Annotated in this window: 49 protein-coding genes and 2 pseudogenes (1 of these 51 running past the window's edge); 35 read left to right on the top strand and 16 right to left on the bottom strand. The window is 42.2% G+C overall.

Going from position 1 to position 57,671, the window contains the following annotated elements:
- Positions 1-499 carry the 5' portion of a phosphatidate cytidylyltransferase gene (locus VB620_RS14385; RefSeq protein WP_323196838.1) on the bottom strand. Its footprint begins 392 nt before the window's first position, so 499 of the gene's 891 nt are visible here — the first part of the coding sequence; its start codon is at positions 497-499; the stop codon falls past the left edge of the window.
- A gap of 169 nt (positions 500-668) precedes the next feature.
- Positions 669-1,271: a precorrin-6Y C5,15-methyltransferase subunit CbiT gene (gene cbiT / locus VB620_RS14380; protein WP_323196837.1), complete on the bottom strand. Its 603-nt coding sequence runs from the start codon at positions 1,269-1,271 to the stop codon at positions 669-671.
- A gap of 95 nt (positions 1,272-1,366) precedes the next feature.
- Between cbiT and VB620_RS14375 the strand changes: the two genes are divergently transcribed.
- Positions 1,367-2,773: a serine/threonine protein kinase gene (locus tag VB620_RS14375; protein ID WP_323196836.1), complete on the top strand. Its 1,407-nt coding sequence runs from the start codon at positions 1,367-1,369 to the stop codon at positions 2,771-2,773.
- A gap of 40 nt (positions 2,774-2,813) precedes the next feature.
- Positions 2,814-2,978: a twin-arginine translocase TatA/TatE family subunit gene (gene tatA / locus VB620_RS14370; protein WP_323196835.1), complete on the top strand. Its 165-nt coding sequence runs from the start codon at positions 2,814-2,816 to the stop codon at positions 2,976-2,978.
- Positions 2,979-3,024: 46 nt separating this feature from the next.
- Here tatA and cphA read toward each other — a convergent pair whose 3' ends face one another.
- A complete protein-coding gene (cphA, locus tag VB620_RS14365; RefSeq protein ID WP_323196849.1) occupies positions 3,025-5,727 on the bottom strand; it encodes a cyanophycin synthetase in 2,703 nt (900 codons plus the stop codon).
- Between the two features lie 214 nt (positions 5,728-5,941).
- On the bottom strand, positions 5,942-6,805 hold the full coding sequence (locus VB620_RS14360; protein WP_323196834.1) for a cyanophycinase: 864 nt from the start codon (positions 6,803-6,805) through the stop codon (positions 5,942-5,944).
- A gap of 632 nt (positions 6,806-7,437) precedes the next feature.
- On the opposite strand from VB620_RS14360, the gene trmD reads away from it, so the two are divergent.
- The 6 genes from trmD to argH all read left to right on the top strand — a co-directional run bounded on the left by trmD (position 7,438) and on the right by argH (position 13,268).
- A complete protein-coding gene (trmD, locus tag VB620_RS14355; protein WP_323196833.1) occupies positions 7,438-8,145 on the top strand; it encodes a tRNA (guanosine(37)-N1)-methyltransferase TrmD in 708 nt (235 codons plus the stop codon).
- Positions 8,146-8,231: 86 nt separating this feature from the next.
- Positions 8,232-8,720, top strand: a complete 489-nt coding sequence (ispF, locus tag VB620_RS14350; protein ID WP_323196832.1) for a 2-C-methyl-D-erythritol 2,4-cyclodiphosphate synthase — start codon at positions 8,232-8,234, stop codon at positions 8,718-8,720.
- 23 nt (positions 8,721-8,743) lie between these two features.
- The gene (locus tag VB620_RS14345) at positions 8,744-10,528 is read left to right on the top strand and encodes an ABC transporter substrate-binding protein (protein WP_323196831.1); all 1,785 of its coding nucleotides are present in this window, start codon (positions 8,744-8,746) and stop codon (positions 10,526-10,528) included.
- A 137-nt stretch (positions 10,529-10,665) separates the two neighbouring features.
- Positions 10,666-11,454, top strand: coding sequence for a nickel pincer cofactor biosynthesis protein LarB (gene larB, locus VB620_RS14340; protein ID WP_323196830.1), 789 nt, complete (start codon positions 10,666-10,668; stop codon positions 11,452-11,454).
- 116 nt (positions 11,455-11,570) lie between these two features.
- Positions 11,571-11,777, top strand: a complete 207-nt coding sequence (locus tag VB620_RS14335; RefSeq protein ID WP_323196829.1) for a hypothetical protein — start codon at positions 11,571-11,573, stop codon at positions 11,775-11,777.
- A gap of 105 nt (positions 11,778-11,882) precedes the next feature.
- A complete protein-coding gene (argH, locus tag VB620_RS14330; protein ID WP_323196828.1) occupies positions 11,883-13,268 on the top strand; it encodes an argininosuccinate lyase in 1,386 nt (461 codons plus the stop codon).
- A 96-nt stretch (positions 13,269-13,364) separates the two neighbouring features.
- Here the strand turns inward: argH and VB620_RS14325 are convergent, their stop codons facing one another.
- Positions 13,365-13,529, bottom strand: a complete 165-nt coding sequence (locus VB620_RS14325) for a hypothetical protein (protein WP_323196827.1) — start codon at positions 13,527-13,529, stop codon at positions 13,365-13,367.
- 541 nt (positions 13,530-14,070) lie between these two features.
- Here VB620_RS14325 and VB620_RS14320 point away from each other — a divergent pair.
- Complete coding sequence (locus VB620_RS14320; protein WP_323196826.1) at positions 14,071-14,562, top strand: NUDIX hydrolase; 492 nt, start codon at positions 14,071-14,073, stop codon at positions 14,560-14,562.
- Between the two features lie 36 nt (positions 14,563-14,598).
- Positions 14,599-15,429: an alpha/beta fold hydrolase gene (locus VB620_RS14315; protein WP_323196825.1), complete on the top strand. Its 831-nt coding sequence runs from the start codon at positions 14,599-14,601 to the stop codon at positions 15,427-15,429.
- Positions 15,430-15,507: 78 nt separating this feature from the next.
- Here VB620_RS14315 and VB620_RS14310 read toward each other — a convergent pair whose 3' ends face one another.
- Positions 15,508-16,332, bottom strand: a complete 825-nt coding sequence (locus tag VB620_RS14310; RefSeq protein WP_323196824.1) for a pantothenate kinase — start codon at positions 16,330-16,332, stop codon at positions 15,508-15,510.
- Between the two features lie 110 nt (positions 16,333-16,442).
- Here VB620_RS14310 and VB620_RS14305 point away from each other — a divergent pair, with 110 nt between their 5' ends.
- The 3 genes from VB620_RS14305 (at position 16,443) to VB620_RS14295 (ending at position 20,473) form a co-directional block, all read left to right on the top strand.
- Positions 16,443-18,167, top strand: coding sequence for a diflavin flavoprotein (locus tag VB620_RS14305; RefSeq protein WP_323196823.1), 1,725 nt, complete (start codon positions 16,443-16,445; stop codon positions 18,165-18,167).
- Between the two features lie 106 nt (positions 18,168-18,273).
- The gene (locus VB620_RS14300) at positions 18,274-18,678 is read left to right on the top strand and encodes an endonuclease domain-containing protein (RefSeq protein ID WP_323196822.1); all 405 of its coding nucleotides are present in this window, start codon (positions 18,274-18,276) and stop codon (positions 18,676-18,678) included.
- A gap of 82 nt (positions 18,679-18,760) precedes the next feature.
- Positions 18,761-20,473 carry a diflavin flavoprotein gene (locus tag VB620_RS14295; RefSeq protein WP_323196821.1) on the top strand — a complete coding sequence of 571 codons (1,713 nt, stop codon included), beginning with the start codon at positions 18,761-18,763 and terminating at the stop codon, positions 20,471-20,473.
- A gap of 121 nt (positions 20,474-20,594) precedes the next feature.
- Here VB620_RS14295 and VB620_RS14290 read toward each other — a convergent pair whose 3' ends face one another.
- On the bottom strand, positions 20,595-21,251 hold the full coding sequence (locus VB620_RS14290; protein WP_323196820.1) for a (2Fe-2S) ferredoxin domain-containing protein: 657 nt from the start codon (positions 21,249-21,251) through the stop codon (positions 20,595-20,597).
- Between the two features lie 59 nt (positions 21,252-21,310).
- Positions 21,311-21,568 carry an Asr1405/Asl0597 family protein gene (locus VB620_RS14285; protein ID WP_323196819.1) on the bottom strand — a complete coding sequence of 86 codons (258 nt, stop codon included), beginning with the start codon at positions 21,566-21,568 and terminating at the stop codon, positions 21,311-21,313.
- A 532-nt stretch (positions 21,569-22,100) separates the two neighbouring features.
- On the opposite strand from VB620_RS14285, the gene dpsA reads away from it, so the two are divergent.
- On the top strand, positions 22,101-22,655 hold the full coding sequence (gene dpsA / locus VB620_RS14280) for a DNA starvation/stress protection protein DpsA (protein WP_323196818.1): 555 nt from the start codon (positions 22,101-22,103) through the stop codon (positions 22,653-22,655).
- Positions 22,656-23,213: 558 nt separating this feature from the next.
- Here dpsA and VB620_RS14275 read toward each other — a convergent pair.
- Positions 23,214-23,339, bottom strand: a complete 126-nt coding sequence (locus VB620_RS14275; RefSeq protein ID WP_323196817.1) for a hypothetical protein — start codon at positions 23,337-23,339, stop codon at positions 23,214-23,216.
- Between the two features lie 154 nt (positions 23,340-23,493).
- Here VB620_RS14275 and carB point away from each other — a divergent pair, with 154 nt between their 5' ends.
- From carB to VB620_RS14240, 7 genes are all read left to right on the top strand, one after another.
- Complete coding sequence (gene carB / locus VB620_RS14270; protein ID WP_323196816.1) at positions 23,494-26,760, top strand: carbamoyl-phosphate synthase large subunit; 3,267 nt, start codon at positions 23,494-23,496, stop codon at positions 26,758-26,760.
- Between the two features lie 790 nt (positions 26,761-27,550).
- Positions 27,551-28,507 carry an RNA polymerase sigma factor, RpoD/SigA family gene (locus tag VB620_RS14265; protein WP_323196815.1) on the top strand — a complete coding sequence of 319 codons (957 nt, stop codon included), beginning with the start codon at positions 27,551-27,553 and terminating at the stop codon, positions 28,505-28,507.
- Between the two features lie 256 nt (positions 28,508-28,763).
- Complete coding sequence (locus VB620_RS14260; protein WP_323196814.1) at positions 28,764-29,102, top strand: DUF760 domain-containing protein; 339 nt, start codon at positions 28,764-28,766, stop codon at positions 29,100-29,102.
- A 372-nt stretch (positions 29,103-29,474) separates the two neighbouring features.
- The gene (gene mutT, locus VB620_RS14255) at positions 29,475-29,885 is read left to right on the top strand and encodes an 8-oxo-dGTP diphosphatase MutT (protein WP_323196813.1); all 411 of its coding nucleotides are present in this window, start codon (positions 29,475-29,477) and stop codon (positions 29,883-29,885) included.
- A gap of 173 nt (positions 29,886-30,058) precedes the next feature.
- Positions 30,059-30,517, top strand: coding sequence for a CBS domain-containing protein (locus tag VB620_RS14250; protein ID WP_323196812.1), 459 nt, complete (start codon positions 30,059-30,061; stop codon positions 30,515-30,517).
- A 47-nt stretch (positions 30,518-30,564) separates the two neighbouring features.
- Positions 30,565-31,227, top strand: coding sequence for a phycobilisome degradation protein NblB (gene nblB, locus VB620_RS14245; protein ID WP_323196811.1), 663 nt, complete (start codon positions 30,565-30,567; stop codon positions 31,225-31,227).
- Positions 31,228-31,823: 596 nt separating this feature from the next.
- Positions 31,824-32,459, top strand: a complete 636-nt coding sequence (locus tag VB620_RS14240; protein ID WP_323196810.1) for a PEP-CTERM sorting domain-containing protein — start codon at positions 31,824-31,826, stop codon at positions 32,457-32,459.
- Positions 32,460-32,663: 204 nt separating this feature from the next.
- On the opposite strand, the pseudogene VB620_RS14235 reads toward VB620_RS14240, so the two are convergent.
- The 5 genes and pseudogenes from VB620_RS14235 to rpaB all read right to left on the bottom strand — a co-directional run.
- A pseudogene (locus VB620_RS14235) lies at positions 32,664-32,895 on the bottom strand (DUF456 domain-containing protein); the annotation flags it as partial.
- 24 nt (positions 32,896-32,919) lie between these two features.
- The gene (locus VB620_RS14230; RefSeq protein WP_323196809.1) at positions 32,920-33,543 is read right to left on the bottom strand and encodes a PEP-CTERM sorting domain-containing protein; all 624 of its coding nucleotides are present in this window, start codon (positions 33,541-33,543) and stop codon (positions 32,920-32,922) included.
- Between the two features lie 439 nt (positions 33,544-33,982).
- On the bottom strand, positions 33,983-34,501 hold the full coding sequence (locus VB620_RS14225; RefSeq protein WP_323196808.1) for a DUF456 domain-containing protein: 519 nt from the start codon (positions 34,499-34,501) through the stop codon (positions 33,983-33,985).
- Positions 34,502-34,507: 6 nt separating this feature from the next.
- Positions 34,508-35,170 carry a cofactor assembly of complex C subunit B gene (locus VB620_RS14220; protein ID WP_323196807.1) on the bottom strand — a complete coding sequence of 221 codons (663 nt, stop codon included), beginning with the start codon at positions 35,168-35,170 and terminating at the stop codon, positions 34,508-34,510.
- A gap of 61 nt (positions 35,171-35,231) precedes the next feature.
- Positions 35,232-35,960, bottom strand: coding sequence for a response regulator transcription factor RpaB (rpaB, locus tag VB620_RS14215; protein ID WP_006196591.1), 729 nt, complete (start codon positions 35,958-35,960; stop codon positions 35,232-35,234).
- Positions 35,961-36,131: 171 nt separating this feature from the next.
- On the opposite strand from rpaB, the gene radA reads away from it, so the two are divergent.
- Positions 36,132-37,688: a DNA repair protein RadA gene (radA, locus tag VB620_RS14210; protein ID WP_323196806.1), complete on the top strand. Its 1,557-nt coding sequence runs from the start codon at positions 36,132-36,134 to the stop codon at positions 37,686-37,688.
- A 31-nt stretch (positions 37,689-37,719) separates the two neighbouring features.
- On the opposite strand, the gene VB620_RS14205 is transcribed toward radA, so the two are convergent.
- Positions 37,720-37,878, bottom strand: a complete 159-nt coding sequence (locus VB620_RS14205) for a hypothetical protein (RefSeq protein WP_323196805.1) — start codon at positions 37,876-37,878, stop codon at positions 37,720-37,722.
- 32 nt (positions 37,879-37,910) lie between these two features.
- Here VB620_RS14205 and VB620_RS14200 point away from each other — a divergent pair, with 32 nt between their 5' ends.
- On the top strand, positions 37,911-40,544 hold the full coding sequence (locus VB620_RS14200; protein WP_323196804.1) for a WD40 domain-containing protein: 2,634 nt from the start codon (positions 37,911-37,913) through the stop codon (positions 40,542-40,544).
- Positions 40,545-40,584: 40 nt separating this feature from the next.
- Here VB620_RS14200 and VB620_RS14195 read toward each other — a convergent pair whose 3' ends face one another.
- Entirely contained in the window at positions 40,585-41,433 is an 849-nt protein-coding gene (locus VB620_RS14195) for a peptidoglycan-binding protein (RefSeq protein WP_323196803.1), read from the bottom strand.
- Positions 41,434-41,697: 264 nt separating this feature from the next.
- Here VB620_RS14195 and VB620_RS14190 point away from each other — a divergent pair, with 264 nt between their 5' ends.
- The 12 genes and pseudogenes from VB620_RS14190 to VB620_RS14135 all read left to right on the top strand — a co-directional run.
- Positions 41,698-43,149: a hypothetical protein gene (locus tag VB620_RS14190; RefSeq protein WP_323196802.1), complete on the top strand. Its 1,452-nt coding sequence runs from the start codon at positions 41,698-41,700 to the stop codon at positions 43,147-43,149.
- Between the two features lie 284 nt (positions 43,150-43,433).
- Positions 43,434-43,895 carry a ribosome maturation factor RimP gene (gene rimP / locus VB620_RS14185; protein WP_323196801.1) on the top strand — a complete coding sequence of 154 codons (462 nt, stop codon included), beginning with the start codon at positions 43,434-43,436 and terminating at the stop codon, positions 43,893-43,895.
- Between the two features lie 185 nt (positions 43,896-44,080).
- The gene (nusA, locus tag VB620_RS14180) at positions 44,081-45,358 is read left to right on the top strand and encodes a transcription termination factor NusA (RefSeq protein WP_323196800.1); all 1,278 of its coding nucleotides are present in this window, start codon (positions 44,081-44,083) and stop codon (positions 45,356-45,358) included.
- A 148-nt stretch (positions 45,359-45,506) separates the two neighbouring features.
- Complete coding sequence (locus VB620_RS14175; protein WP_323196799.1) at positions 45,507-45,776, top strand: YlxR family protein; 270 nt, start codon at positions 45,507-45,509, stop codon at positions 45,774-45,776.
- 411 nt (positions 45,777-46,187) lie between these two features.
- Complete coding sequence (infB, locus tag VB620_RS14170) at positions 46,188-49,295, top strand: translation initiation factor IF-2 (protein ID WP_323196798.1); 3,108 nt, start codon at positions 46,188-46,190, stop codon at positions 49,293-49,295.
- Between the two features lie 540 nt (positions 49,296-49,835).
- Complete coding sequence (locus VB620_RS14165; protein ID WP_323196797.1) at positions 49,836-50,033, top strand: hypothetical protein; 198 nt, start codon at positions 49,836-49,838, stop codon at positions 50,031-50,033.
- A gap of 316 nt (positions 50,034-50,349) precedes the next feature.
- The gene (locus VB620_RS14160) at positions 50,350-52,053 is read left to right on the top strand and encodes a DUF1565 domain-containing protein (RefSeq protein WP_323196796.1); all 1,704 of its coding nucleotides are present in this window, start codon (positions 50,350-50,352) and stop codon (positions 52,051-52,053) included.
- A 68-nt stretch (positions 52,054-52,121) separates the two neighbouring features.
- On the top strand, positions 52,122-52,430 hold the full coding sequence (locus tag VB620_RS14155; protein WP_323196795.1) for a transposase: 309 nt from the start codon (positions 52,122-52,124) through the stop codon (positions 52,428-52,430).
- A 523-nt stretch (positions 52,431-52,953) separates the two neighbouring features.
- On the top strand, positions 52,954-53,415 hold the full coding sequence (locus VB620_RS14150; RefSeq protein WP_323196794.1) for a DUF2214 family protein: 462 nt from the start codon (positions 52,954-52,956) through the stop codon (positions 53,413-53,415).
- 90 nt (positions 53,416-53,505) lie between these two features.
- Positions 53,506-56,148 carry a cyclic nucleotide-binding domain-containing protein gene (locus tag VB620_RS14145; RefSeq protein WP_323196793.1) on the top strand — a complete coding sequence of 881 codons (2,643 nt, stop codon included), beginning with the start codon at positions 53,506-53,508 and terminating at the stop codon, positions 56,146-56,148.
- Positions 56,149-56,222: 74 nt separating this feature from the next.
- Positions 56,223-57,155, top strand: coding sequence for a cysteine synthase A (cysK, locus tag VB620_RS14140; protein ID WP_323196792.1), 933 nt, complete (start codon positions 56,223-56,225; stop codon positions 57,153-57,155).
- A 351-nt stretch (positions 57,156-57,506) separates the two neighbouring features.
- Positions 57,507-57,671, top strand: a pseudogene (locus VB620_RS14135) (RNA-guided endonuclease TnpB family protein); the annotation flags it as partial.

Raw genomic sequence — 57,671 nt, 5'->3', positions numbered from 1 at the left:
AAGTCAAAACTGTTAAAGTTAACCCTTGTGGTAAAGATGCGAAACTGTTTGGCTGTAGAATATCTGTCCAATCTGTAGGCCAGTAACCACCCAGAGGCAGATTGCTGCTAGCTAGACTACCAAGAGTGCGTAAGCGTACCCAATAACTGGATAGGTAGCCCACATAAAATAGTCCCATAATGGAGGCGGAAATATCGGAAATTGTCGCCATTTTGGGCTGAAACAGTAAGTAAAAACAAATCAGTGTTCCAGCTATTGGCATGACAGCATCAGCTAAGGTGTCGTTCAGGTTACAAATTACTAGTAAGGCTTGGCTAACAAACATGGTGGTTTTAGCAGCAGGAAAAATACCTCTAGCTCTGACCAAATTAAAATATTCTTCTTGACCTAAAAAGACAACTACCGCAATGGCAATAGTAAAGTACCAGCCACCCAATAGAGTTGCTAGTAAAGCAAGGGCGATCGCTATAATTCCACTAATAATTCGAGACCAAGGCATATAAATATTTTGAATGAGGTATTGGGTATTGGTATTGGGTATTAAAAGTAAGGAAAACATTTTCCTAGTTCTCAGCGATGCATTGCGATGCTCTGAGCAGTTTGGCAAGCTCACTGTAACACCTGTCGAAGTATCCTCAGTCACTAGTCCCCAGCCCTTAGTCCCCAATCTAGTCTAGTTTCTCACCACTCAGGATAAAAATGGGATCGACAGCCGCAAAGGTTTGAGAAAAGCCGCGCGTTTCCAAGCGGTTAACAGCAGATTGCACGACTTCAATATTTCTGGCTCGCAACACCGAGAAGCTTTGAGAAATAGCATACAGACCTTCTAGATTAGCAGCTGTGGCCACAACTCTACCTGATGGTGGTAAATAATCCCATAGGGCGGGCAAAATATCCTGTATAGGTTTTCCACCTTCCAGAAAAACGCGGTCAGGGGTTAATTTTAGGTCATGTAAACATTCTGGGGCGTTACCTTCAATTACTTGCACATTTTGGACTTCAAAGCGATCGCAGTTACGCTTAATTAATTTCGCTACATCTTCATCCCGTTCTACTGCAATAATTTGTCCACCAGGACACAGCAGCCCAGCTTCTACAGGAATTGTTCCCGTTCCCGCCCCAATATCCCATAATACTGAATCCTTTCGCAGACGCAGTTGAGAAATCAATAACAGCCGAACTTCTCGCTGAGTGAAGGGAATACCAGGTAAATGCTCAAATAATTCATCAGGAATACCAGGAGTAATATAAGGCCAAAGTTTAGAAGTCATAGAAAGACACAATTATACTTAAAGATATCAGCTTGCTAAATTTGACAAGCTATCAGCTAAAAAAGCGTTTAAATACACCGTTATCAGCAATCATAATGGTCAGCGAAATTTTAGACCACCGCTACGAAGTCCAGCAGCTATTGGGAAAAAAATCAGGGCGGCGGACGTTATTAGCTAGGGATCAACTAACTGGGGAATTGGTAGTCATCAAGTTACTCTCGTTTAATAGTGACTTTGAATGGGACGATCTCAAGCTGTTTGAGCGTGAAGCCGAAACCTTAAAATCTTTGTCCCATCCCGCCATCCCTCGCTATTTAGACTATTTTGAATTAAATTCACCCAGTATTAAGGGATTTGCTTTAGTACAGAGTTATATTCCCCACAAAACATTAGAGCAATACTTACAAGCTGGCCGGACTTTTACAGAAGCGGATATAAAACAGTTAGCCATAGCAGTTTTAGAAATTCTCACCTACTTACACGGGCTGCATCCCCCTGTAATTCACCGTGATCTTAAGCCTAGCAATATTTTATTGGGTGAACGTTCTGGTAATAGCGTTGGTCAAGTTTATCTAGTAGATTTTGGCTCAGTACAAACTGTCCTCGCAGCTGAAGCAGGAACTAGGACTGTGGTGGGTACTTATGGCTATATGCCACAAGAGCAATTTGGGGCGCGGACTGTTCCGGCTTCTGACCTTTATAGTTTAGGTGCAACTTTAATTTATTTAAGCACGGGTACTCATCCCGCCGATTTACCTCAAAAAGATTTTCGCATTCAGTTTGAGCCATTGGCTCATCTTAGTTCAGGTTTAACTCGCTGGTTACAGTGGATGACTGAAGCGAGTTTGGAACGGCGGCTAGGTTCTGCTGTGGAAGCTTTGAAAGCTTTAAACGAATCTGAATTGAATAGTTCCCATGCCATAAATATTATCAAACCTACTGGAAGTAAACTTCAACTCACGAAAAACTCAGATTATCTCAAAATTCTGATTCCACCCGTGGGTTTTAAGCTGGATATGTTACTTACAGGTTTTTTTACAGTTTTTTGGAATGCCTTTATCCTGTTTTGGACAATTGGCGCTCTTTCTACTGCTCCTTTTCCTCTCAACCTCCCCTTTGCTTTGTTCTCATTGCCTTTTTGGGGGGTGGGCTGGTTTTTGTTAGGAACCTTACTTATGGGGTTATTTGGCAAAATTAAGCTAGATTTAGATGATCAGGAAATCGCCTTGCAATATCAATTATGGGGATTCAAGTCTTATCGTCCCCAGCCATCCCCCAGAAACAGTATCACTAAACTGGTGTATGTTCCCAGACACATTACTAAAGACTCAGACGGTGATAAAACTACAGTGGCGGCGCAATTAGAGATTTGGGCAGGAGTACGAAAGTATCAGCTTAGTGTTAATTCAGGTGCTATTGAATCTGAAGCGGAACTAGAATGGTTAGCCCATGAATTAAGCGACTGGTTAGATATGGAAATAACCCAAGAAGCAGTCTCTTAATGTCTATAGTGAATGAGAAAGCCTTGACAGGAGAAAGATAATGTTTGGACTGGGATGGCCGGAATTAGTAATAATTGCTATCGTCGCCATTGTAATTTTTGGCCCTAAAAAAATCCCAGAATTGGGAAATGCACTGGGTAAAACTTTACGGGGTTTTAAGGAAGAATTAAACTCTGATGATGATAAAAATGTGGAACACAAATAGTAATAGCCAGTGGTAGAGACGCGATTAACCCGTCTCTACTGTATGACTAAGGCAAAGTATTGATTACAGAAGATGTCACCCCATTTTGGGGATCTAACATTGTCGTGGAGGTATTTTGTGGCTGTACCTCCTCTTTGACTAAACCGCGCAGCTTGATCAACTTAATCGCCCGGTTAACACTTTCTGGCAAAATTACCACCAGACTGTTATCAGGAGCCATATCTAAAGCTTGATTAATGGCGGCTGTTTCATCCAAAATAGATTCATAACGGGAATCTGGATTAACTTCGGTGATGCCTTTAGTAATCAAATCTGAAGCTGATCCCCGTGAACGTCCCCTAGTATCATCGTCTTCTTTGACAATTATGTAGTCAAAAATATCTGCTGACAATTTACCCAGTGTAACAAAGTCTTCATCACGGCGATCGCCAGGACCACCAACTACACCAATACGCTCTCCTGTAGTCCAATTGCGGACAAAAGAACCCAAAGCTTCATAACTGGCTGGATTGTGAGCATAGTCTACTAACGCATGGTATTTACCTAAATTAAATAAATTCATTCTTCCTGGCGTTTGACTCACAGAAGCACGGAAGGTCTTCAAGCCAGCACGAATCTGCTCAATTGTGACGTTTTGGACAAAGGCTGCCAAAGCTGCTGCTAAAGCATTGGCAATCATAAACGGCGCACGTCCACCCATTGTCAAGGGAATATTTTCTGCCCTTTCAATGCGGTGCGTCCAATCACCTTTGACAATTGACAGATAGCCATTTTCATAAACCGCCGCTACTCCTCCCTGTTGGACGTGCTTTCGCACTAATTCCGAGTCGGGATTCATGGTGAAATAGGCAATATTAGCTTTTGTTTTTTCTGCCATAGCCGCAACGCGGTGATCATCAGCGTTAAGCACTGCGTAACCATCAGGAAATACAGCTTCAGCAACAACACTCTTCAGATTAGCTAACTGATCGATAGTATCTATATCGCCTATGCCTAGATGATCCGCAGCTACATTCAACACGACACCGACATTAGCCATTTCAAACCCTAGTCCAGAGCGGAGAATACCACCACGAGCCGTTTCCAGAACTGCCACTTCTACAGTTGGATCTTCTAGAATGACATGAGCGCTTTGCGGCCCGGTATTATCTCCAGATTCCACTAAGTATTCACCGATATAGGTTCCATCTGTTGTGGTATATCCAACTACTTTATCTGTTTGTTTATAGATATGTGCTAACAGTCGAGTAGTAGTAGTTTTACCATTAGTACCTGTGACACTTAATATGGGAATTGTTCCCGACTGTTCGTTGGGAAACAGCATATCCATGACAGATCCAGCAACGTTGCGGGGAGTTCCTTGACTGGGGGCAACGTGCATCCTAAAACCTGGAGCAGCATTAACTTCAACTATTACAGCATCGGTCTCTCGCAGGGGACGACTAATATCTGTGGTAACAATATCCAGTCCAGCTATATCCAAACCAATAATTTTTACTATCCTTTGTGCTAGCCAAACATTTTCTGGGTGGATTTCATCGGTGCGATCTATCGCACTGCCACCTGTACTTAAATTAGCCGTTGCCCGCAGGTAACAAATTACTCCTTTTGGTGGGACACTATTGAGAGTGTATCCTTGTCTTTCTAGTAGTTGGTAACTGTTGCGGTCTAGTTCAATTTTCGTGAGGATTTTATCGTGACCATCACCACGGTTGGGGTCTTGGTTGGTTTCGGCAATTAGATCGCCAATGGTGGATCTACCATTACCAACTATGTGGGCTGGTACGCGTTCGGCTACGGCTACAACTTTGCCGTCTACAACTAGTACCCGATGGTCTCGCCCAAGGTAATAACGCTCAACAATAATTGACCGAGAAACTTGCCTGGCAGCCTCGTAAGCGGCTTCGGCTTCATCCCAGCTTCTAATATCAATAGTGATACCACGTCCGTGGTTACCATCTGATGGTTTGATGACAATGGGATAGCTGCCAACATATTCAATTGCTTCTTCGAGGTCATCTAAAAAGTTGATCACCGTACCTCTAGGTACTGGCGCTCCAGCTGCTGCGAGAATGCGTTTGGTAGCTTCTTTGTCGCAAGCGAGTTCCACTCCCAAAATGCCAGTTTTATTGGTCATGGTTGCCTGCATCCGCTTCTGATTCACGCCGTAACCCAGCTGAATCAAAAAGCGCGCACTCAACTGTGTCCAGGGAATACCTCTCTTTTCGGCTTCTTTAACAATGGCTTCTGTGGAAGGACCTAAAGAGGATTCCCGCCATAAGTCTTTGAGGTCTAGGATATCTTGTTCGAGTTCTGCTTTTGGATAACGACCTCTATCAACGATACTTTGGCACAGCCGCACAGCTGCTCGTCCAGCGTAGCGTCCTGCTTCCTCATTCAGGTACTCGATCACTACCTGGAAAACTCCAGGTGTGGCAGTTTCACGGGTGCGCCCAAAGCCTACAGACATTCCAGCTAATTCCTGGAGTTCTAAAGCTACGTGTTCCACGATGTGTCCCATCATGGTGCCTTCTTTGACCCGCATCAGAAAACCGCCACGACAGCCAGGGGAGCAATAGTGACCCTCCAGACTTGGTAGCGCCTCTACTAATCCTTCATAAAAGCCAGGGATTTCGTTTGAGGGGTTCTCGGCAAGGTTTTCTAAATCGAGGCGCATAACGATCAGCTTGTGGCGTCGAATGCTCCAGTAGTTTGGGCCACGTAAGGTCTGGATCTTGAGGATTCTCATGGGAATAGGTAGATGGAGATTCGGAACCAAAATTCTAGTTTCTTACTGAAATTGACCGCTAAACTGTTCATAATAAACAGTTTTTTCTTTTTTCATGGTATCCTTATGATTTTTTTACAGCCAGAAACAAAATCAGTGATGCATCCGGCCGCAAGCAACAATACAGACTTTGATTACGTTTAATCCAAGGTGTAACTTGGGATACTTTATTTTGTCAGCTAGAGATGCGATGCACGGCAGGTAATACAGTGCGTTGATACAGGTGGTAGCGATCGCCATAGCTGAGGATATGCAGTCGTAAATTATGCACAGTCAGAGGTTCATTAGCGCCGACATGAGGCTCATTGGTGTGGGTGACTTCTGTGGGATCGACAATGGTCACACTGCCTTTACCTACAACTTGTAGCCAACCATCACGTTCAAATACGGCACAGGTATCTTCATCAATGCCAATACCTAGACGGTCTGGATGAGCTGCGATCGCACTAATTAAGCGACCCATGCGATTACGATTGTGAAAGTGTTGGTCAACAATCACTTCTGGAATAAAACCCAAACCCGTTGCCATATCGACCAAGGAACGATTCGGAGTTTCACCACTACCACCACCAGCAATCATGTGATGCCCCATGACAGCAGCCCCGGCACTAGTTCCTGCTAGGGTCAGTTGTCCGGCTCGTACCCGTTGACGGATAATTTCCATTGCCGGTGTATCTGACAGTACACCACAAAGACGTAATTGGTCGCCTCCCGTGAGAAATACCCCACTACAGGATTCCAATGATTCTTTGATCTGGGCTGTTTCACATTGTTCGCGTTCGCGGATGTCTAAAATTTCGACCTTTTCCGCACCCATTTCTTCAAAAAGGCGAATATATCTACCACCGATGATAGCGGGTTCACGGGAAGCAGATGGAATAATTGTAATATAGGCCTTACTCGCACCAGCACGACCAAAAAAAGTTCTCAGGATATCGCGTCCATGAACTTTATCTTCTGCGCCGCCGATAACCAGCACGGCTGTTTTAGTTGCTTGGGGTGTCCTCATTTCCAGCGATTTAGCTTTTAATTGCGGCATTATGTTTCTCCTGTCAACAACTTCAGGTGAATTTAACAAGGTATGGGCTATGACTAAGCAAAGGTAGGCGCAGCGCGTCGTAGACATTGCAGATCGGGGTGAACACTGAGCGCAGTCGAGGTTTTGAGAATAAACCTGTCTACAGTAGGCTTCGGATTAAGTTGCCGATTCCAGTTGTGGACTGATACACACGAAGCCTCAATATTCATGTGTCCTTTGCAGTTTCTCAAAGCCAGTACCTTGTTTTTCACCTGTACACTTTTTCCAGACTGGCAAAATAATGCTTGGGAGACTAGAGATGACACTTCTGTGTCGGGGGTTCCCCCGTTAAAAAAAGTGTCCTTTTTCCCTCTGGTATTGGGGTTCATCAGGTCTTAACACGCTTTTTTTGAGGCTGGTCCTATGCATCCTGGAAGTTGTTAACTTGGTCAGATTATTAATTTAAATGTAGTTGTGACAATATTTAAACACAAATTAAGTAATTAGAAAAACTTTTGATCCTGCCTAAACCCAATAGTTCTGGTACTTTTAGTCACTATTGATTAAACTTATCTGTAGTTCTATCCTACATTGACTGATTGTGTTTGCTAGACATTCAAATTTAAGATTAGTGTTCTCGAATACGAATTACTGTGCGCTTTGATATAGTTACACTTTTTCCGGACTGTTTTACCTCTGTTTTAAGTTCTGGGCTGTTGGCTAAAGCCTTGGCGAAACAGATTGCCCAAGTTAATCTCGTTAATCCCAGAGATTTTACCACCGATAAGCACCATAAGGCTGATGATGAACCCTATGGCGGTGGTGTGGGTATGCTCATGAAACCAGAACCGATCTTTACTGCTGTGGAGTCTCTGCCAACTCTACCCCGCAGGGAAATAATTTTAATGAGTCCCCAAGGTGAAACCATAAATCAACCTTTGTTGAAAGAATTGGCTACAAATTATGACCAATTAGTACTTATCTGTGGTCATTATGAAGGGGTAGATGAGAGAGTGCTGCATTTAGTGACTCGTGAGGTGTCTTTAGGCGATTTTGTTCTGACTGGTGGAGAAATTCCGGCAATGGCATTACTTAATGGCGTGGTGAGACTCCTACCAGGAACTGTGGGCAAAGTCGAATCGCTGAAGGCAGAAAGTTTTGAGGAAGACTTGCTGGATTATCCCCAGTACACTCGCCCGGCAGATTTTCGAGGCTGGAAGGTTCCTGATGTCCTGCTGTCTGGGAATCATGCCGAAATTGCCAAATGGCGATATGAGCAACAAATTAAAAGAACAGGCGATCGCCGCCCCGATTTACTGCAAAAATGGCAAGAAGAGAAGGGAGAGGGGAGTAGGGATTAGGGAGTGGGGAGTGGGGAGTGGGGAGTGTGGGGAGTGTGGGGAGTGTGGGGAGTAGTAATTTTCTAATGACCAATGACTAATAACTAATGACTATGAATATTCGGATTGGTAACGGCTACGATATTCACAAATTGGTGAGCGATCGCCCTTTGATTTTAGGAGGAACCCAAATTCCTCACGAACTCGGTTTATTGGGACATAGCGATGCTGATGTACTCACCCACGCCATTATGGATGCCATGTTAGGGGCATTATCCCTGGGGGATATTGGTCATTATTTCCCACCTAGTGATCCTCAATGGGCAGGGGCGGATAGCTTAGTGCTATTAACTCAAGTACATCAGCTAATTAAAAACCAAGGTTGGCAGATAGGCAACATTGACTCGGTAATAGTCGCAGAACGTCCCAAATTGAAACCGCATATCCACAAAATGCGCGATAAATTAGCAACCGTTTTAGAATTAGCACCAAATCAAATTGGCATTAAAGCTACCACTAACGAAAAACTCGGCCCCGTCGGTCGAGAAGAAGGTATATGTGCTTATGCAGTGACTTTATTAGTAGCTAGTGATTAGTTGTGCAAACTAAACGAAAAATTATGACACTCACTAAAAAAATCTCTCATCAAACAAAACGTTTATGGTTACTAATAACATTAGTGACATTTACAGTCGTCACAATTGCTGCCTGTAACCCATCTAATTTTAAAAGTACAGCGACTCAAATACCACAGTTAGTAAACAGCATTCTCAGCGATCCTAAAACCTTTAACTATGCCTTAAGTTCCGAAGTTCCTAATATTTTTAGTTTAACCTATGAAGGATTAACTACCGAAAACCCTATTACTGGAGAAATTGAGCCGAACCTAGCAGAATCTTGGGTAGTTACTGATAATAAACTGGGATTTATTTTCACTCTCAGAGAAGGTTTAAAATGGTCAGACGGTGAACCATTAACAGTAGATGATGTAGTTTTTACCTACAACAAGATTTATCTAAATGAAGATATTCCCACAGATACCAGAGATATTCTCAGAATTGGCGAAAGCCGCGCATTACCTAATGTCCAAAAAATAGATAATCGGCGGGTTCAATTCACCACTCCAGAACCATTTGCACCGTTTTTAGGAACTCTAGGCATACCGATTTTACCTGCCCATGTTCTCAAAGAATCCATTGAGACAAAAGACCAAGAAGGTAAACCCATATTCCTCTCCAAATGGGGCGTTGATACTCCTCCGGATGAAATTATCGTCAATGGCCCTTACAAACTAGAGCGTTATGACACAAGTCAACGGGTAATTTTCCAGCGCAACCCCCACTATTGGCGTAAATCACCCCAAGGAGAATCTCAACCTTATATAGAAAGGGTAGTATGGCCAATTGTCGAATCTACAGATACTTCTTTATTGCAATTTCGTTCTGGTAGTTTAGATTCTGTAGGAGTCACACCAGATTACTTTTCATTGCTCAAGAAGCAAGAAAAACAAGGAAATTTCACCATCTACAACGGCGGTCCAGCTACTGGGACATCATTTGTTTTGTTTAATCTCAACAAAGGGATTAGAGATGGTAAACCTTTGGTAGACCCCATAAAATCACGCTGGTTTAATACAGTAGAATTTCGGCAAGCTGTAGCTTATGCTATTGACCGCCAAACCATGATTAATAATACTTTTCGTGGCTTGGGTAAAACTCAAGATTCACCCATTACTATCCAAAGTCCCTTTTATCTGTCGGCTGAAAAAGGACTCAAAACCTATGACTATAATCCAGAAAAAGCTAAGGAATTGCTGAAAAAAGCTGGATTTAAATATAATGCCGAAGATCAATTATTAGATGCCGCAGGGAACCGGGTTCGCTTCACTTTATTAACGAATGCCGGAAATAGAATCCGCGAAGCAATGGGAGCGCAAATTAGCCAAGATTTAGGCAAAATTGGGATGCAAGTGGATTTTACTCCTTTGGCCTGGAATACTTACACAGATAAACTTGCTAATACTCTAGATTGGGATGCTTCTTTACTAGGATTAACTGGCGGATTAGAACCGAATAATGGGGCGAATGTTTGGTCACCTGAAGGTGGATTACATATGTTTAATCAAAAACCCCAAGCTGGACAAAAGCCCATAGAAGGATGGGAAGTCGCTCCGTGGGAAGCCAAAATTGGTGAGTTATATATTCAAGCAGCGAGGGAATTAGACGAAGCCAAGCGTAAAGAAATTTATGCGGAAACCCAGAGAATTACTCAGGAAAATCTCCCATTTATTTACTTAGTCAATCCTTATTCATTGTCAGCAGTGCGGAATAAGTTTGAAGGTATTCAATACTCTGTTCTAGGCGGCGCATTCTGGAACATTTATGAAATCAAAATTACAAATTAAAAAAGTAGGCTGAAGCTGTAGGTATGCAGGGGGTAAGAGGCAGGGGGGCAGGGTGCAGAGGGGAAGATTGTTACTCCCCAATACCCCACTCCCCACACTCCCCACACCTCAGTTCTTAATCACCAATTAAAATTACCGTGACTCAACCTGAAAATTTACGATCGCTCCTCCAAGAGGTTGCCAATGGTAAAATTACCCCTGATATGGCCTTAGATTCACTCAAAGATTTATCCTATGAATCTGTGGGTGAATTTGCCAAAATTGACCATCACCGCGAACTGAGAACTGGTTTTCCGGAAGTGATTTGGGGGCCGGGTAAAACTCCAGAACAGATTGTCAAAATTATGCAGGTGATGCGCCAGCGAAACCCCGTGGTGATGGCAACTCGCATTGAACCAGCAGTTTACACAGCACTGCAACCCAAGATTAGAGATTTACGATATTACGAATTAGCGCGAATTTGTGCTGTTACTCCCCCTACCATTGAACCCAAAATGGCGGGGTTAATCGGTATTCTCACGGCTGGTACTGCTGATTTAGCTGTAGCGGAGGAGGCGGCTGTGACCGCAGAACTTTCTGGCTTACGTGTACAGCGTCTTTGGGATGTAGGTGTGGCTGGAATTCACCGCTTACTAAATAATCGGCATTTGATTTCTTCTTCATCAGTACTCATAGTTGTGGCGGGAATGGAGGGGGCTTTACCTAGTGTGGTGGCTGGTTTGGCAGATTGTCCCGTGATTGCGGTTCCCACCAGCATCGGTTATGGTGCAAGTTTTGGCGGTTTAGCCCCACTTTTGACAATGCTCAATTCCTGTGCTTCTGGTGTGGGTGTGGTGAATATTGATAATGGGTTTGGTGCTGCCATTTTAGCGGGGCAAATTTTGCGAACAGCCGAGAAATTACGGTTGACATCTTCTGGGTCTTGAGTAGCGATAGGTAAGTTATACTGGGGTTTATCTCTCTCTATAGTCAGTGTTTATGGGGCAAAAACACATAACTGGCTACCGAAAATTGTTCCACATCACCCAACATCTACCAACTTATGAATTACTTTAGCGGTGTAATATCTCAGTTAGTTTGGCAATTGCCGGTAAACCCGACTATCCTAGCTCAATACGTTAATGATCCAGACCTATTGGGTCAAATGCAACAGGCTTGGAATAACTTTGTAGTCACAGGCCAAATCTGGGCGCTGTTGATTGGTATGGTTCTTGGTTATATTTTCCGGGGTCTCACAAGTTTCGGTTGAGTGAATAGGGAGTGAGAGGTAGGGGACAAGAGAGATGAAAAAGTGATAAATTCCTCTTGCTATTCCTCAGTCACCATTTCTCATTCCCTACTTCCTGAATTATTTATGACTAAAGCACAAACTTGGAGTCAACGATTTGAGTCAGCGTTGCATCCGGCGATCGCGCGTTTTAATGCGAGTATAAGTTTCGATATTCAATTAATCGAATATGACCTGACTGGTTCTCAAGCTCATGCCCAAATGTTGGCTTACACTGGTATTATTTCCGAAACGGAGGGTGAACAACTGGTGACGGGTTTAGAACAAATTCGCCAGGAATATCGCCAAGGCAAATTTCAGCCGGGGATTGATGCGGAGGATGTCCATTTTGCTGTGGAACGGCGATTAACAGAAATTGTCGGTGATGTGGGTAAAAAGCTGCATACCGCGCGATCGCGTAATGATCAGGTCGGCACTGATACCAGACTTTATCTCCGCCAGGAAATTCAACAAATCCGCAGCCAATTGCGGGAATTTCAAACTGTACTGCTAAATATAGCCGAAAACCACGTTGAAACTCTGATTCCTGGTTATACTCACCTGCAACGCGCCCAACCCGTCAGTTTAGCTCATCATCTCTTGGCATATTTCCAAATGTCACAACGGGACTGGGAACGCTTAGGAGATGTTGCGAGTCGAGTAAATATTTCTCCTTTGGGCTGTGGTGCATTAGCCGGAACAACTTTCCCCATTGACAGACATTACACCGCCAAACTCTTGGATTTTGAGAGTATTTACGCTAACAGCTTAGATGGAGTCAGCGATCGGGATTTTGCCATTGAATTTCTCTGTGCGGCTAGTCTGATCATGGTTCACCTCAGCCGTCTTTCGGAAGAAATAATTCTCTGGTCATCAGAAGAATTTCGTTTTGTTACCCTCAAAGATAGCTGTGCCACTGGTTCCAGCATTATGCCCCAAAAGAAAAACCCCGACGTACCAGAATTAGTTCGGGGCAAAACTGGGCGAGTCTTTGGTCATCTCCAAGCCATGCTGGTAATTATGAAAGGCCTACCCCTGGCATATAACAAAGACCTCCAAGAAGATAAAGAAGGTCTATTTGACAGCGTTAACACCATCAAAGCTTCTTTAGAAGCAATGACAATTCTGTTGCAAGAAGGCTTAGAATTTCGTACCCAGCGTTTAGCAGCAGCCGTAGCAGAGGATTTTTCCAACGCTACCGATGTAGCAGATTATCTAGCAGCCAAGGGCGTACCCTTCCGAGAAGCCTATAATCTCGTGGGTAAAGTAGTAAAAACAAGTATTGCCGCAGGTAAACTTTTAAAAGATTTGACCTTGGAAGAATGGCAACAATTACACCCAGCATTTAACACAGATATTTATGAAGCAATATCCCCCCGTCAAGTTGTCGCAGCACGCAACAGTTACGGTGGTACAGGTTTCACACAGGTAAATCAGGCAATTGCCACAGCCCGCGCTCAAATCACTGCATAGCAGCTTTTCTTTTAGGCACTCACAAACAAGGGCGTACATATATATGTACGCCCTGAAAATTCAAAAACTCAAACAATAAGGATTCTTTCAGACGGTTTATTCAGTATCAGCTGCTGTTGTACCCTCTTCTTCCTCACTCTTCGGAGGTCTTTGTTGGAACCTTCTCTGCATTCTTCCTGTAGTAGTCCGTTTACGAAACTTTCTGGCATACGCCTGGTTCCGTAGCGCCTTTTCTTTTTTCGGGTTACGGCGCTTGGCCATGTTCACCTCATTTAATAAACAACAAGAAAATCTAACTAGGGATCACATAAGCAATATCAGATACTTACGTTATTGATATATTTTTGCCCTAGTTTAATAATCCACATAGTTTTAACAATATACTAGTCTATCGTATTTAATTTATTTATGTCAATTATGAGCAGAATGTTTTCTCGTCCCACCGTTTGACTGATTTGCTATGAAAATAGTAAATTCATGGGTTTTCGAGGAGATATTACCGCTATTTGGCAACAATTAAGCTGAAAATTCTTCATTATTTCCGTGAGTCTATATTTTTAACAGTGCAAGCCACACACTGGTGATTTTATATTCTCAAAATATTTTTGTATAAATCAATACTAAAACCTTGTTACATTTTAGGCAAGAAATAGGAACATTGATATACTATACAAAAGCTCTGAACATAAAAGCCTCAATGATTAGGAGATTTATGTTACACAAAATAAACTCTATAGTCATGGATTTTATGTAAATTGTCAGAAATGAGAAAAAACAACATCAATACATAACCTAAGTTTGAATGTTCTTGCTTTTTTTTGCCACGTTTATCCAGTCAATACGTAATTTATCGCGTGTAGGACAAACGGTACTGGGTATCATTTTTCGTCATCCCATTACTGGTGCTAGTATCATTCCCTTGTTAGCAGATGGTCGAATTGTATTGATTAAGCGGCGCGACGATGGCTGCTGGGCATTACCTGGTGGAATGGTGGACTGGGGAGAAGATATCTCTCAAACTGTCCACCGAGAATTGATAGAAGAAACCGGACTAGAATTAGTAAAAATTACGCGCTTAGTGGGAGTGTACTCAGCACCTGACCGAGATCCTCGCATTCATTCAATTTGTGTGGTAGTGGAAGCAGAAGTTCAAGGAAAAATGGAAATTCAAGATACTTTGGAAGTTATGGATATCCGAGCTTTTGCACCGAATTCTTTACCTCTAGGAAAAATGTCTCATGACCACACTCGGCAGTTAGAAGATTACTTAAAAGGCTTGACAACACTGGCCTAAAATTATTTTTAATTTCAGATTTAAAGTTAAATTAAAATGGATACCCTATTCCGTAATTCTCGGAGAAAACTCACTCAAGGGCTATTATTCTGGCGTGAAGCTGGTAAAGGCACGCCGATAATTTTTTTACATGGTGCTTGGAACGATAGCAGTCAATGGGTATCAGTGGTTGAGTCACTATCTGAAAACTTTCATTGTCTGTGTCCAGATTTATTAGGTTTTGGTGAGTCAGAAAGTCCTAATATTCATCATTCCATTGATTTACAGGTGGAGTGTATTGCTGAATTTATCGAAGCCCTCAAATTAGACCAGTTTTATTTAGTAGGTTGTTCTTTAGGGGCTTGGATTGCTGCTAGCTATGCTTTAAAGTATCCGGATAAAGTTTGTGCTTTAGTCTTACTAGCACCAGAAGGTGTGGGTATAGAAAGGCAAGAAAAATATTCGCGGAAAATGCAAAAGTTAGTCAGCAGTCCACCTGTATTAGCGCAGCTAGTAAAATTATTTCGACCTTTAAATAAAATTGAGGGTTTGAAATCAAAAATTGATGAAGAGGTGAGTCTACGTGAGACTTTATTGCAAAATCCTACAGCCTGTGAGTTATTATTCCAAAGGCGACAGCCAGAAATTGAAGCGGAATTACTGCATACAAGATTGCATTTGATGAAAGTTCCAGTTTTAATTTTACAAGGTGGTCAAGATTTACTAGATGCGGTGGTTAAAAGTCAAACTTATACTCAACTTCTTCCTCAAGTGGAGTTCAAAATAATTGCTCACGCTGGAAATGATTTACCGGGTATGTGTCCGGGAATTGTGGCTAGAGATATTCGGCATTTTATCCAATCTAATTATAAATTTGTGATGAGTTAGATGGCTGTTTTGCTAGGAAAAAGGAATTGGGCGGGCAAGATGCCCACCCCACAAAAATGGTAATTTTTCTATGTATATTTAATTTACTGGGAAAGCTGCAACTATTTCTCGTATTCCCCAAAAAATTAAATTTGGTTCCACAATTAAATGGGCGGCAATTTCGGGGAATTGTATTTGGAGATAGTTACATAATAAGATGCGATCGCCACCTTTAATCACAATTTTGCTTTCAGGAAATAATTCCCACCAAGCCATAATAAAATCTTTAATTCCCGCTAACATAGTGTAAATAATTCCACTTTGAATTGCTGCTGGTGTATTCAGGGCAAAACGTGGAGGTAAAGAGATAATTTCCTGTTTTAACTGTGGTAATTGTGCGGTTTTTTCACCGAGGTTATTAAACTGTAAACCTAGTCCCGGCAGAATTGCACCCCCCACCAAAGATTTATTAGCAGCCGCACCTGTAAAAGTGAGTGCAGTTCCAGCATCAATAACTAGCATCGGAAAACTCCAATTTTTGCCAGCCCCCCACAAGGCCAGCGCCCGGTCAATTCCCAAGGTGGGATACATATTTAATAGGGGGATTTCCGGTAGGGTAATGATGCGGACATGAGGGTGAGTTTGCCAAAGTGCGGTTTGTTGGGGAACAACAGAGGCTAGAAAAATTGGCGGATGGGTGGAGTTTTTTCCGCCTAATTTTCCGGTAATAAAACTAGGCAAAATTTCTGGCGGTAAATCAGCAAGTGATTTACATTCGGGTAGTTGTGGTGTGGAGGATTCTGGAAAATGGTCAGTATCCCAGGTGCAATTGAGGGTGTTACCGATAAATAAAGCCCAGTGTAGGCGGGAATTACCAATTTCTAAGGCTAACCAAGGATCTTCTGTGGGTTTGAGTGGTGTCACAGTTTTAATTTTCTTAAGTCAGTTATAGTTTTTTTAATAAAACTTAATAATCAAGGCGTGTCACAATGAAAAAATGGGAAAATATACTCATTGTGTCAAGGAGGCCAACTATGGTAGCACTCACCGAAAGAACAGAAAAACGGCTGACCATAGAGACTGTGGAAATTGCTGAAGCAACTATGGCAATTCGCTCTTTAGATTGGGAACGCGATCGCTTTGATATTGAGTTCGGGTTACAAAACGGTACTACTTATAACTCTTTTCTGGTTCGCGGTGAGCAAACTGCTTTAGTTGACACTTCTCACGAAAAGTTTCGCCAGTTATATTTTGATACTCTCACAGGATTAATTAATCCGACAGATATTGATTATCTGATTATCAGCCACACGGAGCCTGATCATAGCGGTTTAGTCAAAGATTTACTGCAAAAAGCTCCAGAAATCACTGTGGTGGGTTCTAAGGTAGCAATTCAGTTTCTGGAAAATTTAGTCCATCAGCCATTTAAACGCCAAATTGTTAAAAATGGCGATCGCCTGGATTTGGGTAATGGTCATGAATTTGAATTTGTCATCGCCCCGAATTTACACTGGCCGGATACTATATTCAGCTTCGACCACAAAACTAAAATTCTCTACACCTGTGATGCTTTTGGGCTGCATTATTGCTCAAATACCACCTTTGATGAAGATCTAGCAGCCATTGAACCAGATTTTAAATATTACTATGACTGCTTAATGGGTCCAAATGCCAGATCGGTTTTGTCAGCCCTGAAGCGGATGGGTGAACTGAAAACCATTGAGATGATTGCCACTGGTCACGGTCCCTTATTATCCCACAACGTGGAGGAGTTAACCGGACGTTACCGCACTTGGAGCCAAAGCCAAAGTAAAGCTGAAACCGCCATTGGTATATTTTACGTTTCCGAATACGGGTATAGCGATCGCCTAGCGCAAGCCATAGCCAAAGGTATTAATAAAACTGATGTGGCTGTGGAAATCGTGGATTTGGGTTCAGGAATAGATTTACAAGAACTGCGAGAATTAGTCAGCCGTTGTACCGGAATAGTCCTGGGTACGCCACCGGCGGGAAGTTCTGCCCATATCCAAACAGCAATCAGTACAATTATCGGATCTGTGAAGGAAAAACAAGCCATCGGCATATTTGAAACAGGCGGTGGAGATGATGAACCTATAGATCCTCTATTAAATAAATTCCGCAACTTGGGTTTAATCACAGTCTTTCCAGCGATTCGGATTAAGGAAACCCCCAGAGAAAATACTTACCAACTGTGTGAAGAAGCGGGGACAGATTTGGGACAATGGGTAACACGCGATCGCAGCATCAAAGCCATGAAATCCCTGGGTGCAGACTTAGACAAAGCACTAGGTAGACTCAGTGGCGGATTGTATATTATTACCGCTAAAAAAGGTGACGTTTCCAGTGCTATGCTCGCCTCCTGGGTCAGTCAAGCCAGCTTTAAACCGATGGGATTATCCATTGCAGTGGCTAAGGATAGAGCAATTGAATCATTAATGCAAGTAGGCGATCGCTTTGTCCTCAACGTCTTAGAAGAAGGTAATTACCAACCACTCATGAGACACTTCTTAAAACGGTTCGCCCCCGGTGCAGATCGCTTTGAAGGTGTGAGAACTCAGCCAGCCCAAAACGGCGCTCCCATCCTCACCGATGCTTTAGCTTACATGGAGTGTGAAGTTGTAAGTCGGATGGACTGCGGCGACCACTGGGCAGTATATAGCAACGTTTACGAAGGACGAGTTTCTCAACCAGAAGCACTCACAGCAGTTCACCATCGTAAAGTCGGGAACCATTATTAAACAAGTTTTCCTCATTCATATCCCCCCTCCTTGCTTGCGGGGAGGGGGTTAGGGGGTGGGGTTATATTGCTGAGGGAAAACGATTAACCCTAAAAATTCATCTCAAATGATTCCAGATCACCACCACACAGAAGGCCTTCCTGTTCCTTGGCAAAGCCCCCCAGAACTCTGGGAAAAACTTAAACCTTTAGCCCGACAGATGCGGACTGAACCCACATTGTCAGAAAAACTACTTTGGCAAAGATTAAAAAATAAACAACTGCTAGGTTTTAAGTTTCGTCGTCAGCAGGTTATTGATAGATTTATCGTTGACTTTTATTGTCACGACATCAAATTAGTGATTGAGGTGGATGGAGAGGTTCATAATTACACTCAATTAAAAGATGCTATTCGACAAGAGTTTTTAGAATCTTTGGGTTTGCGGGTGGTGAGGTTTAAGAATGAAGATGTTTTGTTAAATATAGAGGGGGTTTTAGAAAAAATTTTAGTGACAATAAGACCCCACCCCTAACCCCTCCCCGCAAGCGAGGAGGGGGACAAGAATGAGGAGGGGGACAAGAGTTATGAGAAATTAGAAATAAAGAAATAAAACCATGTCTATAAACAAACCCCGTGATGTGCAAGTTCTGCCTATTGGGACAGATACTACAGTCATGCGATCGCGCAGTTGGTCAAGATTGAGATTTGAAATAGAATATGCTTTAGCTAAGGGGACAACAGCTAATTCTTATCTGATTCAAGGCGATAAAATTGCTTTGATTGACCCTCCAGGAGAAACATTTACGCAAATTTACCTAGAAGCATTGCAGCAACGGCTGGATGTCAGCACCATTGATTATGTGATTCTGGGTCACGTTAATCCCAACCGCGCCGCTACTATTAAAGCTTTGTTAGAACTAGCACCACAGATTACCTTTGTTTGTTCTAATCCTGGGTCTAAAAATTTACGCGGTACTTTAGAAAATCAAGATTTACCAATTCTGGTCATGCGGGGGGAAGAAACCCTGAATTTAGGTAAAGGTCATGATTTACAATTCATTCCCACCCCTAACCCTCGTTATGCAGATCAGCTTTGCACTTATGACCCCCAAACAGAAATTCTCTACTCAGATAAGCTATTTGGGGCGCATATTTGTGGTGATCAGGTATTTGATGAAGGCTGGGAGAGTATCAACGAAGACCGACGCTATTATTTTGATTGTCTGATGGCTCCCCATGCTCGTCAAGTGGAAACAGCATTAGATAAACTGGCTGATTTACCTACGAGAATGTATGCTACTGGACATGGACCCATAGTCCGTTATGGCTTGATTGAATTGACAAAAGCCTACAGACAATGGATTCAACAACAAGCCTCGGCTGACTTGACAGTAGCGCTAATTTATGCATCGGCTTATGGAAATACAGCAACATTGGCTCAGGCGATCGCTCGTGGTATTACTAAAGCAGGGGTAGCAGTAGAATCAATTAACTGTGAATTTACAGAACCAGAAGACATCCAGAAAGCTGTAGAAAAATCTGCCGGTTTCATTATCGGTTCGCCTACCCTCGGCGGTCACGCACCCACACCAGTGCAAACAGCATTAGGAATTGTCCTCTCCACCGCTACTAATAATAAACTTGCGGGTGTTTTTGGTTCCTTCGGTTGGAGTGGTGAAGCCGTTGATTTAATTGAAAACAAACTGAAAGACGCGGGCTACAGATTCGGTTTTGATGCCATTCGGGTTAAATTCAAACCTAATGATGTCACCTTACAATTGTGTGAAGAAGCCGGAACCGATTTTGCTCAAGCCTTGAAAAAAGCGAAAAAAGTACGTGTTCCCAGCCAACCAGCCACAAATGTCGAACAAGCCGTTGGGCGGATAGTCGGTTCTCTTTGTGTGGTTACAGCCAAAGAAGGGGATATCTCCAGCGCGATGTTAGCCTCTTGGGTATCTCAAGCCAGCTTTAACCCTCCTGGTTTAACTATAGCTGTGGCTAAAGACCGGGCGTTAGAAACTCTGATGCACTCAGGAAATAAATTTGTCCTCAATATTCTCCCGGAAGGTAAGCACATAGGCTTAATGAAACACTTCCTCAAACCTTTTGGACCAGGACAAGACCGATTTGGTGATATTCCGGCTGAGGACTCGGAAAGTGGTTCTCCCATCCTGACTGATGCTTTAGCATATTTGGAATGTGCTGTACAAGGTCGCTTGGAATCAGGTGATCATTGGCTGGTTTATGCCACTGTAGATAATGGCAAAGTCTTAGATAAAGATGGTGTGACGGCTGTTCACCAAAGGAAAACAGGAAGTCATTATTAGATAGATTCAGAAAATATGATGCGATCGCCCTAACTATAATTTAACCATACAGGCGATCGCAGAAAAATTATTGCAAATAATTAGCAAAAATCCCGTAAAAAAACCCAGAAAACCTTCTCAATCACATTCCGTCCAACTGACAATGGCGTATAACCACTTCTGAGCAACTATCTGGCTGCTGTTCCTCCCTCATATCTGCAAAATGCTTATCCATAATCACCGGGACTTGTTTAGAGGGAATACGACTATAGCGGGTTTTATCGGGCATGACTATATTAGGGCCTGCTTTACATTTTTTCATGCAGCCAGTACCTTTAATCGTCACTTTATCTTCCAAACCACGATGACTTAAAGCCGCCTCCAAAGCCTGACAAACCGCCTTACCACCACGCTTCATACAATCAGACTTTTGACACACCAAAATTGTGGCTTTATTTTTACCTGCTTTTTCCTGAGTGCTTTTCATCGCTGGGGTTTCCTGTACTGGGGTTACCATTCTCCCGATTTCAGGACGAGCTGCCATCACCCGCTCTGCTTTTAAAATAACTTTATCTTTTTTTATATCACGCTTTTTATAACCCACAACTTGCAACCAAGTACCCGGTGCTAAACGCAAGTCAAAAGCAGCACGTAAATGTTTAGCAAGTTTAACATAGCATTCACCCTCAGAAGTGCCTAATAACAGCCCCTTCAACTTATAACCATCTTTAATTACAAAATCTATAAACCTTCCTTCCAGGCAAAATTCCGAAATGCCTGTATTGTAAGATGCATTCATTTTACTTAATCTCCTGTTAACTAACTCAGCCTGAATATCATCTGTTATATGTCAAAACTTTAAAACTTTCGGTAGCGACTTTTCCAACAGTTTTCCAAACTCCCAATCAAATCTTGGCGCGATGCTCTAAATTGCTGCATCACAGACCAAACTTGAACTATGGCGAGAGGATGATTAATTTCAACCCGCAATGGCTGGTTAATCTCACACCAACAGGGAATATCTAGCTCCTTTAAGCGTTGATAGACTGGCCATCGGTCTAGCCACTCCACGCCTAAAACAAAATTTTTCTCGATTCCTGAACTTAACGGTTTCAATAAACTAGCCCTCAACCTGCGACTAAATTACAGTAACTACCGTGCCTTTACCCCCTCAGTAGAAAAATATTGGGGAGTATAGCCTCTTTAAACCAGCATAGCTTAAGTGCAAACTATTCTCAATAGAATTAAGAAAAAATCTCAAAACTGTCCCATAAATTCCGGTTATGCATCTGGGACTGGGAACTAGAGAATGGGGATATCAGGTAAATTATTCCCCAACAGCCTGATCCTCCATATCTAAATGTATAAAAAATACTTGCTTTGTTTATATAGCAAAAAATCTCAATAGAACTTAGATTTAACTATTTTTAGGTTTATAAAATAATTTCTAAATATTCTCATTAGTGCCAAATAATCAACACTAGACTATGGAGTACAAGCATCCTGTTGCAAAATAAAAATTGTTATTTTAGAGACAGGTAAATCTCAAATATTTGATATTATTTTAAGCTTGCTTTTATTTTTTTCAATGTTAATATGTAAAAGATAAGCAGTTAAAAGCTATTACTGTTAAAAAGCGAGGATACAAATGTCTGAAACACAAACCTTATTACAAAATTTCGGTCAGGTTTATGATAATCCTGTAATGCTAGACCGCAGTGTAACCGCTCCGGTAACTGAAGGTTTTAACGTTGTATTAGCTAGCTTTCAAGCACTATACTTACAGTACCAAAAGCATCATTTTGTAGTAGAAGGCTCAGAGTTTTACTCACTACATGAGTTCTTTAGTGACAGCTATGAGCAAGTACAAGATCACATCCATGAAATTGGCGAGCGGCTAAATGGACTTGGTGGTGTACCAGCTGCTAGCTTTAGTAAATTAGCAGAATTAACCTGTTTTGCACAAGAACCAGATGGCGTATATTCTTCGCGCCAAATGATAGAAAATGACTTGGCCGCAGAACAAGCAATTATTAAGGTGATTCGGGGTCAAGCTTCTCAGGCTGAGAGTTTGGGCGACCGTGGTACACGCTATCTCTATGAGCAAATTCTGGTAAAAACTGAAGAAAGGGCTTACCATTTAGATCATTTCCTCGCTAAAGATAGCTTAACCTTGGGATTTGTCCAACCTGTGCAAAATTAGTTCTTTAATAATTTTGTTTTTGTGCAATCTAGTCTCAGATAAGAGTTAGTAGACTTAAACCCTAAATAAAGATCAAAGATGGCAGGAGTAGTATAACTATTATCTGCCATTTTTAATGTAAGTACCTAGCGGTATAGATATTATTGAGGTTGTGCTAAAAAAGTTTAGCACTAATAATAAAGTGCATCTCTATCAAAATAGGACTTACGCAACAATTGCCAAAAATATTGATTTATCTAACCGCCAAGCCGCCAAGAACGCCAAGAAAACGTAGATTATGCGTAAGTCCTACAAAAAATAGTATTACCTAGTTAGAAAATATTTTTGTTAATGAGTTCGATATGTAGATAAAAAAGTTTACTGTAGTGAAGTAGCATCTGTTTAATTTGAAAAAATTTACATCAGTCCAGAGTTTGATTATTGAAAATAATTAGTAATTAAATGAAATTTCTCAAGGTGAAGAAATAGGGATATACAGATTAAGTTCTACTGGAAAAACTTGCATAAATTGAAACAATACTACTCATTCCTCAATCTATTACCTGAGAAACCTGACCTTCACCGATGGGATATAGGCAAAAAATTGGCTGAATTATTCATGGAACTGAGTGGCGATCGCCTACGCCACTGATAAACTGTAACTACGGCAATTTCCCTCATAAAATGGCGATCGTTTGCAATCACACAGAGAAATCAGAGTTATACTCAGTAGTTTTTTGCCTCTCTAGCTTTCCTCTGGGCGGTCAAAGCCGAAAAACTTAATAATAAATAATGTGACTGGGGGGAAAGACCCTTAAAATAATCAGGATTTGTATTCTCTTACTCAAACCCAACAATTATGCCTCGTCGTCAAGACCTCCGGAAAATTCTGTTGTTAGGCTCTGGCCCTATCGTCATCGGACAAGCCTGTGAGTTTGACTATTCTGGTACTCAAGCCTGTAAAGCACTGCGCGAAGAAGGCTATGAAGTTGTGTTAGTCAACTCTAACCCAGCCACAATCATGACTGACCCCGAAACGGCTGACCGCACCTATATTGAGCCGCTAACACCAGATTTTGTCGAAAAAGTTATTGCTAAAGAACGTCCTGATGCGCTGCTACCCACAATGGGAGGACAAACTGCACTTAATATTGCTGTAGCTCTAGCAAAAAATGGTGCTTTAGATAAATATAATGTTGAGCTAATTGGCGCTAAGTTACCAGCAATTGAGAAAGCAGAAGATCGTAAACTGTTTAACGAGGCGATGGCTAAGATAGGCGTGGGTGTCTGTCCTAGTGGTACAGCTTCCTCTTTAGCAGAAGCCAAAGAAATCGCCGAACGCATTGGTACTTATCCTCTCATTATTCGTCCTGCCTTTACAATGGGTGGTACTGGTGGCGGTATTTCCTACAACCAAGAAGAATTTGAGGAAATGGCTCAGGTAGGTATTGATGCGAGTCCTGTTTCCCAAATTCTCATTGACCAGTCTCTACTGGGTTGGAAAGAATACGAATTGGAAGTCATGCGCGATTTAGCAGATAACGTGGTGATTATCTGTTCCATCGAAAACCTTGACCCTATGGGTATCCACACCGGGGATTCCATTACCGTCGCTCCCGCCCAAACCCTAACTGATAAAGAATATCAACGTCTGCGGGATATGGCGATTAAAATTATCCGCGAGATTGGTGTAGAAACTGGTGGTTCTAATATCCAATTTGCCATTAATCCTGTGAATGGGGATGTGGTAGTCATTGAAATGAATCCCCGTGTTTCTCGGAGTTCGGCTTTGGCTTCTAAAGCGACTGGCTTCCCCATTGCGAAAATCGCCGCTAAGTTGGCTGTGGGTTACACCTTGGATGAGATTAAAAATGATATCACCAAGCAAACTCCTGCATCCTTTGAGCCGACTATTGACTATGTAGTTACCAAAATTCCTCGCTTCGCTTTTGAGAAGTTCCCCAGTTCTGAACCTGTGCTGACGACTCAAATGAAGTCTGTGGGGGAAGCAATGGCGATTGGGAGGACTTTTAATGAATCTTTTCAAAAGGCGTTGCGTTCTTTAGAAACTGGCCGGGCTGGTTGGGGTTGCGACCAAGCGGAAAAGTTACCCAGTGGGGAGCAAATTCGCGCTCAATTGCGAACACCTCATCCGGAGCGGATTTTCTCGGTACGTCATGCTTTACAACTGGGTTTAAGTACTGAGGAAATCTACGAACTGACGGCGATTGACCCGTGGTTTCTGGATAAACTACAGCAATTGCTGGATGTGGAAAAATTCCTGAAGCGGACACCTTTAAAACAGTTGACAAAAGAGCAATTGTATGATGTGAAACGTGATGGTTTTAGCGATCGCCAAATAGCCTTTGCAACTAAAACTACTGAAGATCAAGTCCGCAACTACCGCCAAGAATTAGGAGTTATCCCGGTTTATAAAACTGTGGATACCTGCGCGGCTGAGTTTGAAGCTTTTACTCCTTACTATTATTCCACCTACGAAACCGAAACGGAAGTCTTACCCACCACTAAGCCCAAGGTGATGATTTTGGGTGGTGGTCCTAACCGCATCGGACAGGGAATTGAGTTTGACTATTGTTGTTGTCACGCCGCCTATGCGTTGAAAAAGGCAGGATTTGAAACCATTATGGTTAATTCTAATCCGGAGACGGTTTCCACAGATTATGATACCAGCGATCGCCTCTACTTTGAGCCACTCACCAAAGAAGATGTGATCAACATTATCGAAGCCGAAAATCCTGTGGGGATAATTATTCAGTTTGGCGGACAAACACCCCTGAAATTGGCGGTTCCCTTACAAGAATTTCTCAAAAATCACCCGTCTCTCCCCACCAAAATTTGGGGGACATCACCAGACTCCATTGATATGGCTGAAGACCGGGAGCGGTTTGAGAAGATTCTCAATGAGTTGAAGATTGCTCAACCACCCAATGGTATCGCTCGCAGTTACGAGGATGCGCTAATTGTCGCTCAACGTATTGGCTATCCGGTAGTGGTGCGCCCCAGTTACGTTTTGGGGGGTCGAGCTATGGAAATTGTCTATTCTGATACAGAATTAGAACGTTACATGACCTTTGCGGTGCAGGTGGAACCCGAACACCCCATTTTAATTGATAAGTTCTTGGAAAATGCCATTGAAGTAGATGTGGATGCGATCGCCGACCACACTGGAAAAGTGGTAATTGGTGGCATCATGGAACACATCGAACAAGCCGGGATTCACTCAGGAGATTCCGCTTGCTCCTTACCATCTATTTCTCTGTCACCAGCAGTTCTCAATCAAATCCGCACTTGGACTGTGCAACTAGCTCAATCCTTATCAGTAGTGGGATTGATGAATATTCAGTTTGCTGTAGTCGGCGCTCAAAGCTATTCACCCCAAGTTTATATCCTGGAAGCTAACCCCCGCGCCTCGCGTACAGTCCCATTTGTGTCTAAAGCCACAGGTGTACCCTTAGCCAAGGTTGCATCCTTAATTATGTCGGGTAAAACCTTAGCAGAACTCAACTTTACAGAAGAAGTAATTCCCTCGCACATTGCGGTGAAGGAAGCTGTATTACCCTTCAATAAATTCCCTGGAACTGACACGATATTAGGTCCAGAAATGCGCTCCACTGGTGAGGTGATGGGCATTGATAAAGACTTTGGGCGGGCTTTCGCTAAAGCAGAATTAGGGGCGGGAGAGTTTTTACCCCTGAAAGGAACTGTATTTGTCTCCATGAGCGATCGGGACAAATCCGAAGCCGTGAATGTAGTCAAAGAACTGATTAACTTAGGCTTTAATGTCATGGCTACATTGGGTACAAGACAGGTTCTTCAAGAACAAGGGTTAGATGTGGAATTAGTGCTGAAACTCCATGAAGGTCGTCCCCATGTCCTTGATGCGATTAAAAATCAGAAAATTCAACTGATTATCAACACACCTTCCGGCGAAGAAGCCCAAACAGATGCTAGATTAATCCGGCGCACAGCTTTAGCTTACAAAATCCCCATTATTACCACTATTGCAGGGGCAAGAGCGACGGTAGCTGCTATCCATTCACTACAGACCACTACTTTAGACGTAAAAGTTATTCAAGACTACTGTAAAGTTCTTGAACTAGGCTAAAAACTGAGAAAGTAGCCTCAAACACAAATCTTTGGGCAATTGGAGGCTATGGGGGAATATTGACAATCCCCCCTCTTCTTTACAGAAAAATTAAGCAATGATTATAGAAGAATAATTATTGTTTTTATTGAGATATGTTAACAACTATGAGGAACTATTTTCCTGGGAAAAGAATCTTCTCAAATGTGGTTTCAGCATCATTATTGACGGCGTTGACACTAGTATGTTGAAACACAAATCAACTGTAAACACTTGTCATAATTTTTACCTTGGTAAATAAATCTGCACAATCTAGTAGACAAGGCCGATTTTCTTCCCCCTTGTCTCTTGTTGGACACCATTTTTAGATGAAGTTGCCCTAAATTTATCTAAAGACATTATATGTAAAGTCTTGACGACAAAGAATCAAGGGCATCTTCATTAAGAGACTGCTTAACACCTCTGGATTCCCTCCACTGTTGATCAGGATCACTGGAAAAGCTCAAAAAGATCAGGGCTACAGGTATTGGCTTTTTTTCTCATAAATGTTACAATTATTTATAATATAAGATAAAAAAAATCTTTCACCTACCAAGGTTTATCTAACCTGAAGCAGTTGTGAAAAATGAAAAATCACTGTAACGTCTAGCAGTTAAGACCTTAAATTGATTAATATTAGCAGCCGATAATTTGGGATGCGTAAATTGTCAACCTCAGTATGGGTTCTCGGTCTAACTGGGTAACACCCCACAGCATCATCAATCAGTTCATGATCCCACCGTCAAATCCATCATTACCACAGAGTAGCGCCATGAAGACCGCTCAGACAGCCACAGACCTCGTGCGGACTTACCTGCGTGAGATTGGCCGTGTGCCACTCTTAACCCACGAGGAAGAAATCCACTATGGTAAACAGGTGCAACTTTCCCGTAAGTTGCATGAAGTCAGGGATTCTCTGATTAACCAACTGGGTCGTCAACCAAGTCTAGAAGAGTGGGCTGTAGCCACAAATTTAGCAGTTACAGAGTTGAACGATGCGATCGCCGACGGTGAAACAGCCAAACGCAAGATGGTAGAAGCAAATTTGCGTCTAGTGGTATCCGTTGCCAAAAAGTATATTAAGCGTAACGTGGATCTACTAGACCTGATTCAGGAAGGTAGTATCGGGATGCAGCGTGGCGTAGAAAAATTTGACCCCACTAAAGGTTACAGATTTTCTACCTATGCCTATTGGTGGATACGTCAAGCTATCACCAGAGCGATCGCCGAAAAAGCTCGTACCATCCGATTACCTATTCACATTACTGAAAAACTAAATAAAATTAAAAAGGCACAGCGCCAGTTATCTCAGCAATTAGGACGCGCACCTTCAGCAATCGAGCTAGCCAAAGAATTAGAGTTAACACCAAAACAAGTCCGAGAGTATCTAGAAAAATCCCGTTTACCTCTATCCTTAGACTTACGCTTAGGTGACAACTACGATACCGAACTAGGGGAAATGCTGGAAGATCCCAGCGCATCTCCAGAAGAGTTCGTTATGCAATCTTCTCTATCCTATGACCTAGAGCGACTGATGGAGCAACTCACCGCCCAACAAAAAGAAGTAATTAAATTACGCTTTGGGTTACTGGATGGACAAGCCATGACTCTAGCAAAAATAGGAGATATTCTCAATATCAGCCGCGAACGAGTCCGCCAAATCGAACGGGAAGCCCTAACGAAACTTCGCAAATCTAAAGCCAGTATGAACGAATATTTGGCAATTTAAGCCAAAAGGCGCGATCAATCGCGTCTTCACCCACGAGGTAGTAGGTAACATCCTGATAGAACATTAATAATAGGTTGAGAGGAGAAAATACGCTACTTAAGGTACGGTTCCACCGACTTGAAAACGGAGAGAAGACTGTTAGATTAGTTGATAGGAAAAGTTAATAGCCAGTTAAATTTTATTAAAAGACAGGCATTTACTATTCAAGACGCAAACACTCCACTGCGGCTAGTAGTGGTAGCACAGGAGGTACAAGATGAGTAACAAATCCCATAAAGTCTCAGAATTTTTTAACGGTGAAGAAACAAGTAACTTGTTATGGCAATACGTTAAATCTCTGAGTCCGGACACAGTTACCCAACTATCCAAACCTAATTCGGCTGAAGTTTTTCAGGTGATGGAGCGTAATATCATCGGATTATTAGGAAATCTACCTTCAGAACACTTCGACATTACTGTAACCACCAACCGGGAAAGCCTCGGTCAACTACTAGCTTCCGCTATGATTAGTGGTTATTTTTTGCGTAACGCCGAACAGAGAATGCACTTTGAAAATGTTTTGCAAGGAACTGAAGATCATCAAGACAGTCAATAAATAGGTACTGATTTTCCCTGAACTTTAAAATTATTGGGTTTATACCACCTAGAAATTATGGATAGACCCACTAAATTTATTTTTTAACTATAAAATTTTCCCGACCATAAATTTCCCATTCGGCAGATATTTAGCTAAATCTGCCTGTTTTTTTGTACAATTAGATATTTTGCACTGTTCATGTATAGCAACCGCCAAGGTGGTTAGGACACAAACGGATCATAAAACCATTGTAATTAAAGAGTTTCAAGGCTTCCCCCTGCTCCCGGACACTGAGCGGCTTGTACTGAGCGAAGTCGAAGTAAGCCGAAGTGCTGCTCCCCTGCTCCCTGCTATATATTTCTGCCAAATATCAATAATTATTAACTATCTATGAGTGTAATCAGTGCCGATCCGCCCCACAAAATTATTGGTGTCGCTGTAATTTGGAATGAAGATCAGCAAATTTTAATTGACCGTCGTCTTCCAGAAGGTGTCATGGGTGGTTTATGGGAATTTCCTGGGGGAAAACTTGAACCTGGTGAAACCATTGAGGAATGTATTCAACGGGAAATTAAAGAAGAACTAGGAATAGAAATCGAAGTAGGAAAGCATTTGATTACCATTGATCACACTTACACTCACTTACGCGTCACCCTCACTGTACATCACTGTCGTCTGATTACAGGTATTCCTCAAGCTCTAGAATGTGATGCAATTTGCTGGGTAAACTTGGATGAATTGGAAAACTTTACTTTCCCCGCAGCTAATAGTGAAATTATCGCCGCCTTGAAGCAGGGGTAAAGGTTGCAGGGTGTGGGAGGTGTGGGGAGTGTGGGAGGTGTGGGGAGTGTGGGAGGAAAGATTTTTAGTTTCCAATCCCCAAATACCGTAACGATGTATGAACTGAATTAGGTTGAGTCCCGCGATTTTCTACAATGGTTACAGAGACTTTGATTAAAGGTATCAATAAATAAATGTCTAAAACTATTACTGATGTGATGACACGCGACCCAATTGTGGTGCGGACGGAAACTCCACTGAAAGAAGCTATTCAAATTCTGGCAGAAAAACGCATCAGTGGTATACCTGTTGTGGATGATGTCGGTAAATTGGTGGGCATTATTTCAGAAACAGACTTGATGTGGCAAGAAACTGGTGTTACTCCTCCGGCTTACATTATGTTTCTCGATAGTGTGATCTATTTACAAAATCCTGGTACTTATGAACGTGAGATACACAAAGCATTGGGGCAATTTGTCGGCGACGTAATGAGTAAAGATCCGATTACTATTTCTCCCGAAAAAACTGTCAAGGAAGCAGCGCAATTGATGCACGATCGCAGTATTCATCGCTTACCTGTAGTTGATAATGCAGGTCAAGTAGTTGGTATTCTGACTCGTGGTGATATTGTTCGAGCTATGGCTGCTAGTTAGTCAGTTATCAGTTATCAGTTATCAATTTTGAAAATTAGGATAAATAAATGAGTATTACTCCTGACTCTGTAAAGCAAATGCTCAGTTCTGAAGATTTGGGCGATCGCTTGCGTGCAGTGAATCAAGCTCGTGATTTAGAAACAGCAACAGCTTTTGAACTGATTCAAATGGCGATTCGTGACACGAACTCACGAGTGCGGTACTCAGCAGTAAGTCAAATGGATACTCTAGGACAGCAGAATTTACCGTTATCTTTGGATATATTGCGTAATCTGCTTAAAGATCCAGAACCTGATGTCCAAGCAGCAGCAGCAGATTGTTTGGGTGCATTAAAGCTACATGATGCTTTTGAGGATTTACAACAACTCTACAACACAACTCCAGAGTGGCTCGTACAATTCAGCATTATTGCGACATTAGGTGAGTTAGGTGATCCTCGAGGGTTTGAATTACTCAAACAAGCACTCTCATCGGAAAATGAATTAGTCCAAACAGCTGCCATTAGTTCTTTTGGTGAATTGGGAGATATTCAAGCCATCCCCCTTTTAGCTCCCTTTGCTAGCAACTCCGATTGGCAAATCCGCTATAGAGTTGTACAAGCCTTGACTCATTTGGGTGGTGCAAATGCGGAAGCGATTTTAGAAACTCTCGCTGATGATTCAGTAGAAGCTGTAGCAAATGAGGCTAAAAGATACTTGCAGCAAGCCTAAGTATTTTTAGTTACAGCCAATATCCTGTATACGGTAATTTTATGTTTGAACCTAATTATCACTGATTACCAGAAATATTGCTGTATATTGTCAGAGCTAATTAAACATCAATTATACATAACAGCCCAATCAATATTTGATGATTGGGTTTTTGTGTCTTTAAAAACGTGTATTATAGGTATGGTAGAAAAAATACTGAAAAAAATTTTACACAAACTTAGTGTTATCTTTACTGCTTTTTTAAGATAAATCAGAAATTGCGTGTAATAATACCACTATGTAAAGCATAAGACCTTGCCCACCAGAAAACTTAGAGTTGAGTTCTTACTATTTATTAATGTAGTATTTACTTAAATTTAGTAGCCATAAGGCTAGAGCCTATGATTAACTAAATCAACTGTGTTTCTAGAAGGCATCCTATAGGTGTTTTCTCTAAACTTACAGAGTCTCTTCGCTTAAATGTGCCTCATTAGGTAGGTTATGGTTACCAGCCTAGCCTCATCAAAAACTGGCACAAGGTGCAAGTAAACAAGGTGTATTTTTACCCTAAAATTTTGTATCACACACAGCTGTAAACTTTTAGTATAGACAAAAACATGAAAACACTCAACAAAATCGGTATTGGAGTAGCTTTTGCTGCTAGCACCTTAGCCTTCAGCACTGTCGGAATTTCATCTGCTCAAGCCTTCATCGTTGGTGAAGTTAACTTAGCTGGGAATGCTACTATATTCAACAGTCCTGCCTTAGATCCTCTGACAGAGACAGTTTCATTTAGTGAAGCGTTAATTCTAGAAGGAGCGCAAGGTAGCTTTACTAGTCTGCCAGAATTGACGGCAGGACAAGTAACATTAAGCAATCTAGACTTAAACCGTGTTGCTGCTGGTGAATACACTGGTTCAGCAAGCAATCCCTTCATCACTTTTGCTAATGGTTGGACATTTGACATTGATAATCCTTTCACCGCTGTAAGAGCTACATCCCTTACCCCCAGCTCAGGTCTTCTAACCACCGTAACTACCGCATTTAGTGGTAGCTTTTTTGACGGTAGCGGTACAACTATAGGTGCTGGTGTTCTGACCGCTAACAATATCATTAATGGTAGCTTTTCTGCGACTTTGACAGCTACTCAAGTTCCTGAACCTACTACTACTCTTGGACTTGCAGCTTTAGGATTGGGCGCATTTTTTAGCAGCAGCTTGGCTAAAAAGAAGAAAAATCAGGTAAGTGCTTAATACCAGAATTCCCAAAAATTAGGGATGATGGCAGCTAATGTTGACTGTCAGTACGGCTGAGTTCAGCTTTGTGCAGTGTAGCTGCTCATAACAAAAGCAAAAGCTGGTAGTGTGTCACATTAATATTAAATTAATATTTTTCGTTAACCCTTATGATGCTTGACAATTATAAGGGTTTTTTATTGCAGGTGCTTCACTGATAAATTAAGCGCCATAAACTTGAGGCCAAGTTGTAACGACAAAAACGACTACTGCGGCGATCGCCAACACGCCCTGAATCAAGTTTCCAATCAGCTAACCGACTATAATAATACCTATACAAGCCTTAACTGCTAACTATAATTGGCGAGTAAATAAACTCACCAATTATGCCTCCTAGCAGTGGTCTTAATAAAATTCCTAACAAGGGGCTGCCGAAAGGTAAAGTTGGTAGTAATTTTTTTATCGACCGGTTACCGGTTTATTGAGGAATGGTTTTGCGGCGACGAGATACAGCCATACCTGCGGCTACTATGCCTAAGCCCAATAGTGTAGCTGGCTCAGGAACAGTTACATTATTTACTGCTACTGTCGCACCTGAAAAACTTGCATTAATGGTTTGACCCAGACCAAATGCTGTCTGTGCAGCAGACGCGCCCAACAAAGTGGAGAAATTAACGAATCCGTTTGCGTTACTGCCATCTTCAAAAGTTCCAGTGAAATCATACCTGATATCTGATAGATTGGGAGCAAGACCTTGGATACTGGGTGCTTCCACATTAATTAAAGTCAATACTTTCGTTCCATCGAGCGCTCCAACGTCTATTATTGGAGTATTAGTAGGGCCAACAAGGAAGCTGAAAATACTTCCTGTCGTATCTGCAAAGAAATCTCCTTCGGCATTCGATATTGAAATAGTTCCTGGGTCAGGAATAAAGGTTGCGCCCAGGGCGCTAATAGCGGAGTTAGTACCAGCTCCGTCAAAAGTAAAACCACCAGTAAATGCTTCAGCAGAACCAGCAGGAGTGAAGATTGTAGCAGCTACGGGTACGGTAGCTAATGCAGCAAGAGCAGATTTAAAGAAGTTGGATTTAGATGTCATCATTTTAGACTCCTATCAAAAAGTAGAAAACAGTGGGTGTAATTTTTAGTGGCATGATGCACTTACATATATCGACTGCTACTACTTATTTTTTATATACTAAATAGATTAGTATTTGAGTCGAGTATGTATTTATTGCTTCCTTATAGGATAATTACATAAATGTTTCAAAGTAGCAATACTTATGTAGCCAACTTTACCGAACCTTCATTTTTGGTATAAATTACTTAAATAGATTTGTTGAAATAGAATAGACATTCCGTAAATCGAACAGTTTTGTATTCAAGGAAATAATCAGGGTTTTCGGCTAGAATTTTAGCCTTACTTAAAGCAAACGTCTGTTCTAGTCGGCAGAGTCTATTTACAAAGCAGGAGTTTAAAAGCTTGTTATACTGGCATTTCAGCTAATTAGCTTTAAAAACCAGTAAAATATAAATAACTACTAACCCCCATACACTTGAGGCCAAGTTGTAACTACAAAAACGACTACTGCGGCGATCGCCAATACGCCTTGAATCAAATTTCCAATCAGCGAACCGACTATAATACCTATACCAGCTTTAACTGCTAACCATAATTGACGGCGGTAGATAAATTCACCAATAATTGCACCTAGTAGAGGTCCTAATAAAATACCCAACAGGGGACCTCCAAAAGGTAGCGTTGGTAGTAAACCAAAAAATCCCACTATTAAACCCACAATTGCACCGATTTGTCCCCACTTACTAGCACCTGCTTTTTTTGCACCTAAGTAACTGGCTAAAAAATCAACACCAATGCTGAGGACTAAAACTAAAACTGTGACAATTAGTGGTATTTTGATTGCTGCGAAGGAACCACCCAGAATCCCCCAAATAATAATTGAGGTTAAAATTAAACCGCTACCAGGAATACCGGGAACTACTGCACCAATGATACCCACAAGCATGATCAGAATTAGTAGCCAATAAATAACTTGCATAAACTTTTAACTTTCCTCATCAGGTAGTAAAGAAGAATCGAGAGTCACTGCTAACTTATCAGCAATTCCAGCAATCCATTGTTCATCTTGTTTGGTGTAACTGCGGGGTGCATTCGCTCCTAAAATCAAGACACCCTGATTACCGATTGGTTGACAAATTACACCTTGGGTATTTTCTGGTAAATAATCAAATTCTATTCTTCCTGGGTATACATACAGAGCAACTAGATAAATTGGCTTTTGTGTTTCCAAGACTCGTTTTAAGATTGGCCCTGGTATGACTTCGGCTTTAGCAGCGAGAATACCGCGACGCAACAAGATTTTGCCTTGATAGTAAACGATGAGCGATCGCGTGACGGTATTAGTCAATAATAAATGGGATGCCCAAGCTAATTCTGTTTTTACAGCTTCTGGTATATCTGCGGCCAGTACAAAACCTTCTTCCCCAATTAGTTCCACAGTCTCAGGCGATCGCGGTTGTACTTGCTGCCAAATTAAACCTGTTAAAATCAACACTGCACTCAAAATTACACCCACTGCGTCCCCACGCGCTTGTGACTCCGTTAATTCTGGAGTCAGCAAACGGTTAATCAGCAAAAGTACAGCGCCTAATCCACCCACAGCTAAGGGTAAACGCCGTAAAATTCGATTGGGATCAGATTTAGTCATTAGTTATTAGTCATTGGGAAGTTACCATCTTCTCCCCCTGCTCCCTGCTCCCCTGCCTCTTCTACTCTTCCCCAGGTTCTATAATTCGCTGAAACAAATAACCAGTACCTCTAGCTGTAAGGATTAATTCTGGGTTACTAGGATCATCTTCTAACTTGGCGCGCAAACGGGAAATATGCACGTCTACCACACGAGTATCTACATGGCGTTCTGGTGTATAACCCCATACTTCCTGTAAAATTTCGGAACGGGAAAAGGCTTCTCCTGAACGGCTAACGAGTAACTCTAGGAGGCTAAACTCCATTCCTGTTAAGCGAATGCGTTCATCGCCTTTATAGACTTGGCGTTTATTGGTATCTATTTTGATGTTTCCAACGTGAATTACCCCAGAGCTAGGAATACCAGAAGCTCCAGTTTTGTCTACTCGTCGTAATACTGAGCGAATCCGTGCTTCTAATTCTTTAGGGGAAAATGGTTTAACTACATAGTCATCAGCACCCAATTCTAGACCGGTGATGCGATCGGCAACGTCCCCCAAGGCTGTTAGCATGATAATTGGAACATCTGATTCCTTACGCAATTCTTGGCACACACCATAGCCATCAAGCTTTGGCATCATCACATCTAACACTACTAAGTCAGGTTCAGATTTCCGAAAAGTTTCGAGAGCTTCTTCTCCATCACCAGCCGTTACGACATCGTAGCCAATCATGGAAAGGCGCGTTTCCAAAATCCGGCGAATGCTGGCTTCGTCGTCTACCACCAGGATTTTTTCTTTATGGCTTTCCAAGTTTCTCAGCGCTCCCTAACTAGATTTTCTCATGATTAATTTTTAATACCATAATATTAAGATATCATTCCATCAATTAATTGAGAAAAAGCTCTATCTTTTACTATTGTTGGATTCTAACTTTGGCGGAAAAATTAAGTAAATATTAAGATTATTCAATAATTTTTAAGAATGGCAAAGCCCAAAACTTCTTTCGTTTGTAACGAATGTGGAGCAGAATCTTCTCAATGGTTTGGCAAATGTCCAGCCTGCGGTACTTTCAATTCCTTAGAAGAGCAGATTTCCATCCAATCGTCACTAGATATACCTTCTAGGGGAGGAATTAGCAATTGGCAAGCAAATCAGAGTAACGGCAAACCTGCTACTAAACCAGCTAAAGCCAGAGCTTCCCTGACGTTTGACCAAATTACCGATCGCCAAATTGCTCGCTGGGAATCAGGTTATGGGGAACTAGATCGGGTGCTTGGGGGGGGAATTGTTCCCGGTTCGATGGTTCTGATTGGTGGTGATCCGGGAATTGGTAAATCTACTTTACTATTACAAGTATCAAATTCACTGGCGCAGAGATACCGTATTCTCTATGTAACTGGGGAAGAATCAGGACAACAGGTAAAATTACGGGCTTCTCGATTGGGAGTCTCAAAAATTCCTGATTTACCTGGTAATGAGGATGATCAGCCTGAAAATGCAGAAGTAAAAATTCTGACTTCAGAAGAAATCGAAGAAGGTAAAAATGCGGATTTATATGTATTGCCAGAGACGGATTTAGAAGAGATTTTACGAGAGATTGATTCTCTCAGACCTAATTTAGCAGTTATTGATAGTATTCAAACGGTATTTTTCCCGGCACTGACTTCTGCACCAGGCTCTGTAGCCCAGGTCAGGGAATGTACTTCTGCATTGATGAAGGTGGCAAAGCATGAAGATATTACCATGTTAATTGTGGGACACGTGACCAAAGAAGGTGCGATCGCCGGGCCGAAAGTTTTAGAACACTTAGTGGATACGGTATTGTATTTTGAAGGCGATCGCTTTGCCTCCCATAGATTATTAAGAACAGTAAAAAACCGTTTTGGAGCCACCCATGAAATTGGCATCTTTGAAATGGTGCAACACGGACTCAAAGAAGTCTCCAACCCTTCAGAACTATTTTTAGGAAATCGTGATGATCCTGCACCAGGGACAGCCATTGTCGTGGCTTGTGAGGGAACTCGCCCCATTGTGGTAGAATTACAAGCTTTAGTTAGTCCTACCAGTTATCCTTCTCCCCGGCGTGCGGGTACGGGAATAGACTATAACCGTCTGGTGCAGATTTTGGCTGTGTTAGAAAAACGGGTGGGGATTCCCATGTCAAAACTAGATTCTTATGTCGCTTCGGCTGGGGGGTTGAGTGTCGCCGAACCAGCAGTAGATTTAGGAATTGCGATCGCCATTGTCGCCAGTTTCCGCGATCGCATAGTTGATCCTGGTACAGTATTAATTGGTGAAGTCGGCTTAGGTGGACAAGTTCGCTCAGTGTCCCAAATGGAACTACGATTAAAAGAAGCTGCCAAACTGGGATTTCAACGGGCGATCGTTCCCAAAGGTCAAAAATACCCTGATTATGGCATCGAGATATTACCAGTCTCCAAAGTAATAGATGCAATTATCGCCGCCATTCCCCATCAAACTTTAGAAGCCAGTGACTTAGAACTGGATGACGAAGAAGAGGAAGCAGACGAAGAATAAGGGAACAACAAAAAATAAATTCTCAAAAATTTTAGGGTGGGTCAGAATAGCGTAACCCACCATCATCCATGAATTTATCACCTAACGCTGTTCTCTGAAAATCAGACTTTTCCCGTATGACAGCTTCCGTAGTCCAAATCAGCAGCACCTCAAACCTTTCCACCAAAAAACCAGATTTTAACTGTGTCACAATAAATATCAATAAATCTACCGACTTTACCAATGGTGTGGAATCCAGGACAGCAATTATTTGGTGGGCGCTACATAATCCAGAAAAAGCTGGGTGAAGGTGGAGTTGGTATTACATACCTGGCTCAAAATCGACGTAGTGAATTACGAGTTATCAAAACTCTTAGAGAACAAATACTCAATCATCCCGCCTGGAGAACCAAGCAAGATAAATTACGCCAAGACTTTCGGGATGAAGCTTTGCGACTAGCTTTGTGTCACCATCCTCATATTGTGCAAGTAGAAAATGTCTTTGATGAGGATAACTTGCCATGTATGGTAATGGAATACATCCCAGGTGAGGATTTAGGAGAGAAAATCACTGAAGCAGGAGCATTACCAGAAGAGGAAGCACTGCAATATATTCAGCAAATTGGCGATGCTTTGACACTGGTTCATGAAAAAGGCTTGTTACATCGGGATTTAAAGCCAAATAACATCATGATACGTGCAGGTAAGCGAGAAGCTGTGCTGATTGATTTTGGCATTGCCAGACAATTTCTTCCCGGTGGAGTCCAACAACATACACAAAATTTTACCCCTGGTTATGCACCACCAGAGCAGTATTTACCAGTAGAAGAACGGGGAGAATATATTGATATTTACGCCTTAGCTGCTACCTTGTATACTTTGCTGACAGCAGAATTGCCTATGCCAGCACCAGCCAGATTGCAAAATTTTACCCTACAACCACCAAAAGATTTCAATCCCAATGTCAGTGACAGGGTGAATGAAGCAATTATGAAAGGGATGGCGCTAAATTACAAGTTTCGTCCCCAGTCAGTGGCAGAGTTTTTGGATTTATTGGGCGCAGGGATAAAATCACAACCAGTCATATCTCATCCCCATACACCCCCATCTTGGGAATGTGTTCACGATATTCTAGGTATTGATGGAATAATAGCCTTTAACCCCAAGGAAGATATGCTCGCAAGTGTAGCTGGTATTGCTATTCACTTGTTGTCGGCAACTACAGGTAAACTTATCCGCACCTTGACTGGTCATTCCTCGTATATTCGTTCCGTAGCCTTCAGTAGTGATGGTCAGTTTCTCGCTAGTGGTAGTGATGACAAAACTATCAAATTATGGGATGTAGCAACAGGCAAAGAAATTTCTACTCTCTCTGGTCATTCCGACTCAGTTTATTCAGTAGACTTCAGTAGTGATGTGGCGTTTCTTGCTAGTGGTAGTGAGGACGAGACTATCAAATTGTGGAATGTGGCCACAGGCAAAGAAATTTATACACTCTCAGGTCATTTCGACGGGGTTGATTCCGTAGCCTTCAGCCCCAATGGGCAGTTTCTCGCTAGTGCTAGTGGGGGCAACACTCTCAATATCAAATTGTGGAATGTGGCAACAGGCACAGAAATTTACACTCTTTTTGGTCATTCCTGGGGGGTTACTTCCGTAGCTTTCAGCTCAGATGGGCAAATTCTTGCTAGTGGTAGTAATGACAAAACTATCAAATTGTGGAATGTCACCATCGGCAAAGAAATTCGCACTTTCTCTGGTCATTCCCACTCGGTTAATTCCGTAGCCTTCAGCCATGATGGGCAGTTTCTCGCTAGTTGTAGTGAGAACACTATCAAATTGTGGTCTGTTACCACCGGGAAAGAAATTCGTACCCTCTCTGGTGATTATGGCTCGCTTGTAGCCTTCAGTAGAGATGGGCAGTTTCTCGTTAATGCTAGTAGTTTCTACGGCACAATCAAACTTTTATCAGTGGAAACAGGCAAAGAAGTTTACACCCTCTCTGGTGATTCCTCCTGGGTTAGTTCTGTAGCCTTCAGTCATGATGAGAAAATTTTAGCTAGTGGTAGTTGGAACTTCAATATCAAACTGTGGTCTGTTAATACAGGTAAAGAAATTTGTAGGCTCAGTGGTCATGATGGCTTTGTTTATTCCGTAGCCTTCAGTAATAATGGGCAAATTCTCGCTAGTGGTAGTGACGACAACACTATCAAATTGTGGTCTGTGACCACTGGCAAAGAAATTTACACTCTCTGTGGTCATTCTTCCTCTGTTAATTGCGTAGCCTTCAGTAGAGATGGGCAATTTCTCGCTAGTGGTAGTAGTGACAACACTATTAAATTGTGGTCTGTGACAACCGGGGAAGAAATTTACACTCTCTCTGGTCATTCTGATTCAGTTATTTCACTAGCCTTTAGTAGAGATGGGCAGTTTGTCGCTAGTGGTAGTGAGGACAACACTATCAAATTGTGGAATGTGATCACAGGGAAAGAAATGTACACTTTCTCTGGTCATTCCTACGTGGTTGGTTCTGTAGCCTTCAGTAGAGATGGGCAATTTCTCGCTAGTGGTAGTTGGGACGGCATAATCAAACTTTGGTGTCTGAATACAGGGCAAGAAATTCGTAACCTCATTGATGATGATTGTAATTATTGGTTTACGTCGTTAGCTTTCAGTGAAGATGGGCAGTTTATAGCTAGTGGTAGTGATGATAAAACTATCAAATTGTGGTCTATGACAACAGGGAAAGAAATTTACACACTCAGTCATTTTGATCATGTTTATTCCCTCGCCTTTAGCCCCGATGGAAATTGGCTGGCTGCTGGAGACAGTAGCGGAAATATCAAAATTTGGCGATCATCGCACTCAAATATTTGAGAAATGTTGGGCTTCCTCTCGTCCACCCAACTGACTAGCATTATTCTTTTGGCGTTTCCGGTGTTGGTGTAGCTTCCGGTGTTGGCGTAGCTTCTGGTGTTGGTGTAGCTTCCGGTGTTGGTGTAGTTTCAGGCTTTGGTGTAGTTTCAGGCTTTGGTGTAGTTTCCGGTTTCGGCATTTCAGGTGTTGGCGTAGCTTCCGGTGTTGGTGTAGCTTCCGGTTTTGGTGTTGGTTTTGGCGTAGCTTCAGGCTTTGGTGTTGGTTTTGGCGTAGCTTCAGGCTTTGGTGTTGGTTTTGGTGTAGCTTCAGGCTTTGGTGTTGGTTTTGGTGTAGCTTCCGGTTTTGGTGTTGGTTTTGGCGTAGCTTCAGGCTTTGGTGTTGGTTTTGGTGTAGCTTCCGGTTTTGGCTTTGGTGTGGGCTGACTTATAGTTTTCTTCGCTTCTTCATTCAACCTCTGACGAAATCGTAAATTAGCAATACCGGTTGCTTCCATTCCAAATTTCATCTGAGCTTCGGTTACAGCCGCTTCTGTCTGAATTACATAAAACTGATCACGTGGTAAAAGAGTATCAGGCTTAATAACTACATTCAGATTTGCTTGCAAAATTTTCACTATATTAGCGGCAAAATCTTGAGTTGCTGGCCCTGCTACACCATCAACAGTCAGTTTGTAACCCTTTTGAAATTCACGAATTGCTTTTCTGGTTTCGTCATCTGTGAGAGGCGTGTTTGTCACTTTCACCTCATAGCCTAATCCTCGCAACACAGCCCGAAACTCAGCAGGAGTATAATTACGTTGACGAGCCGCAAGAGTTGTATCTGCAACTACCAAACTAGCAGTTACTACGCAAGCGATCGCTATGCTAGATTTTCCAAGTCCACACCACATATTTTCAAACTCCTCTCGTGTAAATTAAGACTCTTCAGAAGTATATAGAAATTTACAGACAAATGTTACGCTCGTTAAAAAATTATGTTGAATATTATAAATAATTATTGATTTATGTAAATTTAGCTAATGGCATATAACCGAATATCTGAACAAATATATTTGCCATCATCTTCTAGGAGGATATTAATTTACTCATGATCATAGGCTGAATTAATATGCAACCATAATACATAGATTTTTATGTATAAGAATACAGAAACAATGGCTAAAAGAAAATCACCACAACGGCGAAACCTGATATTTGAAAGGTTAATGGCACTTATTGCCACAGTGAATTTATCCTTAGTATTGTTTGATTTGAGTTATGTACCTTGGCGAGATTTCTATTTGCGGAACCTCCCCGAAGTTACCAAAATTTATGATCCCGTGAAAGGAATTGAAAACCATAGAGAAACCAGTCAGTATTTGAACACAGTTAATGCACTCCAAGAACAAGTGAGTCAAACTGGGTTAAATTCACCAGAAGCAAAAACTAAGTTAGAAGAAATTGGCCGTCTGAGCGGCGACATGATTGATAGTAATCCATTTGCGGCAGCCGATAAAAGTGGTAACTTTGAAAAAGCCAAAAATCGGATGCGCGATCGCATTGGTGAAGAATCTGCAAAACAGTCATTTTCGCAATTTTGGAGTAACGAATATTTATTACAACAGGGCTGGAACCAAGAAATAGAGTTCTTTAACCGACAAATTCGCCCTTTAATAGCCAGTAACTACTTCCGTCGCATCGGCGAAAATGGCGAACTAGTGAACAATTTTTGGCTAATTGACTTACCCTTTGTATTGCTATTTGGCGCAGAGTTACTAGCACGTTCCTTTTATTTGCGCCGTCGTCATCCTAGTTTTACCTGGGTGAATGCCGTATTGTGGCGGTGGTACGACCTATTTTTCCTGTTACCTTTTATGCGGTGGTTACGTATCCTACCCGTGATGATTCGCCTTGACCAAGGGCATTTATTGAATTTACAACCATTACGACAGCAAATAAATCAATCAATCTTGGCTAATTTTGCCGAAGAACTCACAGAAATAGTTGTAATCAGAGTCATTAACCAGATTCAGGGTTCAATTAAACGCGGTGATGTTACCAGCTGGCTAACACAAAAAGAAAATCTGCGACCCTACATAGACATTAATAATACCAACGAAGTAGAGGCGATCGCCGGAATCGTTATTCAAACAGTAGTCTATCAAATCCTGCCCAAAATTCAACCAGAAATCATTGCCATTTTACGCCACAATATCGGCACAAGCATCAATCAAGTTCCCATCTACCGCAACCTCCACAACATTCCGGGGATAGGAAATATGCAAAATCAACTCAGCGAACAACTAGCAACTCAAATCACCACCAACCTTTACAGCGCCCTCACTGCGGCCATAGAAGATCCCGTGGGAGCAAAACTTTCTACTCAGCTAGCGGAAAGCTTTACAAAAGCCTTGGGAGAAGAAGTACAGCAAAAACACCTACTTGCTGAAATTCAAAGCTTAATGTCTGACTTCCTCGAAGAAGTCAAGCTCAACTATGTCCAGCGCCTATCTCAAGAAGACATAGACCAAATTATGGAGCAAACAAGACAGTTAAGAAATCAACCATCAATTCAGACACCAGCAGATAACGGTACTGTTCTCCCACCCAAGCAGAAAAATTATTAAAGACCAGGGAGATCAGCCATTGACTAATGACTATTGACTATTAAAGAAATGCGCTAAACTCGGAATAGAGACGGAGCATTATTGATTCGTCACAACTAAACGCAATTACAATACCTATCCTAGTGGTAGATATTCTAAGCGTGTAGAGGCACCTTGACAATGCCTTTTAAGTCAGTCTTAAAAAATCTCAGAGTTTTCTAACCTGAGAGTGTCAAAAGACTTCTTGGAAGATATCCCTATCGCAGGAAGTGGGTCTATGCCCACTTTTTTTATTGAAATTTCGCATGACTCATCCTTTAGTTCCACAAATTATCGATTTAGCGACACCAGTAGCAACAGAACTGGGCTTAGAAGTCGTTGCCATAGTTTTTCACACCAACCAGCGTCCACCAGTATTACGGGTAGACATCCGCAATCCCCAGGAAGACACAGGTTTAAATGATTGTGAGCGGATGAGTCGTGCTTTAGAAGCTTCCTTAGATGCGGCGGAAATCCTTCCAGATGCTTACGTCTTGGAAGTATCCAGTCCTGGAATTTCACGACAATTAATTACAGACAGAGAGTTTATTTCCTTCAAAGGATTTCCTGTGATCATCTCCGCTTCCGAACCATACCACGGACACCAAGAATGGATTGGTAACTTGATTCGTCGGGATGAAACCACTGTTTACTTAAACCAAAAAGGTCGCGTCATTGAAATTCCCCGCACCCTAGTTACAAAGGTGCAGCTAGATGAGCCTGGATAGATCAGGAACTCAGCACTAGGGGCTAGAGACTAGAGACTAGAAGCTAAAGGCTAGGGAGTAGAGTCAAACTTTTCTCTAATCCCCAACCTTTAATGCGTAATTTCCCACTTTCTCCCCTCTTTGTACAGATGGGATGAATCGGGTCTTTCTTATTTTTTAGAATCTGATTTTAAAGGAGATTGCTTATGTCAATGGTTAGTTTACCAGGATTAAAAGAATTAATTGAAAGTATTAGTCGTGAGCGTAATTTGCCTCGTCTTGCAGTTCAATCAGCTATTAGAGAAGCATTACTGAAAGGGTATGAACGTTATCGCCGCGCCCAAAACTTAGAAAAAAGACAGTTTGACGAAGAGTATTTTGATAATTTTGAAGTAGAACTTGATATCGAAGGAGAAGGATTTCGTGTTCTTTCCACTAAAAGTATTGTGGAAGGAGTTGATAATTCCGACCATCAAATTTCCTTAGAGGAAGTACAACAAGTTGCTCCCGAAGCCCAATTGGGAGATTCTGTAGTCCTGGATGTCACCCCAGATCAAGGCGAATTTGGTCGGATGGCAGCAATGCAAACAAAGCAAGTGCTAGCACAGAAACTGCGGGATCAACAACGCCAAATGGTGCAAGAAGAGTTCCAAGACTTGGAAGGAACTGTTCTGCAAGCCAGAGTTTTGCGGTTTGAGAGACAATCGGTGATTCTAGCAGTAGCCAGCAGCTTTGGTCAGCCAGAAGTAGAAGCTGAATTACCAAAGCGGGAACAATTACCCAATGATAATTATCGAGCCAATGCCACCTTTAAGGTATATCTGAAAAAGGTTTCCCAAGGGCAACAACGAGGTCCTCAGTTGCTCGTATCTCGTGCTGATGCTGGGTTAGTAGTTTATCTGTTTGCTAACGAAGTCCCGGAAATTGAAGATGAGGTGGTAAGAATTGTCGCTGTAGCACGAGAAGCTAATCCCCCTTCCCGTTATGTAGGGCCACGGACTAAAATTGCTGTAGATACTCTGGATCGTGATGTAGACCCAGTAGGTGCTTGTATTGGAGCCAGAGGATCACGCATTCAAGTTGTCGTTAATGAATTGCGTGGCGAAAAAATAGATGTGATTCGTTGGTCTCCAGACCCATCCACATATATTGCTAACGCCTTGAGTCCAGCAAGGGTCGATGAAGTCCGTCTCATGGACCCAGAAAGCCGACAAACTCACGTACTAGTGGCTGAAGATCAACTGAGTTTAGCTATTGGTAAAGAAGGACAAAATGTCCGGTTGGCAGCCCGTTTAACTGGTTGGAAAATCGACATTAAAGATCAGGCTAAGTATGATTATGCAGGAGAAGACACCAAGTTCGCAGCCGCACGAGCTAAATATCAACCAGAAGAAGATGAACTGGAACAAGAGGAGCTAGATGATCAAAATCAACTAGGACTAGAAGAGGAAGAAGAAATTTTTGAGACGAGTGATCAAGATTAATTTATTAGTGTTATGGAGTTCTGCTACTATTGACAACATCACTAGTCTTATTGATTACCAGGAATCAATTATTGCAATGTAAGTAAAGATTGGTAAAGCTAATTTTATTTTCATGCTCAGATTGCTTACCTGTAGTCAAGAAAGACCAATGAAACCAAATTATCGGCGTTGTATTAGTTGCCGCAAAGTAGGCTTGAAAGAAGACTTTTGGCGAATTGTCCGCGTCTTTCCATCGGGAAAGGTACAATTAGATCAGGGCATGGGGCGTTCTGCTTATATTTGCCCACAAATGAGTTGCTTACAAGCGGCTCAGAAAAAAAATCGACTAGGGCGATCGCTACATGCATCAGTGCCAGAAACACTGTATGAAGAATTGTGGCAGCGTCTAGCCCAAAGCCATACCCAAAATCAAAATTAGGTGGAAAAACCTTCGGGCGGTAATCCCCAGAGTCTTTGTGCATCAAGCCGACTCTGCAATTGATGGGGTGAATGCCACAATAGTAAATGGGTGTATTAGGCTGCGGCTGTTTCACAAGAAGAGTGGCATAGCAATACTCCCAAACAAGTTTTACTCGATTGTGTTGTGGAAGACTCAGAATCAGCAAAACAAACAACTAAAAAATGGCAACCTGGTAGCGCTCAAGCGCAGCTTGGCATCAACCATCATCCTTGGTGGCAATGTCAGAGTTAAACCAAAACATCTCTCTTTCCTGACTGGAGGCACCGGCAAAATCACCAAGGGCAACCTAAAAACAGTAATCAAAGGATGGAGATGTCGAAAACCAGGCAACCATCCGCTAAAAAACTGTAAATTAAAGGGGAAGAGTGGATGACCAACGGCAAAGTTAGAATCTACGAATTATCAAAGGAATTGAATTTGGATAATAAAGAGCTATTAGCAATCTGCGACCAGCTCAACATTGCGGTCAAAAGTCATAGCAGTACTATTTCAGAATCTGAAGCAGAACGTATACGAACGGCTGCCGAAAAACTGACAGCTACGAATGCGATGAATAAAAAAGAAGAAGGTACATCCAGCCATAAACTCAATTCATCGCAAACTGGCGATCGCAATCGACCTACCCCACCTCACAAACAGCAAATTTTGGAAATTCGCAAACCCAAAATATTGAGAAATACCACCTCCAACGCCCCAGAAGCAGCAGCTACAAATGATAGCCAGCTTGCTTCCTCCGAAGTTAATTCTTCTTCACCATCAGAGCCAATCGATACACAAGTCTCACCCATGAAGCCGACGGCACCAATTCGACCCGTACCCCGGAATCAATCTGAGACCTCACCAGAAGCTACAAGCACACAAGCAGATCAAGTTTCTAATAAAGAGGCACAGGCAACAAAAGTAGCAGGAAAACCCGAACAAGCTGGCACAGAGCGCAGCCGAAGTGGGGTTTCGCCCAGACCCAAAGCGGACAAACCCCAAAAACCCAATTTGGTAGCCCCACCATCTAGACCGGCAGCAGCAAACGCTCATATCGCATCTGACCAGCTAACTCCATCAGAGAAACCATTACTCAAACGAGATCAAGTCAAGCCAAAGGTAGCTAAGGCGAACGACAGCGATAGCCCACAGGCTCCAGTACCGAAACCGACTCGTTCCACCCAATCACCAGTCAGATCAGACTCCAGAGGAAATCGACCTGCGGTAGATGGACCAAGACCCAGTCGCCCAGTACGTCCATCGGAACCTGTAGCCTCACCAGTCGCTACTCCACCTAAATCAATGTCAGGTGGACAAGGAAAAGTCGATCTCAGCAATGATACAGACGGACCCGGACCAGAATTACTTGATTTAAAACGTCCCACTCCACCACGTCTAGCCAAAGGTGGTAAAAGGTGGCAAGAAGAAGAGATTATTGACGAAATCAAGGAAAAAGCCGGTAAAGTCGGAGTTAAAGGCAAACGGGTCAAACCAGTCGTTGATGATGACTTTGAAGAAGATTTACTGGATGATGATGATCAAAACTCCCCAGCTACTGTCCAGGTAAGTCTTTCCATCGCCCGTCCTCCCAAACCAAAAGCTGCTCGACCAACACAGTCACCCGCACCAGCAGTTATTAGCGCCCCAAATACTAGAGGAAAAAGATCTTTTTCTCGCCGGGACAATAACCGTCGCCAAGAAGTGGAAACTAAGCGTGATCGTCCTGAAATAGTAGTGATTACAGGGCCGATGACAGTTCAAGAACTGGCTGACGTTTTCGCTGTTGCTGATACAGAGATTGTAAAAATCCTGTTCCTCAAAGGTATGGCGGTGAGTATCACCCAGAATTTGGATGTCCCAACTATTACTTTGGTAGGTAAAGAGCTAGAAATAGAAGTCGAAACCGCCGAACGAGAAGCAGAAGCGCGCAAAGTCACAGAAATGTTGGATGTGGCTGATATGGAACTACTCCAGCGCCGTCCACCAGTAGTAACGATTATGGGTCACGTAGACCACGGTAAGACAACTCTGCTCGACTCAATTCGTAAGACCAAAGTAGCTTCTGGCGAAGCTGGTGGTATTACTCAGCACATTGGTGCATACCATGTGGATGTGGAACATGAAGGACAACCGCATCAAATAGTTTTCTTAGATACTCCCGGACACGAAGCATTCACAGCGATGCGGGCGCGGGGAGCGCGAGTCACAGATATTGCCATTCTAGTAGTGGCTGCTGATGATGGCGTTCGTCCTCAAACTATAGAAGCTATTAGCCATGCTCAAGCTGCTGAAGTACCCATTCTTGTCGCCATTAACAAAATTGATAAAGAAGGGGCGCAGCCAGACCGCGTTAAACAAGAACTCACTCAGTATGGTCTCACCCCTGAAGAATGGGGCGGTGAAACGATTATGGTTCCAGTGAGTGCTATCAAGGGGGAAAACTTGGATACCCTTTTAGATATGATTCTGCTAGTTGCAGAAGTAGGAGAACTATCTGCTAACCCAGATCGTTCTGCTAAAGGAACAGTGATTGAGGCGCATCTGGATAAAGCAAAAGGAGCAGTTGCTACCCTGCTGATTCAGAATGGTACTTTGCACGTGGGAGATATGTTGGTAGCCGGTTCTGCCTTTGGTAAAGTACGGGCGATGGTTGATGACAGAGGCAAACGAGTCGATATTGCTAGTCCATCCTTTGCCGTAGAGGTTCTTGGTTTAAGTGATGTCCCAGGAGCAGGTGACGATTTTGAAGTCTTCGCTAATGAAAAAGAAGCCAGAACTCTGGCAGCAAACCGCGCGGACAAACAACGTTTATCTCGCCTGCTACAAGGACGTGTGACTCTAACTACTCTCTCAGCTCAAGCACAAGAAGGTGAGTTGAAAGAACTGAACTTGATCCTAAAAGCAGATGTTCAAGGTTCTGTAGAAGCCATTGTGGGATCTCTCAGACAAATCCCCCAAAACGAAGTGCAAATTCGGATGCTATTGGCTACCGCAGGGGAAATAACTGAGACAGATATTGACCTAGCCGCAGCTAGTGGAGCCGTAATCATTGGCTTTAACACCACCTACGCCAGTGGTGCGAGACAAGCAGCTGATGAAGCTGGGGTAGATGTCAGGGAATACAATATCATTTACAAACTTTTGGAAGACATCCAAGGAGCCTTAGAAGGTCTTCTGGAACCAGAGTTGGTGGAAGAACCCCTGGGACAAACCGAAGTCCGTGCCGTATTCCCAGTCGGTCGTGGAGCCGTTGCTGGTTGCTATGTGCAGTCTGGTAAGTTGGTTCGTAACTGCAAAGTGCGCGTGCGTCGTTCCGGTAAGGTGGTCTACGAAGGTGTCCTTGATTCCCTGAAACGGATGAAAGAAGATGCGCGAGAAGTCAACTCCGGTTATGAATGCGGAATCAACATTGATAAATTCCATGACTGGGTTGAAGGTGACATGATTGAAGCCTTCCAAATGGTAACCAAGCGACGTACACTAACGCTGACGAAATAGTGCTGGTTATTAATGGCTGGGTTATGAGTAAAAATGATGAGTTTTGAGTGGAAAGGAGTTGACAACTCGCAACCTCAAAGCTCATCACTCTGCACTGGCTACGCCCGCTATACCAGTAGCGTTCAGCAACGCCAGTTGCACACCCCCGCCATAGCAAGAAATTATACGGAGATTTATATAGCTGTGGCGCAGATGAGATTAATCTGATCGTTACGCTAGCTTTTTTAGTAATTCATCTATTTTTACAATAACCGTGAGTGTAGCGTGAGTTTTAGTGACTAATTAGACAGAATTTGCTGCTATAAAACCATTATCTTAAGAAAAAATTCAGCAAGAACTATTTTAAGTGTGCAGGTTAATCAAATTGTACTTTGATGATTTCAATACCTGAGAGGGATGAACATAAACCCACAAAAACCCTTAAAGTAGAGCCTGATGGGTGTGAAACAAATTATGCACTTTCTCATCTAAGCAATATCTTATTTGCTGAAGGTGAAAACTGCTATAACGCTTGAAGTTAAAACTGAGGAATGAGAAACTATGGCTCAAATTCCATCTGCCAGCGATCGCCAATTTTCTGCTGATCCCGAAATTTGGTATAGTCTTAAATGCGCGATCGCCACTAGTTCAGGTTTTAAACGCTGGCAACTAGAACACTATACGCAATTGCAGGGACTTCACCTCGAACAACAGGTACAAAGATATTTACGAGAAACTTTAGAGACTTTAGCGTACTGAAAATTGAGGAAATCCTGTAAACCTAATTACAAACAACGAAGTTGATGGTAAGCAGTATCAAACAGTTCTCCGTCAACTTCTATATTTTCCTCTAAAGTTACTGTATCTAGCTGTAGTTAGCTACGGAAACCTGGTATTTCATAGGCTAAAATTAAATAGTTTAAGAAGACGAACCCAATTATTTATGTGTTGCATTGCGAAACTTAGCTGATCGATTGCGAGTCATCGAATATAGTGTGGCATGGATTAAATAGCTTTTAGCTGCTATATTTGACCCTGTTTAACCAACTATAATTCAGCTAATCACAGACATAAAATGAAATATTGGAACTTTATTATTCCTATGGCTGCACAACCCCAGCTATCAGCCAAAAATTTTCACCTTTTTTTGAGTAGTCACCTCAAATCAACTTTACCTTTGCGAGTTGGAATACTGGCTTTGTTAGCAGTATCTGGGGGTTCCCTCTTACTGACTAGTCAGGCAAATGCTACCCAAAAAGAAGTAAATACCTCGACTCTGATAGCGCAAGTTCCTACATCTGCAACAATAATTTACGTTAATCCAGAAACCGGTACGGATACATCTGGTGTTGTTACTACCGCAGATGCACCCTATAAAACTATTTCTTTTGCTCTGAGACAAGCCCAACCAGGCACAATAATTCAACTAGCCCCAGGGACTTACAGCACCGAATCTGGCGAACAATTTCCCCTGTTAATAAACCCAGGAATTACCCTACGTGGTGATGAATCTAGTAAAGGTCAGGGAATATTAGTTACTGGTGGTGGTTCTTACGCCAGTCGCACCTTTGCCGTACAAAATATTACAATTTTAGCTAACAATAATACTACTGTTGCAGGTTTAACTGTGACAAACTCCAATCAGCGCGGTACAGCAGTTTGGGTGGAATCAAGTAATCCCACCATTCAAAATAATACTTTTACTAACAGTGCCAGAGAGGGTGTTTTTATCACTGGTACGAGTAATCCCCAAGTTGAAAATAACCGATTTGTGCAGAACCAGGGTAACGGCATTTCCATAGCTAGCAAAGCCCAAGGTGAAATTCGCAATAACTTATTTCAAGATACAGGTTTTGGTTTAGCTGTTGGTGGTACTTCCACACCCCTAATTGAAGGGAACCAAATCATCCAAAACCAAGATGGTTTATATATCTCACAATCAGCTAAACCTGTACTGCGTAAAAATGTCATTCAAAACAATAAGCGGGATGGCATTGTGGCAACTGTCAATGCTCTCCCTGACCTTGGTACTAATGATAATCCCGGTGGGAATTTGATTCGCAGTAACATCCGATATGATGTGAATAATGCTACCTCGAATACCATTCTCGCTGTTGGTAACGATATTGATCAGAGCCAGATTTTTGGTCAAGTCAATTTTGTGGCTGCTACTGTTGACCTTCCCACTGGTCAAAGTGCTTTTGGAGACGTACCGGAAGGCTACTGGGCAAAAGCTTACATTGAAGCCCTAGCATCACAAAATATCATTGCCGGCTTTCCTGATGGCAGTTTTAAACCTAATGATCCTGTCACTCGCGCTCAATTTGCCGCCATTGTGACCAAGGCTTTGACACCGCCAGTTAAACGCACAGGTATTAACTTTAGGGATGTAGCCAATAATTTCTGGGCTTACGGTGCGATTCAATCGGCTTATCGGAGTGAATTTCTTTCAGGGTATCCTGATGGTAGATTTCAACCACAGCAGCAAATTCCTCGAGTCCAGGCACTGGTTTCCTTAGCCAATGGTCTGGGTTTTACTGCTAATAATCAGAATGTTTTGGCTTTTTATAGTGATGCAGCCCAAATTCCTAATTACGCAATCGCCCCGGTAGCGGCGGCAACTACACAACAATTGGTGATTAACTATCCGACCGCTCGACAACTTAATCCCAATCGCCCCGCAACTAGAGCGGAAATTGCTGCTTTTGTTTACCAAGCACTTGTGAATGCTGGACGTGTTGAACCAATTACCTCACCTTATTTGGTAACAGGGCAGTAAAATTCCTATCTTTGACATCCTATAGAACCCATTTGGGATCTTGGGAGAAAGGGGAAAATAAAAAATAAATGCCGTACTCCAGTAGCTTAACGGATCAAGAGTGGGAAATAATTGAACCACTGTTGCCCGATAAAAAACAAACCAGACCACTAAAGTGGACAAGGCGACAAATCTTAGATGGGATCTTTTATCAACTCAAGAAGGGGTGTAACTGGTTTGATTTACCCAGAGAGTTACCGCCCTATTCAACAGTGTTTTGGCACTACAAGCAGTGGCGAAAAGTAAGATCCGATTCCAACTGTCACCCAAACCCACGAGAGCCGAAAAAGCAGCTCTTGGTAAAACCGGGTTTGTGCCGGTCGCCACTCGTTGGGTAATAGAACGCTCCAATGCTTAGATGGAACGATGTAAGAGTTTGGTCAAAAACTTTGAGCGTACACTCAGTCATGCGACTGCCAAGCTCAATCTATGTTTTATTCGACTCATGCTTAAGCGGTTAGCTCAGGCATAGATATCAAATGGGTTCTAACAATTCCAAATCGTCAATCAACGCTCTTAAATTCAATAAATCAGGAGTCCTATGAAAATTGCTGTGTCTAGCCAAAACCAGACCAATGTCACTGCTCACCTCGGACGGCCGGAAATTCTGGATCTACGACGTGGACGACACCACCATTCACAATAAGCAGGCGATCGCTCAACTTAGAGATGAGATAATCCGTGTTATGCCCCCATTGCTCGTCAGATTATTGGTAAACTTCTGGTAATTTTATCCCTCATTGTGAATTGCCCATAAAATAAAACTATATTCTCAAGAGTCGAAGACATCTGAGTGTTGGGTAAAACTCCTTTTGGGGTGCGAAGTCGGTATTTTTTACTACGTATATTCTGGAGAAACCAATGTGGGAAAGTGCTATTACAGCGTACTTACACTATCTGGGATTCATGCTGGCGTTTGGGGCGTTGGTGGTTGAAAGTCAAAATCTGAAAAAAGATATCAGTCTGGAAGCAGCCTGGAGAGTGGTTATAGCAGATGCTGTTTATGGTTTATCGGCTACTACAATTCTGGTTACAGGAATTTTGAGAGTCATTTACTTTGGTAAGGGAACTGATTATTATCTCAGCAGTTTAGTATTTTATACCAAAATCGGGATATTCATACTGGTGAGTGTATTGTCTCTTTACCCCACCTTTTCCTTTTTGTCCTGGATTAAGGACTTACGGGATAGCAAACCTCCCAATTTAGAATTGCCGCAAGTCCAGCGACTCTCCTGGTTTATTCGGGGGGAATTAGTTGGGTTTTCCCTCATCCCCTTGTTTGCGGCACTTTTAGCGCGGGGAATTAGACTGTTTTCGTTTTAACCATCAAGGATAATCATAGGAAAATATTAATGAAAATTCGATATTTTTTAACTGTAATTTTCTGAAAACACAATAACTAGGAATGTAGTAATGAGAACCAGTCAGGTGCAACCACTACCTCTACAACCCGCTATCAATGGGGAGTTTCGATCTGATGAACAAGCAGTTTTAGAATGTGCTGACTGGTTAAGTTTTCATAGAGTTTGGGGAAAATTAAGTCAAGAAGCAATTAATGCGATCGCTCAATCTCTGCAAACTCTAAAAATAGAAGCGGATACCGAAATTTATCGCCAGGATTTAAAACCTGTGGGTTTGTATCTACTGAAATGGGGTTCAGTAGAGATTTATCGTCAATCTCGTATAAGTAAAACCCACATTACCTATCGCAATGCAGGTGATGTTTTTGGCTATGTACCATTAGTAGAACAACAGACAAATGCTACCTATCGTGCTAGTGCGATCGCACTTTCTAAAAGCGAAATTTGGTTTCTCAGACGGGATGATTTTATCCAAATCCAACGCAATTATCCAGAGATACAAGGTACTATAAATAACTTTCTTGCCCAAGACTTAACAAATTTTGCTGAACGCATAGCTAAAGAAGAAGCCAGAATTCAGGGGCTACAAAGTTATATTCATTCAGTACCAACAGTTGAGTCAATCATTGGTGAGAGTAAAGCCAGTCAAAAACTACAACAGCAAGTTCAGCAAGCAGCGGCTGATTTAAAACCTGTGATATTGCAAGCATCACCGGGTACTGGCAAAACCTTTATTGCTGGGTTCATTCATGCACATTCAGGATTACACAATCGCCCCTTTGCAGAAATTGATCTTGCTCAGTTACCCTGCGATGAAACGGGTTTAATTAATACAGATAGCATATTTGGCAAAGTAGACCAACCGGGTATTATTGAACTCCTGGAAAGAGGTACATTATTGATTGATAATGTCCAATTATTAAGAAAACAAGAATGCGATCGCCTGATTGATTATCTAAAAACTGGTAAATTACAAACCAAAGTCGAAAATTCTCCCGATTCTTCCATCTCCTCTTGGGTACGCTTAATCCTCGCCAGTCCCAGCAAAACCAATTTTGCTGATGTAAAAGCCCATGAAATCAAGCTGTTTTCTCTCCCTCAACGCAAACAGGATATCCCGGATTTTGCTACCTATTTCTTAAATAAATTTTGTCGAGACAGTAGACGAACTCTTTTAGAACTCAATCAAGCTGATATCCGTCGCTTAATTAGTTACGACTATCCAGCCAATTTAGTAGAACTTGAAGGCATTCTCAAACGCGCTGTCGTCATGACCCCCCTGGAAGAGTCCGTGATTCCAGAACAAGTATTATGGTCAGTGGAATCGAAAAAAAATGCCTTTCGAGTTGATTTACTTAACCAAATACCCTGGTTACGCAGATTTCTCCTGAGTAAATGGTGGCCTGAACGCTTCTGGATAGTGATGATGGCGATTTCTATCCCTGTCACCATTATGGGCTATCTTGGACCCCAGACCAGGGATGCCAGTGTGACTCTGAACTTTTTCTGGGCATGGTGGTGGCCTTTTTACCTGCTATTATTTCCAATTGCAGGTCGTCTGTGGTGTGCTGTCTGTCCGTTTATGATTACTGCGGAATGGCTGCGAAAAATATCCCTGTGGATTTACCCCCGGAAATTGTTACCTTGGCCTACAAAATGGTTAAATAAATGGGGTGCTTGGTTACTCTGGGCTGGTTTTGTCGCCATTTATCTGTGGGAAAAACTCTGGGATTTGCCCCATACCCCTAATCTTTCAGCCTCGTTATTATTAATAATCACTGGTGGGGCGGTAATTGGTAGCGTAATTTATGAACGTCGTTTGTGGTGTCGCTATCTTTGTCCCATTGGGGGTATGAATGGGATGTTTGCCAAACTGTCAATGATAGAATTGCGTTCAACTCAGCAAGTATGTGGCAGTCAGTGTAGTACATTTTCCTGTTACAAAGGTAGTACAAATGCTACCCCAGTTAATTTTGCGGATGCTGTACCCATGGAAGGACAAGCTACAGAAGGGTGTCCCCTCTACTCCCATCCGGCACAATTGAAGGATAATCGAGATTGTGTTTTATGTATGACTTGTTTAAAAGCTTGTCCCAATCGCTCTGTACAAATTAATTTGCGTTTTCCTGGGACTGACTTATTAGAAAATCATCAAGGTTTCTGGGCGGAAGCTGCTTTAATGTTGTTGCTATTCGGTGGAGTGTTTATGCACTATTCCCACCGAATCTTGGATTGGTTTGGATTTGGAAATATTGCCCTTGATTCTGAGCATTTACTAACCGCTATACCTGTGGTGACATTATTATTAACTATTCCCTTTGTTACCACTTATTTGACCCACAAAATTGCTAGGACTATTGACCAGGAAATGCCAGATTATCTAACTGTAATCTACGCTTACTTGCCTATGACTCTAGGAGCAAATTTAGCTTATTACATCCCCTCTGCAATTACGGAAGCGGGAAAAATTATTCCTGTAATTGCTCGGACTTTTGGATACAGTGGTGCAGGTTTACCTACCCTAACTTGGAGTCTAGATGTGGCAGCTTTTTTACAGGGTGTCACTCTATTATCTATCCTCATCTTCAGCATTTATCCCTTGGTCAAAATCACCAAACGTCCATTAGTTAGTAACCTGCCCCATATATTTTTAATGGTAGGTTTCATTGTCGTATTTTTTCAACTCATGTTTTAAACAATGAAAAGAAAAAATACTCCTGAGTAATAGGACAATGGTTTGTTAAATCAATAAATAAAACGGATTACTATATGCTTATTTATAACAATATAACCGAAACTATCGGTCGCACTCCTTTGGTAAAGCTACAAAACTTACCTCAAAGTTCAGGCTGTGTCGCTAATATCGCCTTAAAATTGGAAGGGATGAATCCTGGTAAATCAGTAAAAGACCGCATTGCTATTAGTATGATTACTGAGGCAGAAATAGCTGGTTTAATACAGCCAGGAGTTTCCACGATTATCGAGGCGACTTCTGGTAATACTGGTATTGGTTTAGCAATGGTTTGTGCTGCGAAAGGATACCGCTTAATCCTAACAATGCCAGAAAATATGAGCCGGGAACGTCAGCAAATTATTCAAGCTTATGGTGCTGAAGTTGTCACCACACCCGAAGCAGAAGACATGGCTGGTGCTATAGCCCACGCTAACGAATTGTTAGCCAGTATTTCTAATGCCTTTTCTCCCCAACAATTCAGCAATCCTGCTAACCCAAAAATTCACTACCACACTACCGGACCAGAAATTTGGCAGGATACAGAGGGACAAATTGCAGTATTTGTAGTTGGGGTGGGAACTGGTGGAACTTTGACTGGTGCTGGACGCTACCTGAAACAGCAAAATCCCCAAATCCAGATTGTGGCAGTTGAACCTGCTACCAGCGCTGTCCTCAGTCATCAGTCCCCCGGATTACACAATATTCAAGGTATTGGTGCAGGTTTTGTTCCAGATGTGCTGCGGGTGGATTTAATGGATGAGATTATCACTGTTACTGATGAACAAGCCTATGAAATAGGTCGTCAACTTGCCCGTCAGGAAGGGATTATTAGTGGTATTTCTACAGGTGCGGTTTTGTATGCAGCATTACAAGTAGGCAAGCGATCGCAATATCAAGATCAGCTGATTGTCGCTATCCAAGCAAGTGCTGGGGAACGATATCTCAGTACTCCTATGTGGGATGAATAATAGACACTGCATAGATTGAATACTGCGATCGTAGCGATCGCCCTACCCTTACGGGGAAGCAAGCTACGTGGAGCGTCTATCTACGACACGCTCTGCGAACGCGGAGAAGGCATCACCTGGGAAATTTGGAAATGTTTCAACTTATAAACAAAACTACTATATAGTAATATAATCGCTACCCACGTTTTTCTTGGGGTTTTATTTCTGGGTTTGGTGAGACAATACTTTTTTCTACATCGCTCTTGATTACCGAAGAAATGGGTTTAAAGCCCCGTTGTTCTACGACGGCTTTTTATTATATTTGAATTAATCTTATACCAAAAGTGGTAGTATAAGACAGGAGGTAGAAAGATGCTTGTTTTTGAGTTTAAAGCTTATGGAAAGTCAGCGCAATTCATTGCAGTAGATAAAGCAATTCGTACTGCTAAGTTCATTCGGAATAGCTGTATTCGGCTATGGATGGATGTTAGTGGTGTAGGCAAAAACGACTTGCAAAAATATTGTGCTGTACTTGCA

It is taken from the genome of Nodularia harveyana UHCC-0300 (genome assembly GCF_034931085.1).
Lineage (GTDB): Bacteria > Cyanobacteriota > Cyanobacteriia > Cyanobacteriales > Nostocaceae > Nodularia > Nodularia harveyana.
Note: the sequence above shows the minus strand (reverse complement) of the source record. Positions and strands in the feature narration are given on the sequence as shown.

Bases quoted from the DNA above. Each gene is read 5' to 3' on its own strand.
- VB620_RS14315 (WP_323196825.1), top strand. From the start codon at position 14,599: ATGGATACCCTATTCCGTAATTCTCGGAGAAAACTCACTCAAGGGCTA.
- ispF (WP_323196832.1), top strand. From the start codon at position 8,232: ATGACTATGAATATTCGGATTGGTAACGGCTACGATATTCACAAATTG.
- VB620_RS14290 (WP_323196820.1), bottom strand. From the start codon at position 21,251: ATGAATGCATCTTACAATACAGGCATTTCGGAATTTTGCCTGGAAGGA.
- VB620_RS14160 (WP_323196796.1), top strand. From the start codon at position 50,350: ATGAAATATTGGAACTTTATTATTCCTATGGCTGCACAACCCCAGCTA.
- cphA (WP_323196849.1), bottom strand. From the start codon at position 5,727: ATGAGAATCCTCAAGATCCAGACCTTACGTGGCCCAAACTACTGGAGC.
- VB620_RS14225 (WP_323196808.1), bottom strand. From the start codon at position 34,501: ATGCAAGTTATTTATTGGCTACTAATTCTGATCATGCTTGTGGGTATC.
- VB620_RS14375 (WP_323196836.1), top strand. From the start codon at position 1,367: ATGGTCAGCGAAATTTTAGACCACCGCTACGAAGTCCAGCAGCTATTG.
- VB620_RS14265 (WP_323196815.1), top strand. From the start codon at position 27,551: ATGAAGACCGCTCAGACAGCCACAGACCTCGTGCGGACTTACCTGCGT.
- dpsA (WP_323196818.1), top strand. From the start codon at position 22,101: ATGTCTGAAACACAAACCTTATTACAAAATTTCGGTCAGGTTTATGAT.
- carB (WP_323196816.1), top strand. From the start codon at position 23,494: ATGCCTCGTCGTCAAGACCTCCGGAAAATTCTGTTGTTAGGCTCTGGC.
- VB620_RS14200 (WP_323196804.1), top strand. From the start codon at position 37,911: ATGGTGTGGAATCCAGGACAGCAATTATTTGGTGGGCGCTACATAATC.
- infB (WP_323196798.1), top strand. From the start codon at position 46,188: ATGACCAACGGCAAAGTTAGAATCTACGAATTATCAAAGGAATTGAAT.
- VB620_RS14145 (WP_323196793.1), top strand. From the start codon at position 53,506: ATGAGAACCAGTCAGGTGCAACCACTACCTCTACAACCCGCTATCAAT.
- VB620_RS14175 (WP_323196799.1), top strand. From the start codon at position 45,507: ATGAAACCAAATTATCGGCGTTGTATTAGTTGCCGCAAAGTAGGCTTG.
- VB620_RS14260 (WP_323196814.1), top strand. From the start codon at position 28,764: ATGAGTAACAAATCCCATAAAGTCTCAGAATTTTTTAACGGTGAAGAA.
- VB620_RS14300 (WP_323196822.1), top strand. From the start codon at position 18,274: ATGATTCCAGATCACCACCACACAGAAGGCCTTCCTGTTCCTTGGCAA.
- nusA (WP_323196800.1), top strand. From the start codon at position 44,081: ATGTCAATGGTTAGTTTACCAGGATTAAAAGAATTAATTGAAAGTATT.
- argH (WP_323196828.1), top strand. From the start codon at position 11,883: ATGACTAAAGCACAAACTTGGAGTCAACGATTTGAGTCAGCGTTGCAT.
- VB620_RS14155 (WP_323196795.1), top strand. From the start codon at position 52,122: ATGCCGTACTCCAGTAGCTTAACGGATCAAGAGTGGGAAATAATTGAA.
- VB620_RS14325 (WP_323196827.1), bottom strand. From the start codon at position 13,529: ATGGCCAAGCGCCGTAACCCGAAAAAAGAAAAGGCGCTACGGAACCAG.
- VB620_RS14220 (WP_323196807.1), bottom strand. From the start codon at position 35,170: ATGACTAAATCTGATCCCAATCGAATTTTACGGCGTTTACCCTTAGCT.
- VB620_RS14190 (WP_323196802.1), top strand. From the start codon at position 41,698: ATGGCTAAAAGAAAATCACCACAACGGCGAAACCTGATATTTGAAAGG.
- VB620_RS14305 (WP_323196823.1), top strand. From the start codon at position 16,443: ATGGTAGCACTCACCGAAAGAACAGAAAAACGGCTGACCATAGAGACT.
- VB620_RS14150 (WP_323196794.1), top strand. From the start codon at position 52,954: ATGTGGGAAAGTGCTATTACAGCGTACTTACACTATCTGGGATTCATG.
- VB620_RS14250 (WP_323196812.1), top strand. From the start codon at position 30,059: ATGTCTAAAACTATTACTGATGTGATGACACGCGACCCAATTGTGGTG.
- VB620_RS14165 (WP_323196797.1), top strand. From the start codon at position 49,836: ATGGCTCAAATTCCATCTGCCAGCGATCGCCAATTTTCTGCTGATCCC.
- cbiT (WP_323196837.1), bottom strand. From the start codon at position 1,271: ATGACTTCTAAACTTTGGCCTTATATTACTCCTGGTATTCCTGATGAA.
- nblB (WP_323196811.1), top strand. From the start codon at position 30,565: ATGAGTATTACTCCTGACTCTGTAAAGCAAATGCTCAGTTCTGAAGAT.
- VB620_RS14295 (WP_323196821.1), top strand. From the start codon at position 18,761: ATGTCTATAAACAAACCCCGTGATGTGCAAGTTCTGCCTATTGGGACA.
- cysK (WP_323196792.1), top strand. From the start codon at position 56,223: ATGCTTATTTATAACAATATAACCGAAACTATCGGTCGCACTCCTTTG.
- VB620_RS14360 (WP_323196834.1), bottom strand. From the start codon at position 6,805: ATGCCGCAATTAAAAGCTAAATCGCTGGAAATGAGGACACCCCAAGCA.
- VB620_RS14195 (WP_323196803.1), bottom strand. From the start codon at position 41,433: ATGTGGTGTGGACTTGGAAAATCTAGCATAGCGATCGCTTGCGTAGTA.
- mutT (WP_323196813.1), top strand. From the start codon at position 29,475: ATGAGTGTAATCAGTGCCGATCCGCCCCACAAAATTATTGGTGTCGCT.
- radA (WP_323196806.1), top strand. From the start codon at position 36,132: ATGGCAAAGCCCAAAACTTCTTTCGTTTGTAACGAATGTGGAGCAGAA.
- VB620_RS14240 (WP_323196810.1), top strand. From the start codon at position 31,824: ATGAAAACACTCAACAAAATCGGTATTGGAGTAGCTTTTGCTGCTAGC.
- VB620_RS14345 (WP_323196831.1), top strand. From the start codon at position 8,744: ATGACACTCACTAAAAAAATCTCTCATCAAACAAAACGTTTATGGTTA.
- tatA (WP_323196835.1), top strand. From the start codon at position 2,814: ATGTTTGGACTGGGATGGCCGGAATTAGTAATAATTGCTATCGTCGCC.
- VB620_RS14335 (WP_323196829.1), top strand. From the start codon at position 11,571: ATGAATTACTTTAGCGGTGTAATATCTCAGTTAGTTTGGCAATTGCCG.
- VB620_RS14230 (WP_323196809.1), bottom strand. From the start codon at position 33,543: ATGATGACATCTAAATCCAACTTCTTTAAATCTGCTCTTGCTGCATTA.
- rimP (WP_323196801.1), top strand. From the start codon at position 43,434: ATGACTCATCCTTTAGTTCCACAAATTATCGATTTAGCGACACCAGTA.
- VB620_RS14320 (WP_323196826.1), top strand. From the start codon at position 14,071: ATGTTCTTGCTTTTTTTTGCCACGTTTATCCAGTCAATACGTAATTTA.